This is a genomic window from Providencia sp. LY12 (assembly GCF_057621555.1).
Genome location: NZ_CM172594.1, coordinates 1,842,031 through 1,899,701, shown reverse-complemented (window position 1 = coordinate 1,899,701; position 57,671 = coordinate 1,842,031). Strand labels below are relative to the sequence as shown.

Here is a 57,671-nt window from a genome sequence, read left to right as displayed (position 1 = left end):
TGCAGTCGCACTTGGCGTGGTGGTTACTGCGTTAATTCAAGCCATTGTAGGTGGAGTCGGTCTTGCCCTATCTGGTATTAGCTATGCTGCCATTTTAACGGTCTTGATTTTTATCTGCTGTGTTGCACAACTTGGTCCACTATTAGTGATGGTTCCTTCCGTTCTTTGGCTATTTTGGACGGGAGATACTACCTGGGCAATTATTCTCGGGGTCTGGGCGGCGGTGGTTGCCACTATGGATGGCGTGTTACGACCTTGGCTAATTAAAATGGGTGCAGATCTTCCTATGGTGCTTATTTTAGTGGGTGTTATCGGCGGTATCTTATCATTCGGTATGATTGGCTTATTCATTGGTCCTGTGGTGCTGGCTGTCTCGTATAGCCTGCTCAAAGCGTGGATGAATGAAGTGGCACCACCAAGTGAAAATTTAGAAGCCACCGAAAAATTCCTTGAAGAAGAATTCTTAATGAAGAAATAAATTTCATTTAATTCGAGAAAACATGTTTCATTTTGGACATGTTTTCTCGACTATCTATTCTCATTAATATTTAGAAACAATATTTAACACACTACTGTTAGTTTTTATCTTTAATTATGTTAATATTCTCCACATCGAATGAATAATCATTTGGGAACAATAAGTAATATGGTATTAAGAGTGTTCCGAGTGATTAACTTATTTAAACAGTTTAATATATCCCTGTTAATATCTCTTCGATAACGAATTAATAAGTTATGTTATTTAATTTCTAACGTGACTTACTTAACCAAATTGCTGTGTGTAGTCTTTGCCTGTCAGCCCATGATAGGCTTTTTTTTTATCTCTACATCCCCCACACTCCGCTCCTACATTACATATATCATTATAATATTCTAATTACTCTCTCTATACGTAATTACGCATAATTAGAGTAATGGATTTAATGGTTTTAATTATTTAATAACTTTTTATTTAACATTAATAACGAATCCATTTATGAGACTATAGTTTTATTTTGCTGAAAATCTGAATAATATATTATGAATATTTACGTAAATTAAACTTACATTGAGTTTAATTCTATCGCTGTAATAGGTTGTCTCTATATATAAACAAAGGTCGGCAAATAATAATTATTTACCGACCTTCTTATAATGAACAATCTAAAAATGAATAATTAAATTATTGATTTCCAGCGATTGTTAGCCAAGTGTGCACTACTGTGTCTGGGTTCAACGATAGGCTATCAATGCCCTCATCCACCAGCCATTGTGCGAAATCTTGGTGATCTGATGGGCCTTGCCCACAAATACCGACATATTTGTTCTGACGCTTCGCAGCCTTAATTGCCATTGACAACATTGCCTTAACCGCATCATTACGTTCATCAAACAATTCAGATACAACACCAGAGTCTCTATCAAGACCGAGGGTTAACTGAGTCATGTCGTTAGAACCAATGGAGAAGCCATCAAAATGCTCAAGGAACTGGTCAGCTAACAGTGCGTTAGATGGGATTTCACACATCATAATCACTTTTAAGCCATTCTCACCACGTTTCAGGTCATGTTTTGCCAGCTCAGCAACCACAGATTCGGCTTGTGCTACTGTGCGAACAAACGGGATCATCACTTCAACGTTAGTCAGGCCCATCTTATTACGAACACGTTTAACAGCGTCACACTCCAGCGCAAAACATGCACGGAAGCTATCTGACACATAACGCCCCGCCCCGCGGAAGCCCAGCATTGGGTTCTCTTCTTCAGGCTCATATCTATCGCCACCAACGAGGTTGGCATATTCATTGGATTTAAAGTCAGATAAACGCACGATCACGCGTTTTGGCCAGAATGCCGCGGCGAGTGTTGAAATCCCTTCCGTCAGCTTGCTAACGTAAAATTCAACAGGGTCATCATAGCCGACCATCATATTGCGGATTTCTGCTTGTAATTCTGGCGTCTGAGCATCGAACTCTAACAGCGCTCTTGGGTGAACACCGATCATACGGTTGATGATAAATTCGAGTCTTGCTAAGCCGACACCTTCGTTTGGTAAACACGCAAAATCAAATGCACGGTCTGGGTTACCCACGTTCATCATGATTTTGACGTTCAAATCAGGCATGTCGTTCACTTCTGAACTGTGGATTTCAAACTCCAATTTACCGTCATAAACAAAGCCAGTATCCCCTTCAGAACAAGAAATCGTGACTTCTTGGTCTTCTTTCAGGCGTTCAGTTGCATCACCACAACCAACAACAGCAGGGATACCAAGCTCACGCGCGATGATCGCCGCATGACAAGTACGACCGCCACGGTTTGTCACGATAGCAGCGGCTTTTTTCATGATAGGTTCCCAATCGGGGTCCGTCATGTCCGTCACTAATACGTCACCCGGCTGAATTCTATCCATCTCACTTAAGTTATGGATGACTTTAACCGAACCTGCGCCAATGCGATGACCGATTGCACGACCTTCAACTAAGACCTGCCCTCGGTCTTTCAGTTTATAACGCTCCATAACCTGTTGGTTAGAACGAACGGTTTCCGGACGCGCTTGAACAATATACAGACGACCATTATGACCATCTTTTGCCCATTCGATATCCATTGGACGACCGTAGTGTTTTTCGATCTGTAAAGCTTGGCGAGCCAGCTCTTCCACTTCGTGATCGGCTAAAGAGAAACGATTGCGTAGTGCTTCTGGCACATCTTCAATCTTCACTTGTTTACCGTGCTCTTTACTGTCGGCATAGACCATCTGCAATTTTTTAGAGCCTAATGTACGACGTACAATCGCAGGCTTATTATTTTGTAGGGTTGGTTTATGGACATAGAACTCATCTGGGTTTACCGCACCCTGTACAACCATCTCGCCGAGACCATATGCGGAGGTAATAAACACGACTTGGTCAAAACCAGATTCAGTATCGATAGTAAACATAACGCCGGAAGAAGCGAGGTCAGAACGCACCATTCGTTGTACACCCGCAGATAACGCGACGCCACGATGATCGTAGCCTTGGTGTACACGGTAAGAAATAGCACGGTCATTAAACAGCGACGCAAATACATGTTTAATGGCAACCAATACCGCATCAATCCCTTGAACGTTGAGGAATGTCTCTTGCTGCCCAGCAAATGAGGCATCAGGCATATCTTCAGCGGTTGCTGATGAGCGAACAGCGAATGACGCTTCTGCTTCACCTTCAGACAATTGAAGGAAAGCTTCACGAATATCCTGCTCTAATGCTTGCGTCAATGGGGTATCAATCACCCATTGGCGGATCTGAGCACCGGCTGCCGCCAGTTGGTTCACATCATCAATATCCGTTTCATCTAGCAGGTTGTAAATACGCTGGTTTACACCGCTCTGCTCCAGAAAATCATTAAACGCCTGTGCGGTTGTCGCAAAACCGTTTGGTACGGATACACCAAGATCGGACAAGTTGGTGATCATTTCACCGAGGGAAGCGTTTTTGCCTCCAACACGGTCAACATCGTTCATCCCTAATTGGTTATACCAAAGTACATTACACGGAGTAAGGCCATTTGTGGACATTGAAAGCGATCCTTTTATAGCAATTTAGTGACAGACAACAAATCGTAAAAAATCTCGTTGGCGAAAATTCGCCTCGCGAATAGACTAGCACAGACGTTATGGGAAGATGGACTGGTGAATCGTTCCATCAATTAATAAAATTTTTTTGTTCTAAAAATTGTTCAAAATTTGTCTATACTTCCCCCCAGAAATGATTTTTAAATGTTTATTCACTTACAATATTTTCCGAAACTCAGAAAAAACACGATAAAAAGAAGCCAGTTATGAGCGAATTAAATTCTATGAGTAAAAATGCCAGCCAAGTTCAACGTACCGTTTTTTTCATCTCTGATGGCACCGCAATCACGGCTGAAACGTTAGGGCATGCCGTCTTATCTCAATTCCCATTATCCTTTATTTCTTACACCTTACCGTTCGTTACTACACAAGCACGAGCGCTTGAAATTAAACAAAAAATTGACACTATCTATGCTGAAACAGACCTTCGGCCGCTGGTGTTTTATTCAATAATTTCCCCAGAAGTCAAAGAAATCATCACTCAAAGCGCGGGCTTTTGTCAGGATATCGTACAAAGTTTGGTCGCCCCAATACAGCGAGAAGTCGGATTAGAACCGGAGCCAAAACTCAATCGTACTCACGGGTTATCCATGCAGAATATGAATCAGTATGATGCCCGTATTGCAGCAATTGAATATACCCTCGCTCACGATGATGGCATTTCATTACGTAACCTTGAACAAGCGCAAGTAATCTTAATCGGTGTCTCTCGCTGCGGTAAAACACCAACAAGCTTATATTTAGCAATGCAATTTGGCATACAAGCTGCCAACTACCCATTCACTGCCGATGATATGGACAATTTACAGCTGCCTGCCGCATTACGTCCCTATACCCATAAACTTTTTGGTTTAACTATCAGTCCTGAACGTCTTGCCGCAATTCGTGAAGAACGCAGAGAAAACAGCCGTTATGCCTCGCTTCGCCAGTGTCGTATTGAAATTGCTGAAGTAGAAGCTTTATTTAGGCAGAATAAAATCAATTACTTAAATACTACCAACTACTCTGTTGAAGAAATTTCAGCCAAAGTGATTGATACGATGGGATTACAGCGTCGTATTTTTTAGCAAAATAAAATATAAAAAATTATTCATTCAACCCAAGTTGGTGGTTTGAATTTGAGCCAGTTTCGTTTATTGTGACCTTAGTCACTAATACGGCTGTACGAAATGGCCCAGCCGAGTAAAAGTTTTGAGAAACAAAATGCATAAAACAGATGAGTTACGAACTCAGCGAGTGGACAGTTTAATTACGCCACAAACACTCGCTGAGGAATTTCCGATATCCCAAGCAATCGCCGATAACGTGACAGCGTCACGCAAACGAATTGAAAAGATCCTATCCGGTGAAGACCCGCGTTTGCTGGTGATTGTAGGTCCTTGCTCTATTCATGACATTGATGCCGCAATTGAATACGCTAATAAGCTAAATACGTTACGTCAAAAATATCAAGATCGCTTAGAAATTGTCATGCGCACCTATTTTGAAAAACCGCGTACCGTTGTGGGCTGGAAAGGCTTAATTTCTGACCCGCATCTTGATAATTCATGCCAAGTGAACACCGGCATTCGTTTAGCGCGCAAGCTTTTGATTGAAGTTAATCAATTAGGATTAGCAACCGCTACTGAATTCCTCGACATGGTGACAGGACAATATATTGCTGACTTAATTAGCTGGGGAGCGATTGGCGCTCGTACCACCGAAAGCCAGATCCATCGTGAAATGGCATCAGCGCTCTCCTGCCCTGTTGGTTTTAAAAATGGTACCGATGGTAATATCAATATCGCTATTGATGCTATTCGTGCCGCCAAAGCGCAGCATATGTTTTTATCACCAGATAAGAGCGGGCAGATGACAATCTACCAAACCAGTGGTAACCCTCATGGGCATATCATTATGCGTGGTGGCAAGAAGCCTAACTATGAAGCGCAGTACATTTCACAAGCTTGTGAAAAATTAAATGAATTTGGTTTAGCTGAGCATTTAGTGGTGGACTTCAGCCATGGTAACTGCCAGAAAATTCATCGTCGCCAATTAGATGTGGCGCAAGATATTGCTCAACAAATTAAGCAAGGCTCCACAGCAATTAGTGGTGTAATGGCAGAAAGCTTCTTAAAAGAAGGCAATCAAAAAATCTGTGCAGACCAACCTCTAGTTTATGGTCAATCGATTACCGATCCATGTTTAGGCTGGGAAGACACTGAACAATTGATTGAAATACTGGCTGACGCAGTTAACTTCCGCTTTAAATAACCTTTTTCATCCAAAAATGCCCCCTGCGCTTTGGCTTATTTTCAATCTAAAGCGCTTATTTTCATTCCCCGCCCAAATCACTCACCACAAACATATTCATTCAATGAAATAATTAACCCATTATTTTAAATAAAGCGGCATTATTAACTAAAAAATACTTGATACAGCCATTTTATTAACGATAATGATTCTCGTTTTTAACTATAAGCCACCCAAGATAATTTTTTATTATCTCGGTAGCCAGAATCATATTACTCAGGAAAGGATTTCCTAATGGCGTTTACATTGAGATCAGCATCAACTTTAGATGCTTCACACAGCAAAGCATTTTCTTTATCAACATTAACCGTCGCCCTTGCTATGACTGGGTTCAGTACCATGACCTTAGCCGCTAACGACGTGATCCACGTAACCTCTACCCCTCTAAATAACGAAAAATTTGCTGTTGCCGAACAATTTGAGGTCATTGATACTACAGCACCAGAACAACAAACTGCCTCATCTGCTCTCGATTTATTAAAGGGTCAAGCGGGTATTTTTGTGACTGGAGCAGGTAGTACCTATGGGCAGTCAGTGCAGATGCGAGGCTACGATTCACGTGGCGTAAAAATTATGGTGGATAATGTTCCCCAAGATTTTTATTCAGGCTTATTTGATGCCACCTTCATTGATCCATCATTGATCAGTAAAGCTTATATTCATAAAGGCGCATCTTCTGTACAACATGGAAGCGGCGCACTGGCTGGAGCTATTTCCATCAAAACGTTAACGCCATCGGATATTCTTGAGCCTGACCAAAAATTTGGTGGTCGTTTATTCAGCGGAATGAATCGTAACGACCACAGCTATCATGCGGGAGCCACGCTTTTAGGGCATTTAGGTCCACTAGATGGCGTCATCAGTTACACTCAACGGAAAAAACAGCTCACTAGCTCTCCTGTCTCTAATAAGTATGACCATCATGAATCCGTGCATAACTGGTTACTCAAAACAACGTGGTATGCGCTTCCGGCCTATTCTATTGGTTTGCAGTACAAAGAATACCGCAATGATGCCATTGACTTGAAGCAACCCGAGGTCATTGACACCCGTCAACCTAAATTTAAAAACTCCCCGCATCAGAGGGAAACCATACAAAAAGACATTATCATTGACCAAAATTTCACACCTGATAATCCATTGAATTGGCAGGCAAATTGGTCGATTTACTACACCAACCTTCATCTTTCACAATTAGATTTACAGAAAAAATCAAACATTTTTACGTCATACAGTTATGATACCGAAACACGTAATCAATACACCTATGGAAGTCAGTTTTCTAATGACTTCTCCATACATACGCCACGTTTAAGCCATCACGTTCAAAGCGGAGTTGATTATGTTCAGCAACATCAAGTGTCTAATGAATACGCTATAAGCTACCCTCCAGCTGAGATTTCGAATGCTTCTGCGTGGTTAATCAATGATGTAAGCCTAAAAAGTATACCTGTGACTTTGTCTGCGGGAACCCGTTTTACCCATTACAAAACTGCGCGTGAAAATGTTGGCAAACAGCAGCACAACAATTGGTCATCACGTTTTGCCGCTACCGTCACACCAACGAGTTGGGTCAAGTTACATTCATCCTATGCCGAAAGTTATCGTGCCCCACGTCTCTCTGAACTCTACAATAACTCCAACCATTTTACTGTTCCCATACTCGGTCTTGTCTCTGATTTCCGCCCATCTCCCGATTTAAAACCAGAGACAAATAAAACGGTTGAGGCTGGATTTGTTTTCAGTTTTGATAATTTTGTTTTGCAGGGCGATGAACTGCAAATTGGCTCAACTTATTTCCATACAAAGTCAAAAAATCACATCGTGACCGGCGGTAATTTTAAGAAGGTCAGTGGAAACTGGTTCCCATCGCAAATATTCTTGGAGAATATTCCATCTGCAACGATATCCGGGTTTGATAGCCATATTCGATATTCAAATGAGTGGTTTGACGTCAATATCAACCACAATATCACTGACGGACGAGAAGATGATACGCATTATTCCCTATCGTCCATTCGCCCTGAAACACTGATAATGCGTTTCAATGCACCAATTGCAAACAGTGGCGTCAACGTGGGTTGGTTTGGTGAATTTACCGCAAAAACTAAATTCATGGGGAACTCACAATATCAATCATCGAACCAAAATACAGAGAACGGGTTAGATCGCAAACACCGTGAAGTGATTCAATATGCAGGTTATGGCGTTCATGATTTTTACGTAAACTACAAAGCCGACCAATTTGTCAAAGGGCTAAATACCACCCTGACCCTGAAGAATGCATTTGATAGAGACTATGTCTCTTCTATGGGCGTACCGCAGGAAGGTCGTAATTTTTATTGGAATGTGAATTATCAGTGGTAATTAATCAGTAACTACATATTGAAATCAGGTTCATTTATCCCAATCTTAAATTTCATGGGTAAATGAACCTTTCAATACATCCCACTATTGTTAAGAAAACAATTTACCTCGGAATTTCCTGTTAATTGTTATATTACCTTGAGTTACTTTGCTCATAATTACATCAAATAAAAATTCAATAATTTACTTGGTTAATAAAATAGAACAGCACCAACAATAAATTTGAACAAGTCTATTGGCAAGCTAAACAAGCCTATTTTTAACCATGAAAACAAACATAACCAACTGTATTTAAATACATTTTAACATTCATCAGTGTATGTTTAGTTTTTCGCATTTCAATGAAAACTATCGTAACAATAGTTATTCTCATTCAAAAACCGCACGATTAGCCTATCGATATATCGGAAAAAAAGGAAGAATAGACCATAATTTCATGAGTTATTATTAGTTATTAATGAACAATAGCCTACTAGAGTAGGAGGTAGATATGTCAGAAAGTGTAGTCAATGAAATCATTAGATGGCTTGAAAGCCAATTACAACGCAATGAAGGCATCAAAATCGATACTATCGCGGATAAAAGCGGATATTCGAAATGGCATTTACAGCGTGTATTTAAAGAGCTTAAAGGCTGCACGCTAGGCGAGTATGTTCGTAAACGTCGCCTGCTAGAAGCTGCTAAATCATTACGTGAAGGCAACTTACCTATTCTAGATATCGCGTTGCAATATGGCTTTAGCTCTCAAGCCACATTTACGCGTATTTTCAAGAAACATTTTGATACTACCCCTGCTAAATTCCGTCAAGCGGGTGAATTACCAGAATGCAAAACTTTTATGACTTGCAATTGCCATCATTAAGCGCGCATTAGATTTTCGTTACACCCTCAAACACCCATTCCAACGAAATCTATATTTTGAGCCGATAATTATCGGCTCTTTTTTTATCTCAGCTCGTTAACGAGCCAATTTTCTAAATCTGCAAACTGTTCAGCCAATGCAGGCCACTGCGTCTTCATTTGAGTCATTAACTGACGGATGGTTTCCGCTCGATAAACTTGTCCCACCAATTGCTGGCTTAACCATTCCAATGGGGATGGTTCGAGACTGTCGGTGAAAAATTGGCAACGCGTGATCACGCCTTTTTCAATATCAAAATGAAACTCAATACCGCCCCATGGGAATCGAGTATCCGCCATATGACTAAAAGCAGGCGCTTGCCCAAAGTTCCATTCCCAACTACTTTGCTTCGCAAATGTCTCTGCAAAATTAGGTAAATCAGGGAGTTTCTCTGGTGAGATATATTCTGGCTCGACGGTTTCACCATAATAGCTAAAGAAGCTATTTATGATCCCTTCGCACACTTTTTCATGGGAAATATCAGGTACTAGCTCATTTAAATTGGCAACGCGAGAACGTACTGAGGTGATCCCTTTGGCTTGCAGTTTTTTAGGATCAGGATTGAGGTAATTTGCTAATCGACTTAAATCGGTATTAATCAGTAAAGTACCGTGGTGGAAGCCACGATCTTTAGTTTCACGGTAGGCTGAGCCTGATATTTTTCGTGGACCATTTTCAGTTTCGAGGACTAAATCATTGCGCCCCGAAATTTCAGCGTGGATCCCGACTTTTGCCAGCCCATCCACAATAATTTGAGTTGAAATGGTTTTATCATATTCCGGTTTCCCTGCCATAAAGGTAAAGCAGGTATTGCCTAAATCTTGAAATACAGCCCCGCCACCACTACTACGACGCGCTAACCGAACATTATCTTGTTCCATTTTACGGGTGTTACACTCTTTCCATGGGTTTTGAGCGCGCCCGATGACCACCGTATCGGCATTACGCCATAGGAACATCACGCGTTGGTTAGCTGACATTTGGCGAAAAATAGTCTCTTCAACCGCTAAATTAAACCAAGGATCGAAGGATTCAGAGATAAATAAACGTAATGTAGACATTCGGCTATCCTAAAAGCAAAACTTGCCCCTAAGATAGCATAATCATTGAGGAATTAATGAGGAATGAAGCGAAATTAGATGCGCCGCGCCTGCCAAAACACTTTTCGCCAATAGCTATTATCCATCGATGAACGCATCACACCTTTACTGGTCGATGCATGAATAAAGGTGTTGTCAGTATCGTAAATCCCAACATGCAGGCCGTTTTCCCCTGATCCCGTTTTAAAGAATACAAGGTCACCCGGCATTAAATCCGATTTATCAATGCGCGTACCTAAACGTGTTTGGTCAACCGTCGTACGCGGGACTTCAATCGCAAAGCGATCGCTGAATGTTCGATAGACAAAACCCGAACAATCCACACCATTTTGGCTCATGCCGCCATAGTGATACGGCGTGCCATACCACTGGCTCAGTTGGTCTTTGAGCTGAGCGATAGTCATTATAGGATCAGACAATTGGGTTTTCATTGGCGGTGCTGACGTCCGTTTTACGGATGAAGAGCAACCAATCAGCACGAGGCAACACAGCAATGGTAGGTATTTGAGATTCACTATCATAGCGTACCTTATAGATAACCAGCGGGCATAGATAACCACAAAATAATAACCTTAAGTGATATCTTAATACGCGAGACTATAATATACAATAAACAACAGTGCAGCGCATAAAAAACAAACACCTAAGGCTAATTATCTGATGCTATTTAGCTTTTTTCGTTAAAGGCTTAGAAGGTCGACTGATCAGCCATACGCCTAACAGAATAAATGCAATCCCCGCCGCTTTTAACACCGTTGCGGGTTCATTGAACCATGGCAACACCACCGCCAATATGTAAACAAACACATAGCTGAGGCTGATAAGTGGGTAAGCTTTATTGAGCGCAATATATTTTAATGCAAATAGCCAGCACAGCATCGATAGTGCATAGCAGACTAACCCAACAAAGATAGTCCCCAAACTTACCGCATTATCTGCCAGCCATTCTAGCTGTAACCAGTGCCAACCCAACGTGAATGAAGGTAGCTCCACAACCCCCGCTTTCAGGCTGAGTTGTGCGACGGTGACTAATAGCGCACTACCGAGTACCCATAAGTATCCTTTATTCATACACTTATACTCATCAGTAGTATTCCTATCATGATTGAGGCAACTCCGAGCCAATGGTTTAGTCCAGTTTGCTCATGGTAGACAAATTGCCCTATCAATGTGACTAAGACAAAATTAATACTGAGCATCGGGTAAGCAATACTGAGTGGCATTGTTTCCAATAACTTTAGCCAAAACAGCATCCCCAATCCCAGCATTAATACCGCCAGCATCAGCCAACGAATGGCAGATGCGGCTTTATTATGTTTGTCTCCTTGCCAAGTTACAACGGCTTGCTTTTGGGCAATTTGCCCAATGCAAGTCAATACACTGACAAGGAGTAACAGAAGTAATTGCGCTATCATTGTTTATGGTAAACCACTATTGCCATACGGGAATTCTTAATGACTTCATCCGGCTTCGGAATGTCTGGCAACCCTTCTTTTTTACCTAACAAGAACACCACGGTAACCTGGCCTTCTTGGCGAGCTTTTGCCAGCCATGCCGCAAATTCATCTGGTTTAACCAAACGATGCGCACTGTCTGGGTATTCCAAGCCATAGGTTAATTCACCGCTGCTATTATAGAGATAAATATTGGAATTTTTGGTTTCCCATGCCAGCCCCGCAGCTACGCCGACGTTACTTGCCATCAAATATTGGCTATTCATCAAGAGATCATGATTTTGATGAATAAAATTCTGCGGTAACTTCGAATCAATAGTGTTATTTGGTAATGCACTACCAATACATAAGCTGACCGCCAATGAGCAAGATGCCGCCCACAGCCAATATTTCGCATTTAATACGGTGCAGAGATAGCCGATGATCGCCCAAATGGAAAACGCCACAACCCCCAGCACCATTTTTGACCATTCATCATGCTCATAGAGAGGCTTTTTGATCACGCTGCTAACGATAATTACCGCTATCACGGCGGCAATCCCGATAACAATGTTAATAATTCCGTTGGCTTTCAATGCCTTCATGGTGCCATTGCGCACACAATCCACACCATATTTCGCCATTAGCAGCGCTAATGGCGCCATAAATGGCAGCATGTAAGTTGGTAGCTTCCCGCGTGAAATACTGAAGAAAATCACCGGAGCCACAAACCAACATAATAAAAAGAACATATCTGGGCTAGATTTACGCTCTTTCCATCCTTTAATTAATGCGCCAGGTACTAAGCCCATCCACGGAATAGCCCCAAGTAAAATAATCGGAATGTAGTACCAGAATGGCGCGACGTGCTGAGCATCATCCGCCGTAAAGCGTTTCACATGCTCAATCCAGAAGAAGTAATTCCAGTAATCCGGTTCCTGTTTGGCGATTGCCAATGCCCATGGCAAGCTAATGATCACCGCAGTGATAATCGCTAATGGACCATATTTGAGCATTTCAAGGAAACGTTTTTGATACAAGGTGATAGGCAGCATCACGATGACGGGAATGGCTAAGGCTAAAAAGCCTTTAGTCATAAATGCCATACCGCAAGCCAAGCCAAGAGCGCCCCACGCGGCGAGTTTGGTTTTAACCTCTCGAGCCTTCATTGCCCATAAGCAACAAAACATACTGGCGGCTATCCATAACGATAGCATCGGGTCGAGAACGCTGTATGTCCCTACGGCAAACACCAAGAACATCGAGATGTAGATAAAGCTTGCCACATAAGCAACATGGCTATTACGCCACATCATTTTTGCCATGCGGTAAACCAGCAGAGTGCTCAATAAAATACAGAAAACAGAACCAAAACGAACGGCAAAGTTTGTGTCACCAAAAATCATTTGGCTAATATTGTTGATCCAATACCCCGCTACTGGTTTCTCAAAGTAACGAATATCCAGCATGTACGGCACGATCCAGTCGCCGCGTTGTAGCATTTCGCGACTGATTTCCGCATAACGGGTTTCATCCGGCTGCCAAAGTAAACGACTGTTTAACGGCAGCAAATAGGTCAAGACAAAAAAAAGAGCCAGCAGAGAGGCTCCTACTTTGCTCGCTCGGTTATTCAACATGGGTATTTTATTCCTCTTCTTGGCAGCCCAGCCAACCTTCTCGTCCCGGGAATGGGGCGCGAACCACTCTTCCTTTTGGAAGCGTATTGATGTCTTCAGGCAACAATTCACTCAATGTACAGAATTGGATTTCTTCTTGCTTAATTCGTTCCAATAATTGTGAAAATTGTTGTGACTTTGACATTCCTTCCACTTCCGTATGGATAGTATAAACCGGAACACCTTGGTCATCTTTAATTGCTTGAAGAATAAAATCATTAAATTCTTCGTCTGTTACCACTGTACCAACGACTTCATCGTAGGTCGGTAACGTCACAGGAATTTGCACTGTTCCCAATGAACCATCACGTAAGATAGGTCTAAATGGGAATTTTCCACGGCAGTCGCTGTTGTAGTCAAAATTAAATCCTTGTTTAACTTCGAGTACACGCTCGTCACCACGCCACCCTGCTACCGCAGAACAAGTGACTCGTTGACCTGTCGCGTGCTGCAATGCATCGACACCCAATTTCACTTGTTCAGTGAGTTGAGCCTCGCTCCATTTAGCCACTTTGGCTTGCCATCCTTGATGATCCCATGCATGTAAGCCGACTTCGTGCCCAGCTTCCAAGGTCTGTTTCATCAGATAGCCTAAATCTTTGGCGATTTTTTTACCTGGCCACGCAGTACCCGCCAGTAAAATATCCAGACCATACAAAGATGCCGCATTTGACCGTAGCATTTTCCACAGAAATTTAGGACGCAAAAGGCGCCATAAATGGCGCCCCATATTATCGGGTCCTACACTGAAGAAAAAGCTGGCCTGAATATCATGCTCTTTGAGCACTTTAAGTAATTGAGGAACCCCTTTCAATGTACCTTGATAGGTGTCCACATCGATTCTCAAGCCAACTTTTTTCATTATTTTTTGCTTTCCAGCTCTTCTACAGCACCCTGTAAGAAGAAGTCTAATGTTTCTTCAATGGTATCTTTCATGTCGATAGTCGGAACCCAGTCAAGTAAACGACGTGCATTTTCAACACTTGGTTTACGATGCTCAACGTCTTGGTAACCTTGACCATAGTAGCTAGCGCTTTCGATTTCACGGAAGCCAGCAAATGGAGGGAATTTGCTACGAGCCGGGTGTTTTTCGAAGCTTTCTAACAGCATTTCCGCTAACTGACGAATACTTGCTTCGTTAGTTGGGTTACCGATGTTGATGATTTGACCATCACATTTGCCGTCTTTGTTTTCAATGATGCGGAACAGTGCTTCGATACCATCTTTGATATCTGTGAAGCAGCGTTTTTGTGCACCACCATCGACTAACTTGATTGGTGAACCTTCAACTAAGTTCAGGATCAGCTGAGTAATAGCACGTGAGCTACCAATACGCGCAGAGTTCAGGCTGTCTAAACGTGGACCCATCCAGTTAAATGGACGGAATAAGGTGAATTTCAGACCTTCTTTCGCGCCGTATGCCCAGATTACTCGGTCAAGTAACTGTTTAGATACAGAGTAAATCCAACGTTGTTTGTTGATTGGACCCACGATCAGACGAGATTCGTCTTCATCAAACTCTTTATCATCACACATACCATAAACTTCAGAAGTGGATGGGAAGATGATGCGTTTGTTGTATTTCACGCAGTAACGAACAACTTTCAGGTTTTCTTCGAAGTCTAATTCGAATACACGCAGTGGGTTACGGGTATATTCGATTGGCGTCGCGATAGCAACCAGTGGCAGAATAACGTCACATTTTTTGATGTGGTACTCAATCCATTCAGTGTGGATGCTTACGTCACCTTCGATGAAGTGGAAACGAGGGTTACCAATGAAACGTTCAATTGCAGATGAACCAATATCCATACCATAGATATCGTAGTTGTCATCTTGTAACAGACGCTCAGTTAAGTGGTTACCGATAAAGCCGTTCACACCTAAGATCAGAACACGTTTACGACGCTTAACTTGCGCAGTTGGTTTAGCACCAACGCGAACATCAGTCACGATGCCCATTTCGTTAGCTAGACGGTTGCCTTGCATGTATAAACCGGTTTCGCTTTGACCGCTAACGATTTCCAGTGCGCCTTGACCACAAGCAATACGCAGTGGGTCGCTAGATAATACGGTACCCGCAGCTTTACCTTGGTTATCGTCTAATACACGCGCACGCCATACGATCATTTTACGTGCACCTAAATAGGTGAACGCGCCTGGGTATGGTTCAGTCACTGCGCGGATCAGGCAGCTAATTTCTTTCGCGCTGCGGCTCCAGTCGATTTGACCGTCATCAGCACAACGACGACCGAAGTAGCTTGCTTGGCTCTCATCTTGAGCAACAGTTTTATAGCTGCCCGCTTCAATTAATGGCAAAGTTTTGTCTAACAGAACTTCCGCTGCTTCACGAACTTTAGCGTGCAGCGTCAGAGCAGTATCAGTGTCCGTGATAGCCACTTTTTCTTGCGCTACAATGTCGCCAGCATCAGCTTTAGCGACCATTTTGTGCAGCGTTACGCCAGTTTCGCTTTCACCATTTAACAGTGCCCAGTTGATTGGTGCACGACCACGGTATTTAGGCAGTAAAGAACCATGCAGGTTGAAAGCGCCTTTCGGTGCTAATGCTAACAGTTCTTCGCTTAACATATCGCGATAGTAGAAAGAGAAAATCACATCAGGTTTCATCTCACGAATACGTTCAATCCACAGTGGGTGGTTAACGTTTTCTGGAGCGAAAACAGGAAGTTCCATATCTGCACTGACACGAGCTACAGAAGAGTAAAAGTGGTTTTCATTTGGATCATCAGTGTGAGTAAATACTGCCTGAATATCAAAACCCGCTTTCTCAAGCGCTTTTATCCCTACACAGCCAATATCATGATAGGCAAAAACAATAGCTTTCATTAGTTTTCTTCCTGATTTTTGTCGGTTTTAAGGTCTGCACCGACGACTTTTTGAATAAAATAACGAGGTCTCGCGCGCACATCATTATAAATCCTACCGATGTATTCGCCCAATAATCCCATAGCAACAAACTGCGCGCCGATAAACATAAAGAGTATCGCAAACAGTGTAAATACGCCGTCAGCTGCCCAGCTCGCACCGAACAGTAAACGTAAAACAATTAACAACACTGCTAGCACAAAGCCACCAGCAGCGATAATGCTACCAACCACGCTTAACAGACGCAGAGGCGCAGTCGTTAAACAAGTTAATAAGTCATACATTAAATTAATCAGCTTCATAAAGCTGTATTTTGAATCACCAAACTCGCGTTCAGCATGCGCTACATCAATTTCGATGGTTCTACGCGCAAATGTATTCGCTAAAATAGGAATAAATGTGCTGCGCTCATGGCATTGAAGCATGGCTTCAATGATGTGACGGCGATAGGCACGCAGCATACAACCGTAGTCACCCATTGAACGACCTGTCGCCTTAGTGATCATCGCATTGATCATTTTTGATGCCGTTTTGCGGAACCATGAATCTTGGCGGTTAGCGCGACGAGTTCCAACAACATCATAGCCTTGAGCCGCTGTTTGCACTAAACGAGGGATCTCTTCCGGTGGGTTTTGTAAGTCCGCATCGAGAGTGATAACTAAGTCGCCATCCGCTTGATTGAAACCCGCCATGATCGCAGAGTGTTGACCATAGTTGCGGTTTAAAATGATCGCAATGACATGGTTATCTGGATTTTCAGCCGCTTCAACCAACATTTTTGCAGAACGGTCACTACTTCCATCATCAACCAAAATTAACTCATAAGCTTGAGTCAGTTGTTTACAGGACTTAATCGTACGTTCTAACAGCTGAGGCAAACTTTGCTCTTCGTTATAAACAGGGATTACCACTGAGACTTTTTTAATCTCATCAAATTCATCAGCTAATGACACTATTTTGACTCCAAAAGGACTGTATTAATCGCACTCACTACCCGTTCAACATCCGCGTCAGTCATGTCTGGGAACAGAGGCAATGAGCAAAGCGTTGCACTATTCCATGTTGATTCTGGTAATGACAGCTCTGGGTATTTTTCGCGGTAATATTTTTGCGTATGAGCTGCACGGAAATGTAACCCCGTACCAATGTTATGCTCTTTCAACTTCTCCATAAATGCATCGCGGTCAATACCACATATTGACTCATCAACACGCACCATAAATAAGTGGTTGGCGTGTAAATGTGGGTATTCTGGCACAGATAACATCTGTAATGGAGAGTCTTTCAGTAACTCACGGTAGCGTGCCGTCAGTTCAGCTCTACGCTGGTTTAAATGCTCAACGCGGGACAATTGTACTACTGCAATCGCCGCATGAATATCAGATAGGTTATATTTGAAACCCGGCTCAACCACTTCGGCTTGCGGTTTACGACCTTGCATTTGGCGATCAAACGCATCGACGCCTAAACCATGAAATTTTAATGCGCGAACACGCTGAGCGAGTGCATCGTCGTCAGTAGCGACTAAACCACCTTCCGCACAGGTCACATTTTTGATGGCATGGAATGAAAAAATGGCCGTGCCCTTCTCACCAATCCACTCATTTTTATAGCGTGTTCCGACTGCATGAGCCGCATCTTCAATGAGGAAAACGCCCGCTTTTTGTGCGATGGCACGTAGGGCATCTAAATCACAAGGAGCACCAGCATAATGAACAGGGATTATCGCTTTCGTTTTGCTCGTTAAGGCTTTTTCTACCGCTTCTGGCTGAATCATAAGGGTATCACGATCAACATCAATCATAACTGGCGTTGCACCTAGCAACTCAATCATATTGATAGTTGAAACCCATGTTTGTGACGGAGTGATAACTTCATCGCCTGGACCAATACCCAGCGCCATCAAAACAACATGCATACCAGCAGTTGCCGATGCAAGGGCAATCGCATGCTTGCAACCATAACGTTTGCAAAAATCTTCTTCTAATTGATGATTCTGTGGGCCTGTCGTGATCCAGCCTGAACGCAGAACGTTTTCTACTGCCTTAACCTCTTCATCCCCGATTGCTGGTTTTGAAAACGGAAGGAAATTGCTCATATTGTTTGTAGCCTAGTTTCATTATGAATAGGATATTCTAGTTAAAATTACTTTAACCGAACCTCAACACCAGTCATCATTACTGCAATAATTGCCGTGATACGGGCAATAAGAACACGATTAGCTAATTAGTATGATCGTTAATTTGCCATACTTTATTCGATGAGCTCTGATTGAGTTTTATATCAGCCATAAATACATCTGACAAATGACTTTCTGTCATGACATTGTCAGGCTCACCTGCATAGATAATTGCGCCTTTCTTCATCATCCAAATTCGACTTGCATTTTTATAAGAATGACTAAGATTATGTCCACTCATTATAACTGTTCCTGCGCAATGACAAAAACATTTCACCCATTTATCTAGCATTCCTTGCTGAATAATATCTAAATTGTTTATTGGTTCATCAAATAAGATTATTTTTCCGCTCAAACAGTCCCTATCCCATACCTGTAAAAATACAGCGACAATCCGAATTCGCTGCCATTCCCCACCAGATAATTGGTTAATAGGCTTAGATAATAATGGTGAAAGTTGGAAATCTTCGCATAACTCGCTAAAAATCGTGGGCGGAACAACATGCAGCTCAATAAACAAGGATAAGTATTGAAACACTTTTAAACTCGGCAAAACTCCTGTTTGCTGTGTGAGATACGAACGATACCTTGCAACATCCTGAACAGCATAATCCTTCAGATTGAGATTATTAAAAAAAATCGTTCCTGTGTATGATGTGCAACCACTCAACGCTGAAAGTAATGTGCTTTTTCCTGCCCCATTGGCACCTAATAGGTGTATCTGCTCCCCTGCAAAAACGGACTGGTTAATATCCCGTAATCGGTTTTCCACACTCAGATTTTGCGTTTCAATCATCACTGTTTTATTCATATTACTGTCGCCATGTATGATTTTTGACGAGAAGATAAATAAAAATAGGGGCGCCCAAGGTTGCGGTAATCACGCCAATCGGAATTTCAGCATTGTCTATCAGTAATCGGGACAACAAATCTGCAATTAATAAGCATAGCGCCCCAGCAATTGCACAGGCTGGTAATAAAAAACGGTTATCGGTGATCCCACTTAGCCTTAATATGTGGGGGATCACTAATCCTATAAAACTAATTGCCCCCGCAATTGCCACACTGAGCCCAATTAATATTCCGGTAATGATAATTAATATTAATCGCCAGCGATGCGTAGAAATACCCAATTGATAGGCTTGAATATCACCCAGTAATAAATAATTTAAAATTCGTCCCTGAGCTATTACCCAAAATAAAAATGGGAGGCAGGCAATGACTAATTCTATTTGACGCCAATCTACACCGCTGAAACTACCCATCATCCAATACAGTAATTGGCGTAAATCTAAATTACTGCTCATGTAGACCATCCATGTCATGCACGCACCGCTGATCACGCCAAGCGCAACGCCAACTAATAATAAGCTGGCGTTATTCAAATGTTGATGGCGAGCAAAATAGAGTAAAACGCCCGTGAGCACTAAAGCACCGATAATGGCACTTATGCTAACTAGCCAATAATAGGTAATGCCTGATGAGAGCAATATGGTAAAAACAACCGCAACTCCAGCACCATTACTGATCCCTAGCAATCCGGGTTCCGCTAATGGGTTTTCAAATAACGCTTGCATGATGGCACCCGTTACTGCCAATGATGCGCCAATGGTGATAACTGCAAGGAGTCGAGGTAAGCGAATTTGCCAGACAAATAATTGTGCAGAATCATCCATCCATTGGTTTGGCCAATACCAAATTTCCCCTGCACTGAGCGATAGCATTGCAATGATACAAAGACTCAGTAACAACAAAACAATCAAACCCATATCGGATTGATGTTGTTTTTTTTGTAAGTTTTTCAAGGGAATAGTCATTACATTTACAATAATTATCTTTTATTAAAAAATAAGCGCGTTTTATATAAGAGAGAGCATAAGAAAAAATTTAAACTGCTGCCAATTTTAATTTTACTTTTACTTCTACTCTTAACCATAATAAAGGTTTACATATGAAACCAAACATAGTTAGCTTCTTTTCTAAACCGCAACTCTCTGCAAACAACATAAAAGAGACTGACCAAACTGAGAATAAGGCTAGCGGCCATTTTAAAACATCGCTAAAAAAAGTAACTCAATCATTTACTAGCTTTTTCTCTTTACTTTTTAGTTGCCAAAGCAAACAAGCAAGCAAGAAAAAAACCGTTTCAGATGAACCCTTTGTTATGACTAGCCTTCAGAACAAGGGGACATCACCACGCGCGGTTTCCTTTGCAGATGAAACTTCCGCAAAAAATTTATTGCCTCAAGATGACATCATTCCCAAAGCGGGTTTAACCGGAAATCCTCGAGTCGATGCTGCACGCGCAGCTGCATTACACATGATTGCTCGACATAAAGCCCAGCGAGCAGAAAAAACACAAAAAAAAGAAGCCGATAAATTGCAACAAAGCAATGTGGAGCTTATTAATAATTATGATCGTCTCTCTGACATAGATAGAGAGAAAAACCGTGCCATTAACCTGCTAGGTAGTATGATTCTTAAGCATAACGAGTATTCAAAAAGTGAAGGTATATTTCGTACTGAAGGCAGCAAAAATGCCGTTAGCGAACTCGTTAATAAGATAAATGACCCAAAAAGCGCTCATTATCATCTTACACAACTAGAGCACTACCCTTTAACAACATTAGCCAGCGCGTTTAAAAAAATAGCCGGAGAATCACTCAGAAAAACGCGCAACATCGACTTCAAATCAGATATTTCATTTGATGACTTACAAGCCTGTGCTGATGCAGTAAAAAATAAAGAAGATGTGACCCAACAAATTAAAAGTAATGAACAATTAAAAAATAGAGCCCTTTCGATTTTAAAAAACTGTGACAATAGGATCTACAGTGCATTAAATCGCCTGGCACCACCACCATTAACATTACAGCTTGTTACTCGCTTTTGTGCTCTTATTTCCAATGATGAAGCATCCCATAAAATGTCCATCAGAAATTTAGCTGTAATTTTCGCGCCGCACTTGATAAACACAAGCAACACTCCGCAACATAATAGCCAGGATTCTCTTACTGAGCTCCGAAAAGAAGCTGAAGCGACTAAGCTAGCTGAAAGTTATATTGCCGCGTTAATCCACCAAGAGAAAAGTCCATTTCACCGTACTTAAAAAGTGTCTTTTACTTAAAAACAAAGACCGCCTAGGCGGTCTTTTTTATTACTCTGCTATTCAGAGAATAGGATTACTCTTTTGGCGTTGCTTTTTCCACACGGCTTTTTAATTTTTGGCCTGGGCGGAAAGTAACAACACGACGAGCAGTGATTGGAATATCTTCCCCAGTTTTAGGGTTACGACCGGGACGTTGATTTTTATCACGTAAATCAAAGTTACCGAATCCAGATAATTTAACTTGCTCACCGTTTTCTAAGGAAAGGCGAACCTCTTCAAAGAAAGTTTCAACAAGGTCTTTCGCATCACGTTTGCTAACACCTAGTTTTTCAAACAAATTTTCTGACATTTCAGCTTTAGTAAGCGCCATAAGTTTAGTCCCTCAAGGAGGCTTGGAATCGCTGTTTTAACGCAGCAACACACAGATCAACGGTCGCGGTAATCTCTTCTTCTTCCATGGTACGCTGGGTATCTTGGAAGACGAGACTGATAGCGAGACTCTTATAACCCTCTGCTATCCCCTCACCACAATACACATCAAATAAGTTTATGCCAACTATATGATTTATGCCAACTTTTTTACATTCTGCTAAAACTTCGGCAGCTGCTACAGTTTCTGGCACAACCACAGCAATGTCACGACGGTTCGACGGATAACGCGAAATCGCTTTCGCTTCTGGAATAACACGCTGTGCGATTGCATCAGTACGAACTTCAAACACGACTGTACGACCATTTAAATCGAGTTTACGTTCTAGTTCTGGGTGAACAACACCGATAAAGCCAATATGTTCATTTTCCAGATAAATCCCAGCACTTTGCCCAGGATGCAGTGCTGGATGTGCTTCTGATTTAAATGTAATTTGATTTAGTTTTCCAGTCAATTCAAAAACAGCTTCAAGATCACCTTTTAAATCAAAGAAGTCAACAACTTGTTTATCTAATGACCAATGTTCATCGAATTTGTTGCCCGTGATCACACCCGCCAGCATGTTTTCCTGACGAATACCATATTCTGCTTGATTATCAGGCGTAAAGCGTAGACCTGTCTCAAATAAACGAATTCTGTTTTGTTGACGATTTTGATTATAGACCACAGTGCCTAATAAACCAGTCAACAGAGACAAGCGCATTGCAGACATGTCAGCTGAAATTGGATTTGGCAGGGAAAGCACTTCTTCCTGCGGGTGTAACAGGCTCTGAATTTTAGGGTCTACGAAGCTGTAAGTAATCGCTTCTTGATAACCACGGTCAACTAACATCGCTTTAATACGTTTCAGCGGTAAATTAGCTTCTTTATGATCAGTCATAATCAAATCAGCGCGCAGTGGTACGTCTGGGATATTGTTATATCCGTATACGCGAGCGACTTCTTCAACTAAATCTTCTTCGATTTGCATATCGAAACGCCAGCTTGGTGCCACTACATCCCAGCAATCTGCTGAAACTTGTACTTGGCAACCTAAACGCGTCAGAATATCGGTCACAGTTTCATCTGCAATCACATGACCGATTAAACGGTCTAATTTTTTACGCGTTAGCTTAATATTTGCCTGTTTAGGTAAATGTGCTTCGCTAGAAACATCAATGATGTCGCCAACTTCGCCACCACAAATTTCGACGATCAACGCGGTAGCACGCTCCATCGCTTTAAATTGCAGTTGTGAGTCAACACCACGTTCAAAACGGTGTGAAGCATCAGTGTGCAGACCGTAATTACGAGCACGGCCAGTAATAGCCAGTGGTTCGAAGAATGCACACTCTAATAGAATATTTTTGGTTTCAGTGTTAACACCTGAGTGCTCGCCACCAAAGATGCCCGCGATACCCAAAGCTTTAGTTTCATCGGCAATAACCAGCGTATCAGATTTCAAAGTCGCTTCAGTACCGTCTAACAGGACTAGCTTCTCTTCATCTTTCGCCATGCGCACAACGATTGCGCCATTTAAACGATCTAAATCATAAGCGTGTTGTGGCTGACCTAATTCCAACAGAACATAGTTTGTGATATCAACCACGGCATCGATGGAACGAACACCGCCACGACGCAGTTTTTCTTTCATCCACATTGGCGTAGGTGCGCTAACATCGATATCTTTGATAACACGACCTAAGAAACGTGGACATGCAGCAGGCGCTTCAACACGAATTGGGAATGTGTCTTTAATTGTACTTGCCACTGGGCTGATTGCAGGTTCAACTAAATCTAATTTATTGATAACCGCGACATCACGCGCTACACCTAAGATACTTAAGCAATCTGCACGGTTTGGTGTAATGCTGATTTCAATCGCGTGATCATCTAATTTTAGGTATTCACGGATGTCAGTACCGATAATAGCGTCTTGCGGTAACTCAATAATGCCACTGTGATCATCAGAAATACCTAGCTCAGAGTATGAGCACAGCATGCCTTCAGACGGTTCGCCACGTAATTTCGCAGCTTTAATCTTGAAATCACCTGGCAATACAGCGCCGACGGTTGCCACAGCAACACGTAGGCCTTGGCGACAGTTTGGTGCGCCACATACGATATCTAATAAGCGATCGCCGCCAACATTCACTTTCGTGACACGCAATTTATCTGCGTTAGGGTGTTGTCCACATTCAACAACTTCACCCACAACAACGCCGTGGAATTGACCCGCAACGGTTTCAACACCATCAACTTCCAGACCCGCCATTGTGATCTGGTCTGATAATTCTTCACTACTTACCGCCGGGTTCACCCATTCGCGTAACCATAGTTCACTGAATTTCATGAGATAGACCCGCCTTATTTAAACTGTTTGAGGAAACGAAGATCGTTTTCGAAGAATGCACGAAGGTCAGAAACGCCATAACGCAACATGGTTAAACGCTCCATTCCCATACCAAATGCAAATCCAGAGTAGACCTCAGGGTCAATACCAACATTGCGTAATACATTAGGGTGCACCATACCGCAGCCTAATACTTCCAGCCATTTACCGTTTTTACCCATAACATCAACTTCAGCAGAAGGCTCAGTGAACGGGAAATAGGATGGACGGAAACGAACTTGGACTTCTTCTTCAAAGAAGTTGTTCAGGAAGTCATGAAGTGTACCTTTTAAGTTGGTAAAGCTAATGTCTTTATCAACAATCAGGCCTTCAGTTTGGTGGAACATTGGGGTGTGAGTCTGGTCGTAGTCATTACGATAAACGCGACCTGGCGCAATGATGCGAATAGGTGGTTGCTGACCATTCATCGTACGGATCTGTACACCCGATGTTTGGGTACGTAATAAACGTTTCGCATCAAACCAGAAAGTATCGTGATCAGCACGCGCTGGGTGATGAGCAGGAATATTCAGTGCATCAAAGTTATGGTAGTCATCTTCGATTTCAGGTCCTGTCTCAACAGAGAAGCCTAATTCACCAAAAAATTCTTCAATTCGCTGAATGGTGCGAGTTACTGGGTGTAATCCACCATTTTCCATACGGCGACCCGGTAATGAAACGTCGATTTTTTCTGATGCTAAACGTGCATTCAGAATATCGGCTTGCATTGCATCTTTACGGGCGTTCAGTGCATCTTGAACTTGGACTTTAGCTTCATTAATCACAGCCCCTGCTGCTGGGCGTTCATCCGCAGGCAGATCACGCAACGTTTTCATCTGGAGTGTGAAGTGGCCGCTTTTGCCTAAAAATTCAACACGCACTGACTCTAACGTCGCAACATCTTGGGCCTGTTCAATGGCTGCTTTTGCCTGTGCAACCAATTCAGCGAGATGTGGCATTGTTTCCCCTTTATGACCACTCGGTCTTTTGCTAGTTATTCACTAAATTTATCATCACAAATCATATTAATAAGATGTGAATACCTGACTGATTTTACTGTATTTTCTATCAAACCAAAAACAAAAAAGCCTCCTGACGGAGGCTTTAGCGTAACTTTTCGTTTCTATTCTACTCGCTATACGCAAAAACCCCCGAGATTCAGGTGCTAAAGTAAAAAAAGAAACGAAAAATAACGTTGTTCATTAAAAGAATCTCAAAAATACAGGTTTAAAGTGGCTAATATTGACTGAAAGTATTAACACAAGCTGATTTCTAATACAAATATTATAAATGAAAAGAGGAAGTTTCCTTCCTCTCTTCAAGCAAACATTAAGCTAAAGCGCCTTTTGCTTTTTCAACTAAAGCAGTGAATGCTGCTTTATCGAAAACTGCGATGTCTGCTAAGATCTTACGGTCGATTTCAATTGAAGCTTTTTTCAAGCCATTGATGAAACGGCTGTAAGACAGGCCGTTCTGACGAGCCGCAGCGTTGATACGCGCGATCCACAGTTGACGGAACTGACGTTTACGTTGACGGCGGTCACGGTAAGCATATTGACCAGCTTTGATTACCGCTTGAAACGCTACGCGGTAAACACGTGAACGTGCACCATAGTAACCTTTCGCCTGTTTCATGATTTTTTTGTGACGTGCACGTGCGATTACACCACGTTTTGCGCGAGCCATAGCTATCTCCTATCGTCTTTATTCTTAATTAACTAAATGTTTACTTATGCGTAAGGCAGGCAAGCAACAACCAGACCCAGATCGCCCTTAGATACCATTCCTTTCGGACGTAAATGGCGTTTACGCTTAGTAGACTTTTTAGTCAGAATGTGACGAAGGTTTGCATGCTTACGCTTAAAGCCACCGCCTGCAGTTTTTTTAAAGCGCTTTGCTGCGCCACGTACAGTTTTAATCTTTGGCATTTCTTTTATTTCCAACTTCGCATTGTGATTAACTACGAATTAATTAGGCGAATAATACTCACATTTCTGTGAAACTATTACTTGGTTGCCTAATTATTTCTTCTTCGGTGCCAGCACCATAATCATTTGACGCCCTTCAATCTTCGAAGGGAATGATTCAACAGATGCTAACTCTTCCAAATCAGATTTGATGCGGTTAAGCATTTCCATACCGATTTGCTGGTGAGCCATTTCACGACCACGAAAACGCAGTGTTACTTTCGCTTTATCACCATCTTCTAGAAAGCGAATCAGGTTGCGTAGTTTGACCTGATAATCACCTTCATCTGTACCAGGGCGGAATTTAATTTCCTTCACCTGAACAACTTTTTGTTTCTTTTTCTGTTCTTTTTGAGATTTGCTCTTCTCATAAAGGAATTTGCCGTAATCCATAATACGACAAACTGGCGGTTCAGCATTTGGGCTGATTTCTACGAGGTCAACACCTGCTTCTTCAGCTTTTTCAAGCGCTTCGCGCGCGCTCATGATGCCTAACTGTTCGCCGTCTAAACCGGTTAAACGGACTTCAGGAACACGAATTTCATCATTAATACGATTTGGTCGTGTTGATGGGATTCTTTTTCCGCCTTTAATACTTCATTCCTCCAACTGGATAAAGAGATTTGCTACATTCTCTAAAGCAAGCGTCTCGGTAATGTCTTTCTAAACAACTTATTACCCAAACGCGATATTCTTTTTTGGCTTTAACTCGAACAAGGCGAGTTTTACAAAGCGATTCGACCGCGGATTTTACTGCTTATTGTGAGATTACTCAAGCAGATATTCAAATTATTCACTAAGGATCATGTAAATAACTGGGTCTATCAATAAAAAAACGCGAGTGAGGTGCAATCCCCACTCGCGTTCTTAATCATGACCTATTATTTTTTCTTAGGTCCCATCACCATGATCATTTGGCGCCCTTCAATACGTGAAGGGAATGATTCAACGACAGCTAGCTCTTCCAAATCAGCCTTGATGCGGTTAAGCATTTCCATACCGATTTGTTGGTGAGCCATTTCACGACCACGGAAACGCAGTGTGATTTTCGCTTTATCACCATCTTCTAAGAAACGAATGAGGCTACGTAATTTAACTTGGTAGTCCCCTTCATCTGTTCCCGGACGGAATTTAATTTCCTTCACTTGAACAACTTTTTGTTTCTTCTTCTGCTCTTTCTGAGATTTACTCTTCTCATAAAGATACTTGCCGTAATCCATGATTCGACAAACTGGTGGCTCTGCGTTTGGGCTGATTTCAACTAAATCAACACCAGCTTCTTCCGCTTTGGCAAGTGCGTCACGCACACTCATTACACCAAGTTGTTCACCGTCAATGCCAGTAACACGGATTTCAGTTGCACGAATCTCTTCGTTAATACGATTCGGACGTGCTGTTGGGAGTTTTTTTCCGCCTTTAATACCTTATTCCTCCATCTGATTGAGCTGACGACTGCGAATTTCTTCCTGTAGTTTAGTCATGAATTCGTTAACATCAAGGCTGCCTAAATCTTTACCACGACGGGTACGAACAGACACTTTACCTGATTCAACTTCTTTCTCACCACAAACCAACATGTAAGGAACACGACGCAGGGTGTGTTCGCGGATCTTAAAGCCGATTTTCTCGTTACGTAAGTCCGCTTTCGCACGAATGCCAACACTTTGCAGCTTGCTAACTAATTCTTGTACATAGTCTGCTTGACTATCTGTAATGTTCATCACAACAACTTGTTGTGGTGCTAACCATGTTGGGAAGAAACCTGCATATTCTTCCGTTAAGATACCGATGAAGCGCTCTAGTGAACCCAGAACCGCACGGTGGATCATAACTGGCGTAATACGCTCATTATTTTCACCAACATAAGAAGCATTTAGACGACCCGGTAAGAAGAAGTCTAATTGTACAGTACCGCATTGCCATGCACGGTCAAGGCAGTCATACAGTGTAAATTCAATTTTCGGGCCGTAGAATGCACCTTCGCCCGGCTGGTATTCAAACTCAATACCTTTTGACTTCAGCGCATTGGCTAAGTCTGCTTCTGCTGTATCCCACATATCGTCTGTACCGATACGTTTTTCAGGACGAGTAGACAGTTTTACAACGATTTTTTCGAAACCGAAAGTGCTGTAAACATCATAAATCATCTCAATACAGCTAGTCACTTCGCCCAGAATTTGATCTTCAGTACAGAAGATATGGGCGTCGTCTTGGGTAAAGCCGCGTACGCGCATTAAACCATGCAGTGCACCTGATGGCTCATTACGGTGACAGCTACCAAATTCCGCCATACGCAGTGGTAAATCACGGTAAGATTTTAACCCTTGGTTAAAGATCTGAACGTGACCTGGGCAGTTCATTGGTTTAACACAATATTCACGGTTCTCAGATGAGGTTGTGAACATTGCATCTTTGTAGTTTTCCCAGTGACCTGTTCTTTCCCACAATACGCGGTCCATCATAAATGGGCCTTTAACTTCTTGGTAATTATAGGATTTCAGTTTGGTACGTACAAAGGTTTCCAGTTCACGGAAAATTGTCCAACCATCGTTATGCCAGAACGCCATACCCGGCGCTTCTTCCTGCATATGATATAAATCTAATTGCTTACCAATTTTACGGTGGTCACGCTTCGCCGCTTCTTCTAAGCGCAGCAGATACGCAGCAAGCTGCTTTTTATCTGCCCATGCAGTACCGTAAATACGTTGCAGCATTTTATTATCGCTGTTACCGCGCCAGTATGCCCCTGCCACTTTTTGTAATTTAAAGTGGTGACAGAAACGCATATTTGGTACGTGTGGACCGCGACACATATCAATATATTCTTGGTGGTGATATAAACCTGGGCGATCATCTTGGCTAATATTTTGATCCAAGATTTCAACTTTATAATCTTCACCACGGTTTACGAATGTTTCACGAGCTTCTGCCCAAGAAACACGTTTTTTAACCACGTCATAATCTGTTTTGGCAAGCTCAAGCATACGCTTTTCGAGCTTGTCCAAATCTTCCTGGGTCAGCGTATAGTCAAGGTCAATATCATAATAGAAACCGTTGTCGATAACTGGACCGATTGCCATTTTGGTATTTGGCCACAATTGTTTAATTGCATGACCTAATAAGTGAGCACAAGAGTGACGAATGATTTCTAGACCATCATCATCTTTACTCGTGATAATTGACAGGTTTGCGTCATGCTCGATCAGTTCACAAGCATCCACCAGCTCACCATTAACACGACCAGCTATACATGCTTTTGCTAGACCGGCGCCAATATCGCGAGCCACATCCATGACAGAAACTGCATGGTCGAATTGACGCTGACTTCCATCAGGAAGAGTAATAACAGGCATTAAAAAATCCTTATCAGCAGTGGTGACCCACACGAAAGATCACTTGCTTGATTATTCCAAAGTTTATAAATCAATACGTTACTGACGATTTCTCACTTCACTATGCGAGATAGGTACACAATTATGTACACATTATATATGCCGAGGCAGATATAATTGATAACGTAATTATGCACATCGCTAGCAACTCAACTCGTAATCATAACACAGACATATTTTATGGCGATAGCCAGTTGTTGATTATTCTAGCGCTAAAATTACTGCTGTTCTGAGCTCATTAACGTGTAATCTGCTGACATAATAAGAATATTATTACCATAGCCATTACAATCCGTTCTCACTGCATATTCAGGTAACCATGCAATACGTGATTTTGAACGTGATAATGAAAGATTCAGGGTTGTGGGATACTCTGATGCGCTAATAAGATAGACTAAATCTGCGGTGGCTGAACAGAGTTCAAAATTAATCTGATCAGCATAAATAGCATGCCAATCCTCATGATATGGGACACCTTGCTTATCGATGATAGCCTTCATTTCATTTGGGGTATAAACAAGTCGAGCAGAGGCACCCGATGCCAGCAATACAAGAGTGGATAGCGCCAATAACGCTGTAATTATTCCTTTTTTCATCTCTCACCACACTTTTTTCACGATAAATCGTTAAGGGGAGAAAAATACCATTCCATCATCCTGCGAAAAAAGACAAAAAAGCTACCCAACATGACTTTGAATAGCCTTATACAACAAAAACGTTACCAACAACCGCGATGATTACCGCGTCCCCCCCATCCACCATCACGATATGGGCGGTTATATTGTTTGTCTTCTTCGTTTCGAAGTTGCAGTGATAAATCATCAAGCTCTTTCACCAACGCTTTTACTTTCGCGTCATCATCTTTGGCGCCAGCATCGTACAGCTTATTCAATTCAAAACGCTTATCATCAAACTCTTTCGCTAGCTTAGCGATTTCATTGTTTTGGCGATAATTGTTTTGGTGATAATTGTTTTGATAGCGGTGATCATAGTTTCCATTGCAGTAAGGGCATGCAGCAGCCGATGCCGAATACAGTAATACTGAAGAGACGATAGCACCTAATAACACTTTTTTGTTCACGGCAATAACCTCACAAGTCCTTGGGTTATACCAGTTTACATTTAGCTAAAGGAAATCGCCTTGAAAAATGTCAAAATTCGCACCAAAAGCTAAATTAATAGATTATAATGACAATAACCAAAGATTAAATAGGTAAAATCGCTTATTGAAAATGAATAATTAACGAATTAGACCAAGGTAAATCATAACCAACGTCGAGTTTGCTGAATATAATTAGTCCACTCCTCTTTAAAGCACTCAGATAAGAATTTTTCTTCTTGAGGAATTGTATACAAATCAGTAATTAACCAGAAAACCAAGCCTGACACCAAGAAATAAGGTGAATGCGAAAATAAAGCAAAGCTTAAACTCATCGAGGTAAAAGCAAGGTATAGCGGATTCCGAGATAACCGATAAGGACCTCGAGTAATAAGAGAAGACGCGGGGCTAATAGGATTTGGTGAGGTTTTTTGCTGAGAAAAATAATATAAACTTGCGCCAATCCAGCCGAAAGCCTCTAAGGCAATCAGGATGCCGATAATTCCCATCCAACCAGAAAAACTCCAGAAAAAACCCTCTTTGATATGCAGATAATAAGCAGCAAATCCATTGAGCGCTAACCAATTCACAAATGGAAGTTTAAAAATGCTCATCACAGGTCCTAAATTGATATTCATCTGGCAAGCATATCATGGATAAAACGATAAGAATTGGCACCGATGTCAATAATATTCAATAACACAGTGTGAATGAGTACTCTGTTATTTTATGAACGGTATCCTAAAGAAAAAACGCTTTTTAGACCTTCGAGATTGGCATATTCTTGTTCGCATACTGAATTACGTACATCGCTGGGTAAATTATTTAATCTGGCTTGGATATTAGCAATTTGCTCTTCTAATCCATTCATTCCCTTCACTTCGACAACATCTGCATTTGCTTGCAGATAATCTGTAAAGCTTCTTAAATTACTTTCTAAACTATCGCACGCATTATTCGTCAATCCGTTTTGTTCCATAAAGGAATTGACTGAAGCGGGTAATAATTGAGAGAGCGAAGGAAAAATAGATTGTTTCCACGTTTGTGGGAACAGGATCAGCACAGCAGCAATAGCCAAAACAAGCAACATTGATGAAGTAACTAATGGTGACAGTAACTTTCTCATTGGCTATCCTAAAATTCTATTTAACATGAAATTTAGAATACACAATAAACCGTAAAGCAGTTTTTAAAATAAAAAAGAGTTTGTAAAGAATATTCCAATTATATTACCAAGAAATAAGATTATCGCCTGACAATAATCTTTTAACGAATTTACATAACCTGTCAGTAAAACAGATAGCACTGTATATACTCACTAACAAATGAACATAAACCCCCTCTAGCAATAATGCCCTTGACCTTTTTATCTCACATAAAAAGGTTTTTTTTTCTCAAAATATTGAATGTTTTTAATCCAGTGACATACCCCTTTGTTATTCAACGAATAATTACACTTATTCACACATGAATCGAAATGTTATCCACAGTTAATGTGAACAACTTTGTCATTCATTAAGTAAAAACATTACGCAATTTCACGTAAAAAAATCTCTTTATCCTAAATTTGGTGGGAGAATACCCTTCTGATTCCACAAATTAGTAACAATGTTTGTTATAGTTCCAACGAGAAGCCATTCTAGATTAATTTGGAGGGTAATTTTCGACATGCAAGATATTTTACAACTTTTTCAAGCCGTTGGCCTTGGCTTAGTTTTACTCCTTCCACTGGCTAACCCACTGACCGCCATTGCCGTGATGCTCAGTATTTCCGCCAACATGACCAAAGAACAACGTGACCACCAATCACTGCTGGCTGCAATTTATGTCTTTTGTATCATGCTCGTCGCTTTTTATGCTGGCCAATTAGTCATGAACACCTTCGGAATTTCCATTCCCGGACTACGTATTGCGGGTGGGCTTATTGTGGTCTTTATTGGTTTTGGGATGCTATTTCCTAATTCAGAAAATAGTGAAGATAACAGTAATGTCGCCACTGATGATTTAAGTGTTCCCAAAAAACGTCAAGGTAACCAAAATATTGCTTTCGTCCCTCTCGCAATGCCAAGTACCGCAGGTCCAGGTACCATCGCGATCATTATTAGTTCCACCGCTTCTTTGCAAGGGGATATTGGTTTTGCGCCATGGGTTATCACTGTCGCACCCATTATTGTTTTTCTCATAGCCAGTGTGTTCGTTTGGATAGGATTACGGGGCGCGACGTCAATTATGAAATGGCTAGGGAACAGTGGGATTGATGCAATTGGGCGGATAATGGGTTTTTTATTAATTTGTATAGGAGTGCAATTCGTCATCAACGGTATCGTTGAAATTATCGCGCAACTCCCACACTTAATGACGGAATATCAGTAATTCACCGCTAATGCATTATACGCATTTTTAACTTTCCACAAATAACGTGGAGCCTGTGGCGCGGGGTGTTTAGACTGAACATGTTGATAAAACTCTTCTGGTGATAAGTTATTTATCATCGCAATAGCTTTAGTTTTATCATTATCAAATGTTCTTAATAATGCCCCTGCCCCATTCACGTAAGCCACAACGGTCGCATAATACATAGTTTGCGGGTGGCTAATACCCGCCAAATGCTGCTCTTTGAGAATACGAATATAGGTTGTACCGATATCAATATTTTTACGTGGATCTTTTAAATCGTTAGAACTTGGTTCACCAGAACGTCCTTGATAACGATATGCATCACGCCCTGCTGTTGACGCTTTAATTTGCATTAAACCAATGGCATTAGATTTACTCACCACTTCAGGTCGGAAGTTAGATTCTACTTCAATAATGGCTCTGATCAGTGTTTCATCCACACTATAGCGATTCGCGGACTCACGAATAAACTCATCATATGGAGTTCGTGGATAGCTAGTATTGGCTGTCGTATTTGTCATTTGATTACGATTATCTAGCATTCTTGTTCTGTTCGCTGTTTTATTGGGGTCACTTGAACAACCTGCCAATAGCAAAAGTACAAGCGCACTGCCGACCATTTTTTTCACTGTTGTATCCTCTGCAAATTAAAACACCAAAAGAATAGCTAATCTTTAGAAAAATAATACATTTTTTACTTAACTTTTACTTCTGGACGTGTTTTAGTCATGTTAAATAATAATGATAGCCAGCAACTCATCGATTACAAAAATACCCCTTTTACCATTTAACGGGATTTTTCATAATTGATATTGATAATCATTATCAATTGGGATATAAATACTATCAGCCTGAAAGACCATACTCATTGTAGAGTCAAATAGGTCAATATAAATGAGAAAATACATTCAAGCCCAATAACACACTTATTTAGATTAACCATTTAATGAGATTAATTTAGTTCATAGAACTCGTGACCCAACGTTAGGATCTATTTTATGACAAACTGTTTATTCCGATTATCAACGCTATTACGTACCACATTTATTGCATTAGCTGCCGTTTTATTTGTCAGCCAACCTGCTTTGGCTAAAAAATTCAAAGTGGTCACCACATTTACTATAATACAAGATATTGCTCAAAATGTAGCCGGTGATGCCGCAATTGTCGAATCCATCACTAAACCGGGTGCAGAAATCCACGGTTATCAACCGACACCAAAAGATATTATGAAAGCCTACGATGCTAACCTTATCTTATGGAACGGAATGAATCTGGAAGTTTGGTTCCAGCGTTTCTTTGAAAACCTTAAAGATGTGCCTGCGGTTGTGGTCACTGAAGGCATTGAACCGATGCCAATCCGTGAAGGTGAATATAAAGATAATCCGAATCCTCACGCTTGGATGTCACCTGCTAACGCACAAATTTATATCGAAAATATCCGTAAAGCACTGGTGAAATATGACCCAGAAAACGCCGATACTTATAATGCAAACGCTAAAAAATATTCTCAAGAAATCGCCGCGCTTGATGCACCTTTACGTGAACGTTTAAATCGTATTCCTGAAGATAAACGTTGGTTAGTGACCAGTGAAGGCGCATTTAGCTACCTCACTAAAGATTATGGCTTTAAAGAAGTCTATTTGTGGCCAATCAATGCTGAAGAGCAAGGCTCACCAATGCAAGTTAAAAAAGTAATTGATACGGTTCGTGAGCACAACATTCCCGTTGTTTTCAGCGAAAGTACCATTTCAGACAAACCGGCTCTGCAAGTCAGTAAAGAAACTGGCGCAAAATACGGTGGCGTCTTATACGTTGACTCACTGTCAACCGCTGAAGGCCCTGTACCAACTTACATAGACCTGCTGAACACAACCGTCGATACTATCGCAAAAGGATTTTCACAGTAAATGAGCCATACAAATCAATTCGAACATCCGACTCTGGTTGTTGATGACGCAACTGTCACTTACAACAATGGTCATACCGCGATTTATGATGCAAGTTTCAATATTCACGGTGGCTCCATTTGCGCCCTTGTGGGCGTGAATGGAAGTGGTAAATCAACACTGTTTAAAACCATTATGGGATTAGTCACACCATCGTCTGGTAGTGTGACTCTCAATGACCAGCCGATTAAAGCGGCATTAAAAGAGAATATTATCGCCTACGTTCCACAAACAGAAGAAGTGGATTGGAATTTTCCAGTGCTAGTTTCTGATGTGGTGATGATGGGGCGTTATGGCAAAATGGGCTTCTTTCGTATTCCTAAAAAGGAAGACAAAGAAGCCGTAAAAATGGCATTAGAGCGTGTTGATTTAGCCGGATTGGAACATCGCCAAATTGGTGAGCTTTCCGGCGGTCAGAAAAAACGGGTATTTTTGGCTCGCGCCCTCGCCCAGCAAGGTAAAGTTCTGTTACTCGATGAACCCTTTACGGGGGTCGATGTAAAAACAGAAAATGCCATTATTGACCTACTTCGCAGTCTGCGCGATGAAGGGCATTTAATTCTAGTCTCAACCCATAACTTGGGAAGTGTGCCTGAATTTTGTGACCATGTAATTTTGATAAACCGCACTGTGCTGGCGAGTGGTCCAACGGAAACTACCTTTACCCAGCGTAATCTGCAAAAAGCATTTGGTGGCGTATTGCGCCATATTAACCTGTCTGGTCAAGAGCTTCATGACGATGATGACCCACGCTCTGTCACAGTGATTACTGATGACGAACGTGCCGCCGTCTTCTATGGTCACGATCACGATGCACCGGTTAGAAAGAATCAGCCTAAGGAATCTGAATGATTGAGTTGTTACTGCAACCCTTTGAGTACAACTTTATGGTTAAAGCCATATGGGTGAGTGCCATCGTCGGAGCGGTGTGTGCTTTCTTATCAGCTTATTTAATGCTCAAAGGTTGGTCGTTGATGGGAGATGCCCTCTCCCACTCTGTTGTGCCCGGTGTGGCGGGCGCTTATGCGCTTGGATTACCTTACGCTGCGGGGGCTTTTTTTACGGGTATTCTCGCCGCCCTCGCCATGACATTTGTTAAACATCTCACCCGCTTACGGGAAGATGCCGTTATCGGCTTTATCTTTTCCACCTTTTTTGCGGCGGGGTTATTAATTGTTTCGTTGAACCCAACCTCAGTAAACGTGCAAAGTATTATCTTCGGTAATATTTTGGGGATCGCCGATGCTGACGTGCTTCAAGTCGAGATTATCATTGCCGTTTCATTTATTGTCCTGATGTGCCTATGGAAAGACTTACTGGCCGTGTTTTTTGACGAAAGCCATGCGCGTTCCATTGGCTTAAACCCACTACGCCTAAAAATCATTTTCTTCACTTTATTAAGCGCTTGTACCGTTGCCGCACTGCAAACCGTTGGGGCAATATTGGTCATTGCGATGGTGGTCACGCCAGGTGCCACCGCCTATTTACTGACAGATAAATTTAAAACATTGCTGATCATTTCCGTCTCTATCGGTACTGCCACCAGCGCAATTGGTGCCTACCTCAGCTACTTTTTAAATGGGGCAACGGGCGGGCTAATTGTTACGTTCCAAACGGTAATTTTCTTACTGGCGTTCTTCTTTGCACCAAAACACGGGCTTTTTGCTTCACGACGCAAAGCTCGCAGTGAAGTTGCTGACTTGCATCACCGTAAACAACAAGGAGCCACCCATGAGTGATTTTATGGATTTACTGATGGCTCCGTTTGCATTTCCATTTATGCAAAAAGCCCTGATCACAGCAATTGTTACGGGAACCGTCTGCGCTATTTTATCCTGCTTTTTAGTCTTAAAAGGTTGGTCATTAATGGGAGACGCCATCTCCCATGCAGTATTACCCGGAATTATTATCGCATCATTAATTGGCATTCCGCTTGCTATTGGGGCTTTTGTTTCGGGGCTATTTTGCGCCGTTGCTACCGGTTATTTGAAAGAGAACAGTCGAATAAAAGAAGACACCGTCATGGGTATTGTCTTCTCGGGTATGTTTGCTGTCGGCTTGGTTATGTTCGCAAAAATCGATACTGAACAACATCTTACCCATATTCTATTCGGGGATATATTGGGGATCACCGACGAAGAATTTAAACAAATTTTACTGTTTGCAGGGATAACCATTGCGATTATCTTACTCAAACGTAAAGATTTTATGCTGTATTGCTTTGACCCAAACCAAGCGCGTGTTATCGGCCTGCCGGTTAAATGGCTACATTACGGACTACTTTCGCTATTAGCGTTAACCATCGTGGCATCACTGCAAGCTGTCGGGATCATTCTGGTGATTGCAATGTTGATTTCGCCGGGGATCATCGCCTTTGTTCTGTGTCGGAGCTTTGGTTGGATGTTGGTGGTGGCGATTATCGCCTCAGTCACCTCCAGCGTACTGGGAACTATTGTCAGCTTCCACATTAACGCGACAACGGGCCCAACCATTGTGGTGATCCAAGCGGGCTACTTTGTTATTGCCCTGCTCTATAGCAAATTAATCCTCGCGCGCCGCAAATCCCATACCACTCGCCAAGATTTGCATACTGCCTAATGATATAAAGCTGAATACGGTCAAAACCTATTCAGCTCAGGCCATTGACAAACCCATCAGGTTTGGAAATGGCTCGTTTGGGTTGTAAAATTAACGGGGAAAATCAATTTATTGATTTTCGCCTGATAACACAAAGAGGGAAAAACCACGCTTTTATCCCTCTTTGTCATCAACCTCAGCTGAATACGGTGAAAACCTATTCAGCTTTTTCTTTTTTCTATTCGACTATCTTGAAGCTTGCTCTCTATAAAAGAAGAAATGCGATATCCATCTGTCTTCGTTAAAAGCAATCCTCACCCAATTCTTGAGCAAAATCAGCCATCAATCATTTCGAAATAAGGCGTAATTATTAAACAATGATCACTGTTAATTCCTAAATTGGCGCTATAGTATGGGATGAGTGAAGACCAAATCACAGCGAGGTGGATCATGTGGCAAGCGATGAATCGTTTATTAATTGAACACTTTGGTGAGGCAGAGCTGCGAAATAAAGTGATTCTTTCTGGTGGAGATATTCATCACACCTTAAGAATCGATTATGGCGAGCATACGGTGTTCGTAAAACAAAATCGCCGCGAGTTTCTCCCTCTTTTTAAACAAGAGGCAGAGCAGCTTGAAATGCTAGCGAAAAGCCAAACCATCACCGTTCCCAAAGTCTACGGCTTGGGTAGCAACAAGCACCACAGCTTTCTTCTCCTCGAATATTTCCCGTTAAAACATTTTGATAGCACCAATGCCTGGCATTTTGGTCAACAATTGGCGCGATTGCATCAATGGGAAGAACAGCCTAGCTATGGGTTCGATTTTGATACTATGCTCAGTACCATTATTCAGCCTAATGGGTGGGAAAAGCGTTGGAATGCATTCTTTGCAGAAAAACGTATTGGTCTTCAATTACAAATTGCATCTGAGAAAGGCATGGTTTTTGGTGATATTCAAAAACTCGTGGATATTGTTAAACACCGTTTATCCGGCCATCAACCTCAACCCTCTTTATTACATGGGGATCTGTGGCCTGCAAACTGCGCGGTCACCAACCAAATGGATGGCGTACTCTATGACCCTGCCTGTTATTGGGGTGATCGGGAATGTGATATCGCCATGTTGCCATTATATAAAGAAATTCCGATTCAAATTATTGATGGGTACCAAAGTGTTTGGCCATTACCAACGGGCTTCTTAGACAGGCAACCAATCTATCAACTCTATTTCTTACTCAATCAAGCCAACATGTTTGGTAATGAACAAAGCTATCTGCACGCTCGCAGCATTATTGATAATTTATTAGACGACGAATAACTGAGAATCAAATAGACGGAAATAAGCGATGCACAGCGGCGGAGTAAATACCGATGCTGTGCATTTTTCATGATGGGAAAACATCAACATGACGAGGAATGACCCACATGATGAAAAACTACCAATTCAGAAGTTTCAATGCAAAATAAATGGCGATCCCTAAAACAATCGGCCAGAAATACATCAAGAAGAACTGTTTGAAAATAGTATGTCGAGGAATAGTGACTTTGGCTTCTAACTCTTCTTTGGTCACTTCACTGCCTTTTGCATTTTCAAGAATGACGTGATCTTCAATGCTTTCGCGAATGAATTTAATTTGTCGATACATGCGTAAGCCTGATGCGCTTAAAGCAAGCCCCACAAAGATGAAAATAAAAATAACAAAAAATCCGATGCTGCTACCTGAAAAACCATGGCTCACTTCAGGAACTGGTGAATTATTCCAAAATACATTGAGAAATGGTGTACTTTGTCGAGTCATCTCCGCCATTAATTTAACAAAATCATTGGCAACTGCGTTAATTCCTTCGCCTTGAATTCCTTTCAGAGCCGCTAATTTAATTAACGATGTTAATGTGGAAATTAACGCCACAAAAAATACGATCCAGCCCAAAATACGTTTGCCAATCGCAAGAGAATTTGCCTTGTGGTAATTCATTACAACTATTCCTTAAAGTTTTTTTCTACGCTAATCATAGCCGATAATATTTGCTGGCTCCAAATTTCTATAAAAAAATGATAGTTAAGAACTGAGTTTCGGATTATTCAAAGATTGAATCGAATTCACATCAGTAACTAAACTCAAATTTCCAATAAAATCATGTGATAGCACATATATCTCTATAACCCCAAGTCATAGCTTGTTAGAATCGTTTCAGAAACCAAAATGACTGTGATTAAAGTACAGCGACAATCCCCATACCCTCTTTTAAGCGGGTATCTAAATGAATGGAGTTTGCTATGTATCATAAATTACCTATCCAATCTGTCATCTTTGACATGGATGGTTTGCTGATTGACTCGGAACCTTTTTGGGAACAAGGGGAAGATGAAGTTTTTGCAGAGTTAGGCGTCGATTTATCCATTAAGCACACTCTTCCTGACACCCTCGGTTTACGTATCGATCACGTTGTTGAACTTTGGTACAACGCATCTCCTTGGCAGGGTTGTAGTTTAGAAGCAACAAAACAGCGTATTATTGACCGCGTTATTGGTTTAGTGGAAGAAAAACGCCCATTACTGCCAGGTGTACAGCATGCTCTTGAACTGTGCCGGTCAATGGACCTAAAAATCGCTTTAGCATCTGCATCTCCAGATTATATGCTAGAAAAAGTGCTGAACTTATTTGATATCCGCCATTATTTTTCTGCCGTCGTTTCAGCAGCAGACTTACCATTAAGTAAGCCTCATCCCGAAGTTTATTTAAAAGCAGCCGCTGAGTTATCCACCAAGCCTATCCATTGTGCTTCTTTAGAAGACTCCTTTAATGGAATGATTTCTGCAAAAGCGGCAAGAATGCGTTCTATCGTCGTGCCTGATAGTAAGCATTTCAATGACCCACGCTGGGGTTTGGCTGATGTTAAAATCGCCTCATTGAACGATTTACGCCCAGAAAATTTACGTTAATCTTAAATAAGTTAACCGAACACAATTTCCCTTACGTTTTTCACGTAGGGGAAATTTTTAAAAGTATAAAAACCTACGGTTATTAACTAATAAATAAGAGTTTTTTTAACTCTCTCCCACTACCATATTTCCTACAAACCCTTTATACTTCCCGCCTACTGTATAGATAAACAGATGGTATTTTATCCACCATGACTGCTGAAGGGCATCTGCTTTTTTCCGTCGCCTCACTTGTAATGGCTCATAAATTGCAAATTACCCCAGAGTTCGCTCAGGGTGATTGGTTGCATATGGTGCCAGGAGTGTTGCTAGGTGCCTTATTGCCTGATATTGACCATCCTTCATCTATCCTCGGGCGGCTTTTTCGTATTATTTCACTACCTATATCAAAACTGTGTGGGCATCGCGGGTTCACTCACAGCCTGATCGCTTGGCTAATCTTACTGATCAGCAGCTACCAATGGCTACCTCACTATTGGGACTTACCTAGCGACCTTATCCAAGCATTTTTACTAGGTTATATGAGCCATTTAGTGGCTGATATGCTGACTCCATCGGGGGTTCCCTTTTTATGGCCTCTGCCAACACGTTTTTGTTTTCCCATCTTACGCGGCAAGTTCAGTAAACGTGGGGAACGCTTTATTGCTGTGCTTTTGACCGTCTGTGCTGTCTTAATTCCAACAGCCCATCCCGCTGATTGGTTCCAGCAAATTGAAAACGCACTAAATTATTTTAATAATCAGATAAATATACACTTACCGACAAAAAGCTCACTTTTGTAATATACTGTAAGCATGAATCAACCTAAATTATAACTTTTGATTATAAGTAATGACTAACTTCAACTGATATCATATAACCAGTTGTTAGAAGAAATGAAATCCTTATACCTATTAAGGATTAACAACAAGAATCATTATGTAAAATAATTACAATTTGGAGTGCGGAATGAATATTCCTCTGATTATCAATGTGCTGGTTTTCGTAGCACTATTAATACTGTTAGCAAAACTCGGATCGAATGGTTGGAGCCTGTCCAAAAAAGTTTTACTGGGTCTCGTATTCGGTGTTGCTTATGGTGTCGGACTTCACCTTGTGTATGGTTCCGGTCACCAAACGGTAAAAGACTCCATTCTTTGGTTTAATATCGTCGGTAATGGTTACGTTCAACTGTTACAAATGGTGATTATGCCTCTGGTGTTCGCCTCTATTCTGAGTGCGGTCGCTCGACTTCATAAGGCATCTTCTTTAGGGAAAATTAGCTTTTTAACCATTGGCACACTGCTGTTTACCACAGCCATTGCGGCTTTAGTGGGTATCTTGATTGCAAACCTGTTCGGCTTAACCGCTGAAGGTCTGGTTCAAGGTCAATCTGAAACGGCACGTCTAGCGGCCATTGAAACAAATTATATTGGTAAAGTTTCGGATTTAACGGTTCCTCAGTTGATCCTGTCCTTTATCCCGAAAAACCCGTTTGCTGATTTAACAGGCGCAAGTCCAACATCTATCATCAGTGTGGTTATTTTTGCTGCCTTCTTAGGGGTAGCTGCGCTGCAACTGTTTAAAGATGATAAAGAGCGTGGTGAAAAAGCATTAGCCGCTATCGATGTGATGCAAGCATGGGCAATGAAACTCGTTCGCTTAGTCATGCGTTTAACCCCTTACGGTGTAATGGCACTGATGATCAAAGTGGTCGCAAGCTCTAACTTAGCCGATATCATTAACTTAGGGACTTTCGTCGTCGCGTCCTATGTCGCGCTAGCCATTATGTTTGTGGTTCACGGTATTTTAGTGGCAACAACGGGCTTAAACCCAATTAAGTTCTTTAAGAAAGCCGGCCCAGTACTGACATTTGCATTCACCAGCCGTTCGAGCGCAGCCAGTATTCCTCTGAATATTGAAACGCAAACTCGCCGTTTTGGTGTGCCAGAATCTATCGCAAGCTTCTCGGCTTCTTTCGGTGCAACTATCGGTCAAAACGGTTGTGCGGGTATCTACCCTGCGATGTTAGCCGTGATGGTGGCTCCAACTATGGGGATCAACCCATTTGACCCACTTTGGATTGCAACCTTAGTCGGTATCGTAACTATCAGCTCTGCCGGTGTTGCCGGTGTGGGTGGCGGTGCAACCTTCGCCGCACTGATTGTGCTGCCTGCGATGGGATTACCAGTTACGTTAGTTGCGCTGTTAATTTCCGTCGAACCTCTGATTGATATGGGTCGTACTGCTCTGAACGTCAGTGGCTCCATGACAGCAGGTACCGTCACTAGCCAGTTAATGGGCGAAACAGACAAGTCAATCTTCAATCAAGATGACGACGGTGATTTAAAACACGTTTAATCACCCTAATCTCCTAACACTCATTGAAACCTGCCCGTCAAACGGCAGGTTTTTTTGTGTCTGCTATTTTCCATTCTCGATACGTCATCAAACTGCAACAGATTGAAATTTTTACTTTATTTTGACTTGATTGGAAATACTGGGTTTTTACTCTAAAAAATATTGCCAATACGTAAAGTTGCGTAACATAATAGCGGTTGAGCAACATTTTCTTAGGCCTCCTGCCTGTGTTGCGTCTCCCGTTTCCTACGGGAACTCTCAACTTCATTGTTAGATTTTTTATATGACCAATATTATTCATATACTAAAAACTGATCCTTCAGATAATCCCTGTGTCAGCTGTGGCGCTTGTTGTGCTTACTTTCGCGTCTCATTTTACTGGGCAGAAGCTGAGGCTGGCGGTGGTTCGGTGCCACAACATTTAACCGAGCAAATCACCCCTTTTATGAGCTGCATGCAAGGCACAAATCAAAAGCCAAATACCCGCTGCACTGCCCTTGGTGGTACCGTCGGGGAGTGTGTCTCTTGCTCCATTTATGAACAGCGCCCTACGCCATGCCGAGAATTCGAACAATCGTGGCATAACGGCATCCACAATGAAGCCTGCGACCGTGCTCGCGCAGCCTATGGTTTACCTCCTCTCGAGCCTCAGCAACCGCAAATCGCGTGCTAACCGTCAATGACCCAGAGATTTTTCTGGGTTATCTTCTCGACCCTTTCACACCCCTTGCTTCGTAAAATAATCTCATTATTTTCAATAAAATGTGTAAAGAAAGGATAAAACGTGCAGGAAATATGGAGCTTCAGTCAAAGCAGGTAAAAGCCATTGCGAGGGAAATCTAATTGATGAATTATCCTCTCATCACGTTAATGAGGAGATAAAAGATGAACAAATTAAACCAAGGTTTGCTTGCTGCTGTTTTACTGTCTGTTGGCTTTGCTGCGGCAGCCGCTAATGTAGATATGAACAAGTCACCACGCCATCATGGCGGAAATCATCATAATATGGTGTATAGCGTGACAGAACAAACCACCAAGCCGAATGAAACCCTGAAAAAACTGGCAAACGATACGCCTAAAATTGAAGATGGCAAACGCTACATGGTGAAGATGTCTGTCGTGGAAGTGCCTGAATTCAAGCCAGCACAACCGATGCCAATGCCGGTTCCTGCTACGGCGCCCGCAGCTAAATAATGAATGAGTCAACCTAAACCATAGGCTGTGCCTGTTACACTGATAACATCAACCTTTTGGCATTGTTAGTTAAAAATCAGTATCTTAATAGACACAATAACGTTTAGGTATATCCCTAATTTTAGCCCCTAATGCCATAGGGGCTTTTTTTTAACTAAAATAACCCGCGTAATACCGCTGTGACTATCGCCGCCGACAAAACAATCACAATAAATGGCTTGCGGTACCAAGTCAGAATACCTGCCACCACCACCCCAATTATTTTCGGTAAATCCGATAATTCATTACCTGAAAAGAGCGTTGAAGTCATCGCGACTGAAAATAAAATCACAATGGCGGCAGCTGAAAATAGGGCTTTATTTTGTTCTGTTAAATTGACCCGCCCTTTTAGCAATGCGCCGGATGCCCGCATTAAGTACGTCCCAACCGCTAAAATGAAAATTCCACTGACGATTAACCAAGGATGTTCCATCATCATGATTTCCTTATATAGATAACTAAACTCAACAAGGCCAGTAAAACGGGGATCCCCGCCGGTAGTACCGGTGTTGCAACCACAGCAACCACAGCCCCGACTATCGCAGCGAGTCTTAAGCGCTTATCTTTCAACGCGGGTAAACTTAACGCTAAGATAATGGCGGGAAACATGGCATCCATTCCTAGCGCATGGGTATCTTGAATAAAGCTTCCCAGAATTTCTCCAATGACCACACCGACAGGCCAGCAGATTAAAATCCCTAATCCACACAACCAAAATGCGGCGGTTTTTTCTCGCTCACTCTCTTGTGCCAAGCCAAAAACCACACTTTCATCATTCATGATGTGATATCCCAGCAGTGATTTTGCTCCTTTTCCCGTTAACTCGCTGACGGCAAAACTAAATGGAATATGGCGCGAGTTGACTAATAGCCCAGCCAAGGCAGCTGACAGAGGGCTTCCCCCTGAAAATACCACGCCAATAAACAGAAACTCGGATGCACCCGCTAGCACAAAAATGGACAGCATCAACGGTACCCACCAATCAAAACCTTGTGAATGAGCTAATGCACCGTAGGAAATCCCCACAATTAAGTCTGCAATACACACCAGTGCAATATTTTTCACTGTGCTATTATGGAGAATAGAAAACTGAAATGTAGATGTCTGCATAGAACGACCGTTCGATATAAAAAACACTCGTTCATTATGTCGTTACTTTAGGCTAAGTGCAATCAAATAGGATGTTAAAGTTGACCTTATTCACGCCCCCTATCGAATTAATCTCAAAATCATTGGCTTGTGAAAGGCAAAAAAGCGGGCTTTCTCTCTCTGAACTTGCGCGTAAAGCGGGGATCGCTAAATCCACGCTATCCCAATTGGAATCCGGTAGCGGCAATCCCAGCATTGAAACCCTATGGGCATTATGTGTTGCGCTGGATATTCCATTTTCACGTTTAATTGAAGAAAAACGCGCAGCAGTGACTGTGATCCGCCATGGTGAAGGTACCCCAGTGAGCGCAGAGCACGCAAACTATTTGGCCTATTTACTCTCTTCTGCACCCCCTAATTCTCAACGGGATATTTATACGGTTGTTGCACAGCCCGGCCGAGATCGCGTTTCAGAACCCCATATGCATGATGTCACTGAGCATATTATTTTGATGTCAGGCAGAGCATTAGTTGGGCCACTCGATAACCCTGTTGAGCTCAATGTCGGTGACTATATTCACTACCGAGGTGATGAACCCCACATTATGCGCGCACTTGAACCAAACACCATGGCAGTCATGGTGATTGATAAACAGAATTAATTAGCCCAATACGCTGGAGGATTTGCTGTGAATTACTATCAAGAAATAACAAACAAAGTCGCCTTATTGCTAGATGAAAACTCCGTTCATAATATGAATGAAATGCTAATGCAGCTTTCTCATGATGATAAGCTAACCCAAGAACAACGCTTTGAGCTGCAACAACGCCTTAGAGACGCTATTTTTGTTCACCATAATTCGTAATTAACGTTTAATTAAATGGGATTTGGCGGTTAATATCTCGATTTAAAATACAAAAGAAAAGCCTGAGCAATCTATTTATTACTCAGGCTTGATTTAATAATCTATTATCATGATGTGAAACCCTAACAGCCTATTTTCTGCACTAAGTCCCATTATTTTATTAGAACTTATCTTGCTGTAAATAAGACCATGCATATTGCGCATACAGTTCTGCACCTGACGCCATCACATCTTCATCAATGTTAAAACAGCCATGGTGATGCGCCCATTGGGTATCTTTTTCTGGGTTACCTGAACCTAATAATGCAAAGCAGCCCGGAATGTTTTCCATATAAAAGCTGAAATCTTCCCCACCAGGGGTTGGTCTTTCTGCCATTAATGTATTTTCACCAAATGCTTCGCTGATCACCGACTGCGCCAGTAATGCACTGCGCTCTTCATTAATCACTGGCAGCGTACCGTAGATATAATCCACTTCAGCAGTGGCGCCGTACATCGCGGCAGTATGTTCGGCGTAACGGCGGATAGCCGCTTCAATGCGAGTACGGGTTTCAATGTCAAAGCAACGTACCGTTCCATCCAATACCGCATTTTCTGCAATCACGTTGAATCGGGTACCTACTTCCATTTTGCCAATAGTCACAACGGCTGAGTCTAGCGAGGAAGTTTCACGGGAAACCACCGCTTGCAAATTCATCACAAATGACGAGGCAACGATTGCGGCATCAACGGTCGCTTCCGGCATCGAACCATGCCCACCTCGCCCTTTAAATTTCACGACCAACAAGTCCGCAGAAGCGAATGTCCCGCCGACATTACACGATATTTTTCCTGATGGCGTCGTAGACCAGATGTGCATACCAAACACGTTGTCCACATTGTCCACAGCGCCTTGTTTCACCATCGCTTTCGCACCCTGCGCTATTTCTTCAGCCGGTTGAAAAATCAGACGAATATTTCCTTTTAACTCATCACGCACTTCATATAACGCTTTGGCTGCGGTTAATAACATCGCGGTATGCGCATCATGCCCACATGCATGCATCTTCCCTTGATTTGTCGATTTATACTCAAGGGAATCATTCAATTCCTGAACAGGTAATGCATCGATATCCGCACGTAAGGCGACCGTTTTTCCAGGTTTTCCGCCTTTAATGTCCGCAATAATTCCGGTAGGTTCTGTGAGGCGATACTCGATACCAATTTTTGCCAATTCTTCAGCAATACGCTTCGTGGTTCTCACTTCCTCAAAAGGTAATTCTGGATGTGAGTGAAGGTCACGACGAAAAGCAATCATCGCTTCTGTGTGTTTTTTAATGGATGCTGTGATGCTGTTATTGACCATTTTTCTGTCCTTTTTCTATTCTTTTCGCTTTCTTAAACTATTATTTTTCAGCGTGTTAAATTTTAATATTCTATTTATCGTTATGCCGCAACAGGCACAATGTAGGCGACCATAATCCCCGCTAATACCACGGAAACCATTGTGACAGAGATAAAACCACCAACTAACATTGGTCCTAACATATGGCTAGTTAAAATCTGACGTTCTTTTTCATCTTTGGTCAGTGCGTTAATGGCTTCATTGGTAATGATATAATCCGCGGGGAAACCATACAGCGCCGTCAATGAGACTGCGAAAGCCATCTCTTTTGATACCCCTAGAATTTTTCCGACAATCCAAGACGCGATAAACATGCCGATGACCGCTGCCACGATCAACACCACCATTGGATAGACCAATCTCAACAACATATCCGGCGTTGCATGATTTAACGTATCAAAGATAAATAGCATTAATGCCATGATAGCAAAGCCAAAACCGTTCGCTTTCTGCAGAGACTGCCTTTCTAAAAAGCCCATTGACGAGGCAATAACACCAAATAATAAGCACAAAACAAACGGACTTATGCTCACATAAGGTGCAGCAACGGTAGAGACTAGATAGGCGAGATATCCCACCACCACTAAGCGTAAAAATTGGAAATAGCTGGTGTTATAGTGGCTCGGAATTCGCTTGAACATGCGAGGCATTGCACTTTCAGATGCCAGTGTTTTGACTTCGACATCATCCGAACCGTCAACGGCCAATGACTCTTTCCAAGTACCATTGCGATACTGCTCAAGCACTCGGCGACCTTCACGTTTCAACATGATGGCCGTGAGTGGATAACCGGCAAAACCTTGCATCACATAAATTAAGATGGCAAATACTGAGAGATCCACCAGCCCAGCTTCCGCAGCACCTTTTGACATAATTAATGAAGAGACGATGCCACCGACTAATGGCGGGATTGCCACTAATACTGTATTTAAATCAAATAACGCCAGACCTACTCCATAAATAAAGACGATGATCCCCAAAATACCAGATAACGAAATTAAGATAGTCTTCCATTGGTGTAATAGTTCTTTCAATGACAGCAATGTACCCATATTGGTAATGAGTAAATACATCAACATCACGGCGACAACTTTTGGTATTCCCGCAATGCTCACAATATCTTTAGGAAAGAATGTCCAATAACCTAAAAGGAATAATACCGCACAAACAAACACTGATGGGATCCATGCTTTTGTTCGTACTGCAATGGCATCCCCGATGTACAGTATCCCGACAATTAATAACAGAGCTAACATTTGTGACATAAGCTTTTCCCCGTATTTATTATTTTTATTTATTTCTGTTTTAGTTATTTAATCTATTAATTTTGATATGTCGGATTTATTCATTCAAAATAAAGAGCAGAATAAAGCCAAATAGCACATATCCATCCAAGCCATTACATTTAAACAACAATTTCATCATAACATTGAATAAATAGATGTATAGATTAAGTTACAGTGTAAGGCTAAAAATACACTAGTAAAAAACTGTAGATTAAATAGTCATATATGAGGGGAAAGAATAAAAATACAGAGCGATAGTTTCGTATTCAGCTCCGTTTTTAATAGGATATTTTTTATGCTTTATATTCGATGATAATTCGTACTTTTTCAGCTTAGGGAAAACGATAAATTTATAATCTATTGCCCTGAAATATATTTTTATGCATTCACAATTTTGATGCAGTTATATCACGATAAAAATTCATCATTATCACCATTGGTAACATATTCTGCTTTATTTCGTGATTCTCTTTTTTTGCTCAAAATAGAAACAAAAATAGCCTATTCACACTTAGGGATAGGCTATTAATCGTACGAAAATAATCGGTGGAAAATAAATACTTAATTAAAATCTATTATCCTTGAGAAAGCATGTTATGGCACAACATACCGAGCAGCGTAAATAATAAAGCCCCGAGAACATGAATCGCGATCGTGCTAAATGCCACCACCAATTTCCCTTCTTGCAGCATCACCAACACCTCCAACGAAAATGTTGAAAACGTCGTAAACGCCCCACAAAAGCCTGTAACAATAAACAGTTTGTAAGCAGGGTTAATATTGGCGCTCGCAAAGTAAGAGACAGCAAAACCAATGATAAAGCCGCCAACTAAATTGACGAAAACAGTACCAAATGGAATGTGAGGGTGCAGATTATTCAGTTTTAAGCCAATCAACCATCTTAACCAGCCACCTAAAACGGAACCTAAAGCAATAGAAATGAGGGATGCATACATTACCACTTTCCTTACAAGTTAGATGGGAATAAATGCAAGGAAAATCTCCTGCAGACATTTATGCCCTAAATTCGGGCACATAACCTACGCGCCCATTCAAATGAAAAGGTTTACGTAGGCATCATCAGTCCACATCAAGGACGGTTAAACTAGGAGGAATGCCATCTCCTAACGAGACGTTGATGAAAATAATAAGGCAACTATTTTCTTCATGCAAATCTAATTTGCCAAACCTATTCCAGATAACGCGGTGTCTATTTACCCTAAATTGGCGCATAATATCCGTAATATCGATAATAGAATTAGATGGATTAGGTCAAATATGGAAACAAAACAGCCTTTATTACAGCTTAAGAATATCGGTTTTCAGGTTGGTCAGAAGATAATTTTAGATAATGTGCAGATTGACCTATACCCCGGTGAATTTAAATTGATCACGGGTCCTTCTGGTTGTGGCAAAAGTACATTATTAAAAATTGTCTCTTCACTCATCCCACCAAGTTGCGGTGAAATTCTGTTTGCTGGCGAAAACATCAACGCAATTGCACCAGAGAAATACCGTCAACAAGTCTCCTATTGTACTCAAACGCCAACTCTCTTTGGCAATACCGTGTATGACAATCTCTTTTTTCCTTATCAAATACGGAATAAACCATTTGATAAACAAAAAATCCTCGATGATTTAAGCTATTTTTCACTACCTGATACCATCCTAGAAAAAGGCATTAATGAGCTTTCAGGCGGCGAAAAACAGCGAGTCTCATTGATCCGTAATTTACAATTCTTGCCGCAAATTTTATTACTGGATGAGATTACTAGTGCCTTAGATGAACAAAATAAAATCAAAGTGAATGAGCTTATTCATCAATTAGCGGTCAAGAATAATATTGCCGTCCTCTGGGTAACTCATGATCAAGATGAAATTGGCCATGCTGACGATATTATTACCCTTCCCGTACACCATAGCGAAAAATAGGAATTAATCGTGCATCAACCTACTATTTCCAATGAGTCGCTCGCATTTTCTATCATGTTAGTCTTAGTGGCTATTTTTATTAGCCATAAAGAGAAGCTCTCTCTTGAAAAAGATATTATTTGGAGTACGTGCCGCGCCATTGTTCAGCTATTAATTGCGGGTTATATCCTCAAATATATTTTCCACGTTGACCATAAGGCACTCACTGTTTTATTGGTGCTATTTATTTGCTTTAACGCCGCCTGGAATGCGAAAAAACGCAGTAAATACCTCGATAAACTATTTCCAACCGCGTTAATTGCGATTACTTCAGGCACATTTTTAACCTTGCTAGTATTAATTCTCACTGAAGCTATCGCGTTTACCCCAATGCAAGTGATTCCAATTACAGGGATGATTGCCGGGAATGCCATGATTGCCGTCGGACTCTGCTTCAATAACTTAGGACAGCGCTTTAATAGCCAACAACAGCAAATTCAAGAAATGCTCAGCTTGGGCGCCACACCTAAAATTGCGTCAGCCTCGATTATTCGTGAAAGTATTCGAGCGTCATTAATTCCTACGGTAGATTCTGCCAAGACGGTTGGGATAGTGAGCTTGCCCGGTATGATGTCAGGGCTAATTTTTGCGGGGGTCGATCCTTTGCAGGCTGTTAAATACCAAATTATGGTGACATTTATGCTATTAGCGACGGCAAGTCTCTCCACGATTTTGGCGGGGTATTTAACCTACGTAAAATTTTATAATCAGCGCCATCAATTGCGTTTAGATTCTTTAAATAAAAGCATTAAATAAAAATATTAAGTAGACCAAATCAGGCTTAACATTTCTGCTTTAAGCCTGATTTTATTTTATTCTGTTTTTCCTATCATGACAGGCATCACCTCAATCAGCTGAGGCTGGCTTTCTCCCGATTCTATCAAGGCGAAAATTTGCTCTAGCATTGCGGGAACATCCTGTTTAACCATCTCAATATCATTCCCAAGTAATGCAACAAATGGATCCCAGTCAAAACATCCCATCGGTGGCTGATGCGCTCCCGTATGCCCCTCTTTCATCAACCACCTCATCACCCCTTCCAATGAAATGGTCGAATTGACAAACAACCCACAAAGTTCAATGTCTGGAGACGTTCCTTTTTGTAAAAATGAATGCTGAGAAGAATATGTCGAGAGTGCTCGTTCGGCTTTTTCTGGCGCATAACCACAAGTCAAAATATGGTGTTGAGGAACCTCTATATTCAAAGAGTTGTGAGCATCGATAAACCCTCGAATTCGCTCTCGAGTGTTATGCTCCTCTTCCCGTCCCCCCACAAACACCAGCGATTCTGAGGATGCGGCTCGTTGCTGCCTTTTCTGTAAAATATTGAGCGTTAACTGCTTTGCACCTTGATAGTTATCGGAAATCACCGAAGGAGCCAATGTACCAGGTAAGTCCAAATTGAGTGTCGGCACACCTGATGCGTGGCAGATTTGCGTAATTTTATCAGGATCGGTTGCCCCCGTTGAAATCAACCAATCCACTTGATATGAAAGCATTGCCTTTGCGGCTTCTAACTCTAATTGGGGATCACGGCGTGTACAGGTAATAATAGGAAAGAGCCCACGTTCACGCGCCATCTCCTCAAAATGCTCCACAACCGACCCAAAATAACGGTTATCATATTTAGGAACCAACATCCCAATAATTTTGGATTTATTACTGCGTAATAGACTCGCTTGCTTATTCACCGAATAGTTTTGCTCTTGCGCTATTCGCATAATTTTTTCAGCTAATTGAGTACTAATACGCCTTTTTTGCCAATTTCCATTTAATACAGCGCTAACGGCACTGGCTGAAACCCCTGCCAATTCTGCAAGGTCATAGATCGTGGTTTTCTTGTTTTGTCTGATCTTGCTCACAAATTTATGCCTCCATTTTTTCCTAGCTTGACACCAAAGCGTAAAAGTCGCAATACTGCTCCATCGATTGAGCGACATCGAAATTAACCTAGAATCGAGTTGATATGGCGATTTGCCTGCATTCTCACTCACTGAATACATTCCGCCAAATCCCCTCGTAACTTATTAAAATTAAATTAATTTCTAATACTCAGTTTGACTTCCCTATTGATTAACTAACTTATCCGGAGTGAACATCATGGCTATCTCATTAGAAAACAAAGTTGCCGCCATCACAGGTGCGGCTTCTGGTATTGGACTTGAGTGCGCACGTACCCTACTCAAAGCTGGCGCAAAAGTTGTTTTAATTGACCGTGCCGAAGAGCGATTAAATCAGTTAGTTGCCGAATTAGGCGACAATGCAATTCCTCTGGTTGTTGATTTAATGAAACCAGAACAAGTGGATGGCATGTTAGATGCCATTTTAGCCAAAGCGGGTCGCCTAGATATTTTCCACGCTAACGCAGGTGCTTATATCGGTGGTCCTGTCGCAGAAGGCGACCCAGATGTTTGGGATAAAGTATTAAACCTCAACATCAATGCCGCATTTCGCAGTGTACGCGCCGTTCTCCCACACTTTATTGAGCAAAAATCAGGGGATGTCCTGTTTACTAGCTCAATCGCAGGTATGGTGCCCGTGATTTGGGAGCCTATCTACACCGCGTCTAAATTTGCAGTTCAAGCGTTTGTCCATTCAACTCGCCGCCAAGTGTCCCAACACGGAGTTCGCGTTGGGGCAGTATTACCAGGTCCTGTTGTCACTGCATTACTGGATGACTGGCCAAAAGAAAAAATGGAAGAAGCATTAGCTAATGGCAGCTTAATGCAACCTATCGAAGTCGCTGAAGCGGTTCTCTTTATGCTGACTCGTCCAAGAAATATCACCATCCGTGATCTTGTGATCCTACCAAACAGTGTTGACCTCTAGTTTTTACCGATAACCATAAAGATTGTGAGAGGACATATGAACAGCCCTACGCAAAGTAAAAATGACGACGTCGTCATTGGTATTGATGTCGGTACAGGCAGTGCCCGTGCAGGTATTTTTGATCTGCATGGCAACATGCTTGCGTCAGCTAAACACGATATTACGCTCTACCGTGATGGAGCCAATTTCGTAGAGCAATCAAGCAACGAAATCTGGAATGCCGTTTGTTATTGTGTGAAACATGCAATGGCAAATGCCAAGATTGATGCGAAACGTGTCGCAGGAATTGGTTTTGATGCGACCTGTTCTCTGGTTGTTTTAGATAAAAACCAGCAACCTATTTCTGTCAGCCCGAGTGAGGATCCTGAACGCAATATTATTGTTTGGATGGATCACCGCGCCACTGAACAAGCTGAGCGCATCAATAGCCTAAAACATCCAGTATTGAATTATGTTGGGGGTAAAATTTCCCCAGAAATGGAAACCCCAAAAATTCTTTGGTTAAAAGAAAATCGCCGCCAAACTTATGATAATGCGTGGCAATTCTTTGATTTAGCAGACTTCCTAACGTGGAAATCAACGGATTCTTTAGCGCGCTCTACATGTACAGTAACCTGTAAGTGGACTTACTTGGCGCATGAAAAACGCTGGGATGCTGACTATTTTCGCCAAATTGGTCTCGCTGAATTAGCGGACGAAAACTTTACCCGCATTGGTCAAGAAATTGTCGAACCAGGTACTCCAAACGGAAGCGGCTTAACCGCCCAAGCTGCTGAACAAATGGGACTGTTGGTTGGGACGCCAGTTGCCGCAGGGATGATTGATGCTCATGCTGGTGGAATTGGTACAGTTGGGGTTAATGGTGATGCTACTGCAAATATGGCATATGTTTTCGGTACGTCTTCCTGCACGATGACCACCACCCAAGAACCCGTATTTATTCCTGGCGTTTGGGGTCCTTATTATTCTGCAATGGTCCCAGGGATGTGGCTCAACGAAGGGGGACAAAGTGCTGCCGGTGCGGCAATTGACCAACTACTTTCGTTACATCCGATGTCCGCACAAGCCAAGGTGATGGCAAAAGAACAAGGCAAGTCATTACCCGTTATGCTAGCAGATAAAGTATTAGAAAAATCAGGTACTCCATCTCAAGCAGTTGAATTAGCTAAAGGTATTCATATTGTTCCTGAGTTTTTAGGCAATAGAGCTCCTTTCGCTGATCCCCATGCGAAAGCCATCATTGCGGGCTTAAGCATGGATAACAGCTTTGATAACTTACTTGCATTCTATACCGCTGGCGTTTGCAGTATCGGCTATGGATTACGACAAATCATTGATGCTCAGGCACAATCAGGCGCGGTTATCCAAAACATCGCTATCAGCGGTGGCGCTGGTCAGCACCCACTTATCCGCCAACTTCTAGCCGATACCTGTGGTATTCCTGTGATTTCAACTCAAGCGGATGAACCTGTATTACTGGGCTCTGCTATTTTGGGTGCAGTCGCGGGAGGTGTTTGTGAGAATGTTGCACAAGCAATGGCTCAATTTGCAAACATTGATTTAACTTATCAACCTAATGAGCAGTTTAAATTACATCATCAAACTCGGTTCACTTCTTTCCAGCATTTACAACAATGTGCTAGAGAATTGAAAGGTTAATTTGCTAATTTAAACAATTAAAAAAAGGGATAAATTTTATTTATCCCTTTTTATTAAAGGCAATAAAACAATATTAAAACAACGTACAAATAAATAATTAACATTATATATCGGAATTAATAGTAATCATTATAATTAAAATAAAACCATAATATAAATAACCATTAGATACATATGAAACAAACGCACTAATGTATGATGCAGGACATCGAAAACCCGGCCATTACATGCAAAAAGTAAGGAAAACCTCAGATTTGTTAGAGAGATCATCTGATGAAATATTCATTTTCATATTTTTTAATATGATAGAATTCCATTAATATTTACAAGGATTAAATTCTGACTTTCACCCTTCAACATTCTTTCAGAGAAATAAATTGCTAACATAATGATATAATGGAAAATACGATTTTAGGGTTAATTTAAAAACCAAAAACTAAAATCATCCGACTAATTTTGATAAAAGATTTATAGTAACTTGTGTACTATTCAAAAAAACAAAAATAGGACCCATCATGACAAATACACAACTACTGTTGTTGGCAACCAACAACATCAAAAATAATACCGAACTCAGCCATTCTCAAGAGTCCTATGTTTATCAATATTACTATGAAAACGTCGCCAATAAATTCTCGACAATTAAAGAATTTATGTATGAATTCATTATATTAACTAAACCCGCCTTAGAAAATGAAGCGGATTTTCACGCATTAAGCTCACGCATTTACGCCGCTATTGAAGAGTACTTAGGGATAGCTCAAGTCCGTTATATTCAGCGCCAAAAATTACTGCAAAAGTAAGTGATTCTAATAAAAACAGACCTCAAATAGAGGCCTGTCCACTATCCCAATAACTTACTGTTCTTGTAACTCAAGTTCTGCAATAACCGGCAAATGGTCACTGACTTTTGACCATTGAAAGTCTTTACTGTCTGTTGGAATTGTCATGGTTTTCACATCCCAAACCTGACCTTTATAGGTAAAGATATGGTCGATATCTATGGCAGGGTTAACGGCAGGCCATGTGCGATAATTCACCCCTTTTTTCTCAACCGGATCCCAAAAATAGCTGATTTCCTGAATAGGTTGCTCTTTTGCGGTTGAGTTAAAATCCCCTGCGAGGATTTTGATAGAGGCAGCAATATTATCAAAACCTGTTTCGGTATCACCAATCGTCGCATCGAGAATATGGCGAACTTGGCCTATGCGGATGGTAGGATCTTTCTGCCAGTCTAAGTGAGTTCCCATGATAATAATGGGTGAGTCAAAACCAGGCTTGGTAATTTGCGATAACAACACCACTCGCTGTTCTGCTCCGCCTGATGGTAAATTCACGACTTGGGATTTCTCAATTTTATATTTTGATAAAATTCCTACACCATATTCACCACCATCAAAATCGAGTGCCTTACCAAACGCAAAATCCATTTTGTTCGCTTTGGCAATTTCCTCTAGTTGGTTCACTTTCTTACTACGTGCAGTTTTATTGTCAATTTCAGTTAAGACAATAACATCCGCATCAATCTTAGCGATCGCTTTGCTCAATTCATCTAAATTAGCGACATCCGCCGCCAACTCATTTTTACCAATATTATAAGTGGCAACTTTGATCGTTGGTTTATTTGCAGAATACACCTTATTCGGCGTTCCGCCATTTTGTACCATTAAAACTTCAGAACCTGTTGTTGCCGCTGTCGCGCCACACGAAATTAAAATTGCGGCAGACACGAGTGTTTTTATTGATTTCATAATGTACTTATCCCCAGAGTAATAACTATCTCAAGTTAAACAAAGCATCTATCTCTGCATAAAATCTGAACATGCACGATAGATATAAGGAGGAAATTAGCACAGAAGAATAAATAAACAGTGACCTCTACAGCATTCTTATTTCGAGATTAAAAATAACTTTTAACCTTTACGTGATTCTGTGACCGGATACACAATGTAGTGCAACAAATGCAGTGGTTTCTAGCCACTTTGCCTTGCCTCAAATTTATAAGGGAAGACAATTTCATCCTGAATATTGGCAAAGCTTTCTTCAGTATTCCCTAACCATTTTAAGAGTTTCTTCGCAGTCTCTCGTGCCATTTTACTGTAATCAATGCGCACAGATGTGAGCGATGGATGAATATGATCGCAATTTCCCGACCCTTCAACGCACACCACGGCCAACATCTTCGGAATTTTGATTAGCCGCCGCTGACATTCAAACATGACTCCTAACGCTATCATTTCATGGCTACAAATCACGGCTTCTAATTCTGGTTGACGGGTCAACATTTCACTAATTGCCTGCCGCCCAAAGTCCATGGTGGCCACGTATGGCGTCGTAATACTTTG

General features: G+C 41.7%; 59 protein-coding genes, 1 riboswitch and 1 other annotated feature (2 of these 61 only partly in view). Of the genes, 24 read left to right on the top strand and 35 right to left on the bottom strand.

Annotated elements, in window-relative coordinates:
• A protein-coding gene (gene ydiK, locus ACY3ZI_RS08985; protein WP_036950431.1) for an AI-2E family transporter YdiK crosses the window boundary here: on the top strand, positions 1 to 478 show its final stretch. 638 nt of this gene lie to the left of the window's left edge; only the last 478 of its 1,116 coding nucleotides appear in the window; its start codon lies beyond the left edge, outside the window; it ends in the stop codon at positions 476 to 478.
• A gap of 684 nt (positions 479 to 1,162) precedes the next feature.
• On the opposite strand, the gene ppsA is transcribed toward ydiK, so the two are convergent.
• Entirely contained in the window at positions 1,163 to 3,541 is a 2,379-nt protein-coding gene (ppsA, locus tag ACY3ZI_RS08980; RefSeq protein WP_211885343.1) for a phosphoenolpyruvate synthase, read from the bottom strand.
• A gap of 281 nt (positions 3,542 to 3,822) precedes the next feature.
• Here ppsA and ppsR point away from each other — a divergent pair, with 281 nt between their 5' ends.
• From ppsR to ACY3ZI_RS08960, 4 genes are all read left to right on the top strand, one after another.
• A complete protein-coding gene (gene ppsR / locus ACY3ZI_RS08975; protein WP_154604422.1) occupies positions 3,823 to 4,665 on the top strand; it encodes a posphoenolpyruvate synthetase regulatory kinase/phosphorylase PpsR in 843 nt (280 codons plus the stop codon).
• 136 nt (positions 4,666 to 4,801) lie between these two features.
• Entirely contained in the window at positions 4,802 to 5,851 is a 1,050-nt protein-coding gene (locus ACY3ZI_RS08970; RefSeq protein WP_154599993.1) for a 3-deoxy-7-phosphoheptulonate synthase, read from the top strand.
• Positions 5,852 to 6,124: 273 nt separating this feature from the next.
• Positions 6,125 to 8,257: a TonB-dependent receptor domain-containing protein gene (locus ACY3ZI_RS08965; RefSeq protein ID WP_487377195.1), complete on the top strand. Its 2,133-nt coding sequence runs from the start codon at positions 6,125 to 6,127 to the stop codon at positions 8,255 to 8,257.
• A 490-nt stretch (positions 8,258 to 8,747) separates the two neighbouring features.
• Positions 8,748 to 9,119, top strand: a complete 372-nt coding sequence (locus ACY3ZI_RS08960; protein WP_006813273.1) for a helix-turn-helix domain-containing protein — start codon at positions 8,748 to 8,750, stop codon at positions 9,117 to 9,119.
• 83 nt (positions 9,120 to 9,202) lie between these two features.
• Here ACY3ZI_RS08960 and lplA read toward each other — a convergent pair whose 3' ends face one another.
• The 11 genes from lplA to btuC all read right to left on the bottom strand — a co-directional run bounded on the left by lplA (position 9,203) and on the right by btuC (position 20,249).
• A complete protein-coding gene (gene lplA, locus ACY3ZI_RS08955) occupies positions 9,203 to 10,219 on the bottom strand; it encodes a lipoate--protein ligase (protein WP_211885341.1) in 1,017 nt (338 codons plus the stop codon).
• A gap of 74 nt (positions 10,220 to 10,293) precedes the next feature.
• Positions 10,294 to 10,779, bottom strand: a complete 486-nt coding sequence (locus ACY3ZI_RS08950; RefSeq protein ID WP_036950443.1) for a C40 family peptidase — start codon at positions 10,777 to 10,779, stop codon at positions 10,294 to 10,296.
• 142 nt (positions 10,780 to 10,921) lie between these two features.
• Positions 10,922 to 11,329, bottom strand: coding sequence for a 4-amino-4-deoxy-L-arabinose-phosphoundecaprenol flippase subunit ArnF (gene arnF, locus ACY3ZI_RS08945; RefSeq protein ID WP_211885340.1), 408 nt, complete (start codon positions 11,327 to 11,329; stop codon positions 10,922 to 10,924).
• On the bottom strand, positions 11,326 to 11,673 hold the full coding sequence (gene arnE / locus ACY3ZI_RS08940) for a 4-amino-4-deoxy-L-arabinose-phosphoundecaprenol flippase subunit ArnE (protein ID WP_211885339.1): 348 nt from the start codon (positions 11,671 to 11,673) through the stop codon (positions 11,326 to 11,328). The genes arnF and arnE overlap by 4 nt, the downstream gene beginning before the upstream one ends.
• On the bottom strand, positions 11,670 to 13,328 hold the full coding sequence (gene arnT / locus ACY3ZI_RS08935) for a lipid IV(A) 4-amino-4-deoxy-L-arabinosyltransferase (RefSeq protein ID WP_211885338.1): 1,659 nt from the start codon (positions 13,326 to 13,328) through the stop codon (positions 11,670 to 11,672). Before arnT ends, arnE begins: the two co-directional genes overlap by 4 nt.
• A gap of 7 nt (positions 13,329 to 13,335) precedes the next feature.
• Complete coding sequence (gene arnD, locus ACY3ZI_RS08930) at positions 13,336 to 14,229, bottom strand: 4-deoxy-4-formamido-L-arabinose-phosphoundecaprenol deformylase (protein ID WP_211885337.1); 894 nt, start codon at positions 14,227 to 14,229, stop codon at positions 13,336 to 13,338.
• Positions 14,229 to 16,214 (bottom strand): bifunctional UDP-4-amino-4-deoxy-L-arabinose formyltransferase/UDP-glucuronic acid oxidase ArnA, encoded by a 1,986-nt coding sequence (arnA, locus tag ACY3ZI_RS08925; RefSeq protein ID WP_108479020.1) that lies wholly within the window; start codon positions 16,212 to 16,214, stop codon positions 14,229 to 14,231. Before arnA ends, arnD begins: the two co-directional genes overlap by 1 nt.
• Positions 16,214 to 17,206 carry an undecaprenyl-phosphate 4-deoxy-4-formamido-L-arabinose transferase gene (arnC, locus tag ACY3ZI_RS08920; protein WP_036950457.1) on the bottom strand — a complete coding sequence of 331 codons (993 nt, stop codon included), beginning with the start codon at positions 17,204 to 17,206 and terminating at the stop codon, positions 16,214 to 16,216. The genes arnA and arnC overlap by 1 nt, the downstream gene beginning before the upstream one ends.
• Positions 17,206 to 18,351: a UDP-4-amino-4-deoxy-L-arabinose aminotransferase gene (gene arnB, locus ACY3ZI_RS08915; protein ID WP_211885335.1), complete on the bottom strand. Its 1,146-nt coding sequence runs from the start codon at positions 18,349 to 18,351 to the stop codon at positions 17,206 to 17,208. The genes arnC and arnB overlap by 1 nt, the downstream gene beginning before the upstream one ends.
• Before the next feature lie 124 nt (positions 18,352 to 18,475).
• Positions 18,476 to 19,243, bottom strand: a complete 768-nt coding sequence (locus tag ACY3ZI_RS08910; RefSeq protein ID WP_211885333.1) for a vitamin B12 ABC transporter ATP-binding protein BtuD — start codon at positions 19,241 to 19,243, stop codon at positions 18,476 to 18,478.
• Position 19,244: 1 nt separating this feature from the next.
• Positions 19,245 to 20,249 carry a vitamin B12 ABC transporter permease BtuC gene (gene btuC, locus ACY3ZI_RS08905; protein ID WP_487377190.1) on the bottom strand — a complete coding sequence of 335 codons (1,005 nt, stop codon included), beginning with the start codon at positions 20,247 to 20,249 and terminating at the stop codon, positions 19,245 to 19,247.
• A gap of 134 nt (positions 20,250 to 20,383) precedes the next feature.
• Here btuC and ACY3ZI_RS08900 point away from each other — a divergent pair, with 134 nt between their 5' ends.
• A complete protein-coding gene (locus ACY3ZI_RS08900; RefSeq protein ID WP_211885323.1) occupies positions 20,384 to 21,541 on the top strand; it encodes a RhoGAP domain-containing protein in 1,158 nt (385 codons plus the stop codon).
• A gap of 73 nt (positions 21,542 to 21,614) precedes the next feature.
• Here the strand turns inward: ACY3ZI_RS08900 and ihfA are convergent, their stop codons facing one another.
• The 13 genes from ihfA to ACY3ZI_RS08835 form a co-directional block, all read right to left on the bottom strand.
• Positions 21,615 to 21,911: an integration host factor subunit alpha gene (gene ihfA / locus ACY3ZI_RS08895; protein ID WP_004263721.1), complete on the bottom strand. Its 297-nt coding sequence runs from the start codon at positions 21,909 to 21,911 to the stop codon at positions 21,615 to 21,617.
• A 4-nt stretch (positions 21,912 to 21,915) separates the two neighbouring features.
• Positions 21,916 to 24,303, bottom strand: coding sequence for a phenylalanine--tRNA ligase subunit beta (pheT, locus tag ACY3ZI_RS08890; RefSeq protein ID WP_211885321.1), 2,388 nt, complete (start codon positions 24,301 to 24,303; stop codon positions 21,916 to 21,918).
• Between the two features lie 14 nt (positions 24,304 to 24,317).
• Positions 24,318 to 25,301 carry a phenylalanine--tRNA ligase subunit alpha gene (gene pheS / locus ACY3ZI_RS08885; protein ID WP_036950469.1) on the bottom strand — a complete coding sequence of 328 codons (984 nt, stop codon included), beginning with the start codon at positions 25,299 to 25,301 and terminating at the stop codon, positions 24,318 to 24,320.
• 119 nt (positions 25,302 to 25,420) lie between these two features.
• Positions 25,421 to 25,551, bottom strand: a sequence feature (Phe leader region).
• A complete protein-coding gene (gene pheM, locus ACY3ZI_RS08880) occupies positions 25,501 to 25,545 on the bottom strand; it encodes a pheST operon leader peptide PheM (protein ID WP_126437459.1) in 45 nt (14 codons plus the stop codon). It overlaps the preceding feature by 45 nt.
• A gap of 120 nt (positions 25,552 to 25,671) precedes the next feature.
• Entirely contained in the window at positions 25,672 to 26,028 is a 357-nt protein-coding gene (rplT, locus tag ACY3ZI_RS08875) for a 50S ribosomal protein L20 (RefSeq protein WP_006659451.1), read from the bottom strand.
• Between the two features lie 44 nt (positions 26,029 to 26,072).
• The gene (gene rpmI / locus ACY3ZI_RS08870; RefSeq protein WP_004263702.1) at positions 26,073 to 26,270 is read right to left on the bottom strand and encodes a 50S ribosomal protein L35; all 198 of its coding nucleotides are present in this window, start codon (positions 26,268 to 26,270) and stop codon (positions 26,073 to 26,075) included.
• Positions 26,271 to 26,363: 93 nt separating this feature from the next.
• Positions 26,364 to 26,903, bottom strand: a complete 540-nt coding sequence (gene infC, locus ACY3ZI_RS08865; RefSeq protein ID WP_071992133.1) for a translation initiation factor IF-3 — start codon at positions 26,901 to 26,903, stop codon at positions 26,364 to 26,366.
• A gap of 287 nt (positions 26,904 to 27,190) precedes the next feature.
• Entirely contained in the window at positions 27,191 to 27,730 is a 540-nt protein-coding gene (gene infC / locus ACY3ZI_RS08860; protein WP_071992134.1) for a translation initiation factor IF-3, read from the bottom strand.
• Between the two features lie 3 nt (positions 27,731 to 27,733).
• Entirely contained in the window at positions 27,734 to 29,662 is a 1,929-nt protein-coding gene (gene thrS / locus ACY3ZI_RS08855; protein WP_036950480.1) for a threonine--tRNA ligase, read from the bottom strand.
• 257 nt (positions 29,663 to 29,919) lie between these two features.
• Entirely contained in the window at positions 29,920 to 30,297 is a 378-nt protein-coding gene (locus tag ACY3ZI_RS08850; RefSeq protein WP_211885319.1) for a hypothetical protein, read from the bottom strand.
• 122 nt (positions 30,298 to 30,419) lie between these two features.
• Positions 30,420 to 30,782 (bottom strand): hypothetical protein, encoded by a 363-nt coding sequence (locus ACY3ZI_RS08845; protein WP_211885317.1) that lies wholly within the window; start codon positions 30,780 to 30,782, stop codon positions 30,420 to 30,422.
• A 182-nt stretch (positions 30,783 to 30,964) separates the two neighbouring features.
• On the bottom strand, positions 30,965 to 31,414 hold the full coding sequence (locus ACY3ZI_RS08840; RefSeq protein ID WP_211885313.1) for a methyltransferase family protein: 450 nt from the start codon (positions 31,412 to 31,414) through the stop codon (positions 30,965 to 30,967).
• Between the two features lie 113 nt (positions 31,415 to 31,527).
• Positions 31,528 to 31,926 (bottom strand): hypothetical protein, encoded by a 399-nt coding sequence (locus tag ACY3ZI_RS08835; protein WP_211885312.1) that lies wholly within the window; start codon positions 31,924 to 31,926, stop codon positions 31,528 to 31,530.
• A 542-nt stretch (positions 31,927 to 32,468) separates the two neighbouring features.
• On the opposite strand from ACY3ZI_RS08835, the gene ACY3ZI_RS08830 reads away from it, so the two are divergent.
• Complete coding sequence (locus tag ACY3ZI_RS08830) at positions 32,469 to 33,173, top strand: MarC family NAAT transporter (RefSeq protein WP_487377175.1); 705 nt, start codon at positions 32,469 to 32,471, stop codon at positions 33,171 to 33,173.
• Here the strand turns inward: ACY3ZI_RS08830 and ACY3ZI_RS08825 are convergent.
• Complete coding sequence (locus ACY3ZI_RS08825; RefSeq protein WP_487377171.1) at positions 33,167 to 33,826, bottom strand: transglycosylase SLT domain-containing protein; 660 nt, start codon at positions 33,824 to 33,826, stop codon at positions 33,167 to 33,169. The genes ACY3ZI_RS08830 and ACY3ZI_RS08825 overlap by 7 nt on opposite strands.
• Positions 33,827 to 34,195: 369 nt before the next feature.
• Between ACY3ZI_RS08825 and ACY3ZI_RS08820 the strand changes: the two genes are divergently transcribed.
• The 5 genes from ACY3ZI_RS08820 to ACY3ZI_RS08800 all read left to right on the top strand — a co-directional run bounded on the left by ACY3ZI_RS08820 (position 34,196) and on the right by ACY3ZI_RS08800 (position 39,043).
• A complete protein-coding gene (locus ACY3ZI_RS08820; RefSeq protein ID WP_154604085.1) occupies positions 34,196 to 35,107 on the top strand; it encodes a metal ABC transporter substrate-binding protein in 912 nt (303 codons plus the stop codon).
• Complete coding sequence (locus ACY3ZI_RS08815) at positions 35,108 to 35,998, top strand: manganese/iron ABC transporter ATP-binding protein (protein ID WP_211885309.1); 891 nt, start codon at positions 35,108 to 35,110, stop codon at positions 35,996 to 35,998.
• The gene (locus tag ACY3ZI_RS08810) at positions 35,995 to 36,885 is read left to right on the top strand and encodes a metal ABC transporter permease (protein ID WP_108479029.1); all 891 of its coding nucleotides are present in this window, start codon (positions 35,995 to 35,997) and stop codon (positions 36,883 to 36,885) included. Before ACY3ZI_RS08815 ends, ACY3ZI_RS08810 begins: the two co-directional genes overlap by 4 nt.
• Entirely contained in the window at positions 36,878 to 37,744 is an 867-nt protein-coding gene (locus ACY3ZI_RS08805; RefSeq protein ID WP_154604088.1) for a metal ABC transporter permease, read from the top strand. The genes ACY3ZI_RS08810 and ACY3ZI_RS08805 overlap by 8 nt, the downstream gene beginning before the upstream one ends.
• A gap of 429 nt (positions 37,745 to 38,173) precedes the next feature.
• Positions 38,174 to 39,043, top strand: coding sequence for a fructosamine kinase family protein (locus ACY3ZI_RS08800; protein WP_211885308.1), 870 nt, complete (start codon positions 38,174 to 38,176; stop codon positions 39,041 to 39,043).
• 118 nt (positions 39,044 to 39,161) lie between these two features.
• Here ACY3ZI_RS08800 and ACY3ZI_RS08795 read toward each other — a convergent pair whose 3' ends face one another.
• A complete protein-coding gene (locus tag ACY3ZI_RS08795; protein WP_211885307.1) occupies positions 39,162 to 39,701 on the bottom strand; it encodes a YniB family protein in 540 nt (179 codons plus the stop codon).
• Between the two features lie 302 nt (positions 39,702 to 40,003).
• Here ACY3ZI_RS08795 and hxpB point away from each other — a divergent pair, with 302 nt between their 5' ends.
• The 5 genes from hxpB to ACY3ZI_RS08770 all read left to right on the top strand — a co-directional run bounded on the left by hxpB (position 40,004) and on the right by ACY3ZI_RS08770 (position 44,203).
• A complete protein-coding gene (gene hxpB / locus ACY3ZI_RS08790) occupies positions 40,004 to 40,669 on the top strand; it encodes a hexitol phosphatase HxpB (protein ID WP_036950504.1) in 666 nt (221 codons plus the stop codon).
• Positions 40,670 to 40,860: 191 nt separating this feature from the next.
• On the top strand, positions 40,861 to 41,451 hold the full coding sequence (locus tag ACY3ZI_RS08785; protein ID WP_487377157.1) for a metal-dependent hydrolase: 591 nt from the start codon (positions 40,861 to 40,863) through the stop codon (positions 41,449 to 41,451).
• A 166-nt stretch (positions 41,452 to 41,617) separates the two neighbouring features.
• Entirely contained in the window at positions 41,618 to 43,009 is a 1,392-nt protein-coding gene (locus ACY3ZI_RS08780) for an L-cystine transporter (RefSeq protein ID WP_036950508.1), read from the top strand.
• Positions 43,010 to 43,292: 283 nt separating this feature from the next.
• Positions 43,293 to 43,682, top strand: a complete 390-nt coding sequence (locus ACY3ZI_RS08775) for a YkgJ family cysteine cluster protein (RefSeq protein WP_036950513.1) — start codon at positions 43,293 to 43,295, stop codon at positions 43,680 to 43,682.
• Between the two features lie 212 nt (positions 43,683 to 43,894).
• On the top strand, positions 43,895 to 44,203 hold the full coding sequence (locus ACY3ZI_RS08770) for a hypothetical protein (RefSeq protein WP_154604091.1): 309 nt from the start codon (positions 43,895 to 43,897) through the stop codon (positions 44,201 to 44,203).
• Positions 44,204 to 44,357: 154 nt separating this feature from the next.
• On the opposite strand, the gene ACY3ZI_RS08765 is transcribed toward ACY3ZI_RS08770, so the two are convergent.
• Both ACY3ZI_RS08765 and ACY3ZI_RS08760 read right to left on the bottom strand, forming a co-directional pair.
• Positions 44,358 to 44,681: an AzlD domain-containing protein gene (locus ACY3ZI_RS08765; protein ID WP_080675622.1), complete on the bottom strand. Its 324-nt coding sequence runs from the start codon at positions 44,679 to 44,681 to the stop codon at positions 44,358 to 44,360.
• Complete coding sequence (locus tag ACY3ZI_RS08760) at positions 44,678 to 45,352, bottom strand: AzlC family ABC transporter permease (RefSeq protein WP_487377156.1); 675 nt, start codon at positions 45,350 to 45,352, stop codon at positions 44,678 to 44,680. The genes ACY3ZI_RS08765 and ACY3ZI_RS08760 overlap by 4 nt, the downstream gene beginning before the upstream one ends.
• Positions 45,353 to 45,423: 71 nt before the next feature.
• Between ACY3ZI_RS08760 and ACY3ZI_RS08755 the strand changes: the two genes are divergently transcribed.
• Together ACY3ZI_RS08755 and ACY3ZI_RS08750 are read left to right on the top strand one after the other, a co-directional pair.
• On the top strand, positions 45,424 to 45,993 hold the full coding sequence (locus ACY3ZI_RS08755; RefSeq protein ID WP_036950519.1) for a helix-turn-helix domain-containing protein: 570 nt from the start codon (positions 45,424 to 45,426) through the stop codon (positions 45,991 to 45,993).
• 27 nt (positions 45,994 to 46,020) lie between these two features.
• On the top strand, positions 46,021 to 46,197 hold the full coding sequence (locus tag ACY3ZI_RS08750; RefSeq protein ID WP_108479034.1) for a DUF2526 family protein: 177 nt from the start codon (positions 46,021 to 46,023) through the stop codon (positions 46,195 to 46,197).
• 160 nt (positions 46,198 to 46,357) lie between these two features.
• Here the strand turns inward: ACY3ZI_RS08750 and ACY3ZI_RS08745 are convergent, their stop codons facing one another.
• From ACY3ZI_RS08745 to crcB, 3 genes are all read right to left on the bottom strand, one after another.
• Positions 46,358 to 47,542, bottom strand: coding sequence for a M20 family metallopeptidase (locus ACY3ZI_RS08745; protein ID WP_211885302.1), 1,185 nt, complete (start codon positions 47,540 to 47,542; stop codon positions 46,358 to 46,360).
• 80 nt (positions 47,543 to 47,622) lie between these two features.
• On the bottom strand, positions 47,623 to 48,846 hold the full coding sequence (locus ACY3ZI_RS08740; protein WP_487377153.1) for a hypothetical protein: 1,224 nt from the start codon (positions 48,844 to 48,846) through the stop codon (positions 47,623 to 47,625).
• 596 nt (positions 48,847 to 49,442) lie between these two features.
• Positions 49,443 to 49,823: a fluoride efflux transporter CrcB gene (gene crcB, locus ACY3ZI_RS08735; protein WP_006659423.1), complete on the bottom strand. Its 381-nt coding sequence runs from the start codon at positions 49,821 to 49,823 to the stop codon at positions 49,443 to 49,445.
• A gap of 108 nt (positions 49,824 to 49,931) precedes the next feature.
• Positions 49,932 to 50,001: riboswitch (Fluoride riboswitch) on the bottom strand.
• A 144-nt stretch (positions 50,002 to 50,145) separates the two neighbouring features.
• Here crcB and fetA point away from each other — a divergent pair.
• Positions 50,146 to 50,799 carry an iron efflux ABC transporter ATP-binding subunit FetA gene (gene fetA / locus ACY3ZI_RS08730; RefSeq protein WP_487377150.1) on the top strand — a complete coding sequence of 218 codons (654 nt, stop codon included), beginning with the start codon at positions 50,146 to 50,148 and terminating at the stop codon, positions 50,797 to 50,799.
• A gap of 54 nt (positions 50,800 to 50,853) precedes the next feature.
• Positions 50,854 to 51,594 (top strand): iron efflux ABC transporter permease subunit FetB, encoded by a 741-nt coding sequence (fetB, locus tag ACY3ZI_RS08725; RefSeq protein WP_249215436.1) that lies wholly within the window; start codon positions 50,854 to 50,856, stop codon positions 51,592 to 51,594.
• Between the two features lie 56 nt (positions 51,595 to 51,650).
• On the opposite strand, the gene ACY3ZI_RS08720 is transcribed toward fetB, so the two are convergent.
• Positions 51,651 to 52,700 (bottom strand): LacI family DNA-binding transcriptional regulator, encoded by a 1,050-nt coding sequence (locus ACY3ZI_RS08720; RefSeq protein ID WP_211885299.1) that lies wholly within the window; start codon positions 52,698 to 52,700, stop codon positions 51,651 to 51,653.
• Between the two features lie 238 nt (positions 52,701 to 52,938).
• On the opposite strand from ACY3ZI_RS08720, the gene ACY3ZI_RS08715 reads away from it, so the two are divergent.
• The 3 genes from ACY3ZI_RS08715 (at position 52,939) to ACY3ZI_RS08705 (ending at position 56,129) form a co-directional block, all read left to right on the top strand.
• Positions 52,939 to 53,667 (top strand): SDR family oxidoreductase, encoded by a 729-nt coding sequence (locus tag ACY3ZI_RS08715; RefSeq protein ID WP_036953676.1) that lies wholly within the window; start codon positions 52,939 to 52,941, stop codon positions 53,665 to 53,667.
• 36 nt (positions 53,668 to 53,703) lie between these two features.
• Positions 53,704 to 55,326 carry an FGGY-family carbohydrate kinase gene (locus ACY3ZI_RS08710; protein WP_211885296.1) on the top strand — a complete coding sequence of 541 codons (1,623 nt, stop codon included), beginning with the start codon at positions 53,704 to 53,706 and terminating at the stop codon, positions 55,324 to 55,326.
• A 515-nt stretch (positions 55,327 to 55,841) separates the two neighbouring features.
• Positions 55,842 to 56,129: a hypothetical protein gene (locus tag ACY3ZI_RS08705; RefSeq protein WP_036953682.1), complete on the top strand. Its 288-nt coding sequence runs from the start codon at positions 55,842 to 55,844 to the stop codon at positions 56,127 to 56,129.
• A gap of 54 nt (positions 56,130 to 56,183) precedes the next feature.
• Here ACY3ZI_RS08705 and ACY3ZI_RS08700 read toward each other — a convergent pair whose 3' ends face one another.
• Together ACY3ZI_RS08700 and ACY3ZI_RS08695 are read right to left on the bottom strand one after the other, a co-directional pair.
• Positions 56,184 to 57,077 (bottom strand): endonuclease/exonuclease/phosphatase family protein, encoded by an 894-nt coding sequence (locus ACY3ZI_RS08700; protein ID WP_211885295.1) that lies wholly within the window; start codon positions 57,075 to 57,077, stop codon positions 56,184 to 56,186.
• Between the two features lie 222 nt (positions 57,078 to 57,299).
• Positions 57,300 to 57,671 carry the end of a LacI family DNA-binding transcriptional regulator gene (locus ACY3ZI_RS08695; RefSeq protein ID WP_211885290.1) on the bottom strand. It continues 663 nt past the right edge of the window, so only the last 372 of its 1,035 coding nucleotides appear in the window; its start codon lies off the right edge, out of view; it ends in the stop codon at positions 57,300 to 57,302.

Bases quoted from the DNA above. Each gene is read 5' to 3' on its own strand.
- ACY3ZI_RS08910 (WP_211885333.1), bottom strand. From the start codon at position 19,243: ATGAATAAAACAGTGATGATTGAAACGCAAAATCTGAGTGTGGAAAAC.
- ACY3ZI_RS08900 (WP_211885323.1), top strand. From the start codon at position 20,384: ATGAAACCAAACATAGTTAGCTTCTTTTCTAAACCGCAACTCTCTGCA.
- rplT (WP_006659451.1), bottom strand. From the start codon at position 26,028: ATGGCTCGCGCAAAACGTGGTGTAATCGCACGTGCACGTCACAAAAAA.
- rpmI (WP_004263702.1), bottom strand. From the start codon at position 26,270: ATGCCAAAGATTAAAACTGTACGTGGCGCAGCAAAGCGCTTTAAAAAA.
- ACY3ZI_RS08820 (WP_154604085.1), top strand. From the start codon at position 34,196: ATGACAAACTGTTTATTCCGATTATCAACGCTATTACGTACCACATTT.
- btuC (WP_487377190.1), bottom strand. From the start codon at position 20,249: ATGACTATTCCCTTGAAAAACTTACAAAAAAAACAACATCAATCCGAT.
- ACY3ZI_RS08960 (WP_006813273.1), top strand. From the start codon at position 8,748: ATGTCAGAAAGTGTAGTCAATGAAATCATTAGATGGCTTGAAAGCCAA.
- ACY3ZI_RS08950 (WP_036950443.1), bottom strand. From the start codon at position 10,779: ATGATAGTGAATCTCAAATACCTACCATTGCTGTGTTGCCTCGTGCTG.
- ACY3ZI_RS08850 (WP_211885319.1), bottom strand. From the start codon at position 30,297: ATGAAAAAAGGAATAATTACAGCGTTATTGGCGCTATCCACTCTTGTA.
- ACY3ZI_RS08740 (WP_487377153.1), bottom strand. From the start codon at position 48,846: ATGTCACAAATGTTAGCTCTGTTATTAATTGTCGGGATACTGTACATC.
- arnD (WP_211885337.1), bottom strand. From the start codon at position 14,229: ATGAAAAAAGTTGGCTTGAGAATCGATGTGGACACCTATCAAGGTACA.
- ACY3ZI_RS08765 (WP_080675622.1), bottom strand. From the start codon at position 44,681: ATGATGATGGAACATCCTTGGTTAATCGTCAGTGGAATTTTCATTTTA.
- ppsA (WP_211885343.1), bottom strand. From the start codon at position 3,541: ATGTCCACAAATGGCCTTACTCCGTGTAATGTACTTTGGTATAACCAA.
- ACY3ZI_RS08715 (WP_036953676.1), top strand. From the start codon at position 52,939: ATGGCTATCTCATTAGAAAACAAAGTTGCCGCCATCACAGGTGCGGCT.
- crcB (WP_006659423.1), bottom strand. From the start codon at position 49,823: ATGTATGCATCCCTCATTTCTATTGCTTTAGGTTCCGTTTTAGGTGGC.
- ppsR (WP_154604422.1), top strand. From the start codon at position 3,823: ATGAGTAAAAATGCCAGCCAAGTTCAACGTACCGTTTTTTTCATCTCT.
- fetA (WP_487377150.1), top strand. From the start codon at position 50,146: ATGGAAACAAAACAGCCTTTATTACAGCTTAAGAATATCGGTTTTCAG.
- ACY3ZI_RS08760 (WP_487377156.1), bottom strand. From the start codon at position 45,352: ATGCAGACATCTACATTTCAGTTTTCTATTCTCCATAATAGCACAGTG.
- ACY3ZI_RS08810 (WP_108479029.1), top strand. From the start codon at position 35,995: ATGATTGAGTTGTTACTGCAACCCTTTGAGTACAACTTTATGGTTAAA.
- ACY3ZI_RS08840 (WP_211885313.1), bottom strand. From the start codon at position 31,414: ATGAGCATTTTTAAACTTCCATTTGTGAATTGGTTAGCGCTCAATGGA.
- ACY3ZI_RS08710 (WP_211885296.1), top strand. From the start codon at position 53,704: ATGAACAGCCCTACGCAAAGTAAAAATGACGACGTCGTCATTGGTATT.
- ACY3ZI_RS08770 (WP_154604091.1), top strand. From the start codon at position 43,895: ATGAACAAATTAAACCAAGGTTTGCTTGCTGCTGTTTTACTGTCTGTT.
- arnT (WP_211885338.1), bottom strand. From the start codon at position 13,328: ATGTTGAATAACCGAGCGAGCAAAGTAGGAGCCTCTCTGCTGGCTCTT.
- pheT (WP_211885321.1), bottom strand. From the start codon at position 24,303: ATGAAATTCAGTGAACTATGGTTACGCGAATGGGTGAACCCGGCGGTA.
- lplA (WP_211885341.1), bottom strand. From the start codon at position 10,219: ATGTCTACATTACGTTTATTTATCTCTGAATCCTTCGATCCTTGGTTT.
- arnF (WP_211885340.1), bottom strand. From the start codon at position 11,329: ATGAATAAAGGATACTTATGGGTACTCGGTAGTGCGCTATTAGTCACC.
- arnE (WP_211885339.1), bottom strand. From the start codon at position 11,673: ATGATAGCGCAATTACTTCTGTTACTCCTTGTCAGTGTATTGACTTGC.
- ACY3ZI_RS08815 (WP_211885309.1), top strand. From the start codon at position 35,108: ATGAGCCATACAAATCAATTCGAACATCCGACTCTGGTTGTTGATGAC.
- ACY3ZI_RS08835 (WP_211885312.1), bottom strand. From the start codon at position 31,926: ATGAGAAAGTTACTGTCACCATTAGTTACTTCATCAATGTTGCTTGTT.
- ACY3ZI_RS08965 (WP_487377195.1), top strand. From the start codon at position 6,125: ATGGCGTTTACATTGAGATCAGCATCAACTTTAGATGCTTCACACAGC.
- ACY3ZI_RS08705 (WP_036953682.1), top strand. From the start codon at position 55,842: ATGACAAATACACAACTACTGTTGTTGGCAACCAACAACATCAAAAAT.
- fetB (WP_249215436.1), top strand. From the start codon at position 50,854: ATGTTAGTCTTAGTGGCTATTTTTATTAGCCATAAAGAGAAGCTCTCT.
- ACY3ZI_RS08805 (WP_154604088.1), top strand. From the start codon at position 36,878: ATGAGTGATTTTATGGATTTACTGATGGCTCCGTTTGCATTTCCATTT.
- ACY3ZI_RS08775 (WP_036950513.1), top strand. From the start codon at position 43,293: ATGACCAATATTATTCATATACTAAAAACTGATCCTTCAGATAATCCC.
- thrS (WP_036950480.1), bottom strand. From the start codon at position 29,662: ATGCCTGTTATTACTCTTCCTGATGGAAGTCAGCGTCAATTCGACCAT.
- pheS (WP_036950469.1), bottom strand. From the start codon at position 25,301: ATGCCACATCTCGCTGAATTGGTTGCACAGGCAAAAGCAGCCATTGAA.
- ACY3ZI_RS08755 (WP_036950519.1), top strand. From the start codon at position 45,424: ATGTTAAAGTTGACCTTATTCACGCCCCCTATCGAATTAATCTCAAAA.
- hxpB (WP_036950504.1), top strand. From the start codon at position 40,004: ATGTATCATAAATTACCTATCCAATCTGTCATCTTTGACATGGATGGT.
- ACY3ZI_RS08795 (WP_211885307.1), bottom strand. From the start codon at position 39,701: ATGAATTACCACAAGGCAAATTCTCTTGCGATTGGCAAACGTATTTTG.
- ACY3ZI_RS08785 (WP_487377157.1), top strand. From the start codon at position 40,861: ATGACTGCTGAAGGGCATCTGCTTTTTTCCGTCGCCTCACTTGTAATG.
- ACY3ZI_RS08800 (WP_211885308.1), top strand. From the start codon at position 38,174: ATGTGGCAAGCGATGAATCGTTTATTAATTGAACACTTTGGTGAGGCA.
- ihfA (WP_004263721.1), bottom strand. From the start codon at position 21,911: ATGGCGCTTACTAAAGCTGAAATGTCAGAAAATTTGTTTGAAAAACTA.
- ACY3ZI_RS08700 (WP_211885295.1), bottom strand. From the start codon at position 57,077: ATGAAATCAATAAAAACACTCGTGTCTGCCGCAATTTTAATTTCGTGT.
- ACY3ZI_RS08780 (WP_036950508.1), top strand. From the start codon at position 41,618: ATGAATATTCCTCTGATTATCAATGTGCTGGTTTTCGTAGCACTATTA.
- ACY3ZI_RS08745 (WP_211885302.1), bottom strand. From the start codon at position 47,542: ATGGTCAATAACAGCATCACAGCATCCATTAAAAAACACACAGAAGCG.
- ACY3ZI_RS08830 (WP_487377175.1), top strand. From the start codon at position 32,469: ATGCAAGATATTTTACAACTTTTTCAAGCCGTTGGCCTTGGCTTAGTT.
- arnA (WP_108479020.1), bottom strand. From the start codon at position 16,214: ATGAAAGCTATTGTTTTTGCCTATCATGATATTGGCTGTGTAGGGATA.
- ACY3ZI_RS08970 (WP_154599993.1), top strand. From the start codon at position 4,802: ATGCATAAAACAGATGAGTTACGAACTCAGCGAGTGGACAGTTTAATT.
- arnB (WP_211885335.1), bottom strand. From the start codon at position 18,351: ATGAGCAATTTCCTTCCGTTTTCAAAACCAGCAATCGGGGATGAAGAG.